Source organism: Sinimarinibacterium thermocellulolyticum (genome assembly GCF_040327995.1).
GTDB classification, from domain to species: Bacteria; Pseudomonadota; Gammaproteobacteria; order Nevskiales; family Nevskiaceae; genus Solimonas; species Solimonas thermocellulolyticum.
This window is the reverse complement of record NZ_JBEPIJ010000001.1, coordinates 111,233-167,400: the sequence shown is the minus strand read 5'-3', so window position 1 is coordinate 167,400 and position 56,168 is coordinate 111,233. Positions and strand designations below refer to the sequence as shown.

54 protein-coding genes, 2 tRNA genes, 1 other RNA gene, 1 pseudogene and 1 other annotated feature (2 of these 59 running past the window's edge) are annotated in these 56,168 nt (G+C 66.0%); of the genes and pseudogenes, 36 read left to right on the top strand and 22 right to left on the bottom strand.

Translation table 11 applies throughout. The features are described from left to right. Both nhaD and ABSH63_RS00830 read right to left on the bottom strand, forming a co-directional pair. Positions 1-55, bottom strand: partial view of a sodium:proton antiporter NhaD gene (gene nhaD / locus ABSH63_RS00835; RefSeq protein ID WP_352886506.1) — the start only. Its footprint begins 1,394 nt before the window's first position; 55 of the gene's 1,449 nt are visible here — the first part of the coding sequence; the start codon lies at positions 53-55; its stop codon lies off the left edge, out of view. A gap of 192 nt (positions 56-247) precedes the next feature. Then, a complete protein-coding gene (locus ABSH63_RS00830; RefSeq protein ID WP_352886505.1) occupies positions 248-3,088 on the bottom strand; it encodes a hypothetical protein in 2,841 nt (946 codons plus the stop codon). A 284-nt stretch (positions 3,089-3,372) separates the two neighbouring features. Between ABSH63_RS00830 and ABSH63_RS00825 the strand changes: the two genes are divergently transcribed. After that, positions 3,373-3,645 carry a hypothetical protein gene (locus tag ABSH63_RS00825; protein ID WP_352886503.1) on the top strand — a complete coding sequence of 91 codons (273 nt, stop codon included), beginning with the start codon at positions 3,373-3,375 and terminating at the stop codon, positions 3,643-3,645. 10 nt (positions 3,646-3,655) lie between these two features. Here the strand turns inward: ABSH63_RS00825 and ABSH63_RS00820 are convergent, their stop codons facing one another. Further along, positions 3,656-4,876, bottom strand: a complete 1,221-nt coding sequence (locus ABSH63_RS00820) for an EAL domain-containing protein (protein ID WP_352886502.1) — start codon at positions 4,874-4,876, stop codon at positions 3,656-3,658. Between the two features lie 181 nt (positions 4,877-5,057). Here ABSH63_RS00820 and ABSH63_RS00815 point away from each other — a divergent pair, with 181 nt between their 5' ends. Further along, positions 5,058-5,252 (top strand): hypothetical protein, encoded by a 195-nt coding sequence (locus ABSH63_RS00815; protein ID WP_352886500.1) that lies wholly within the window; start codon positions 5,058-5,060, stop codon positions 5,250-5,252. Positions 5,253-5,663: 411 nt separating this feature from the next. On the opposite strand, the gene ABSH63_RS00810 is transcribed toward ABSH63_RS00815, so the two are convergent. Next, a complete protein-coding gene (locus tag ABSH63_RS00810) occupies positions 5,664-6,365 on the bottom strand; it encodes a hypothetical protein (protein ID WP_352886499.1) in 702 nt (233 codons plus the stop codon). 62 nt (positions 6,366-6,427) lie between these two features. Here ABSH63_RS00810 and ABSH63_RS00805 point away from each other — a divergent pair, with 62 nt between their 5' ends. Beyond that, positions 6,428-8,497, top strand: a complete 2,070-nt coding sequence (locus tag ABSH63_RS00805; protein ID WP_352886496.1) for a S46 family peptidase — start codon at positions 6,428-6,430, stop codon at positions 8,495-8,497. 7 nt (positions 8,498-8,504) lie between these two features. Here ABSH63_RS00805 and ABSH63_RS00800 read toward each other — a convergent pair whose 3' ends face one another. Next, complete coding sequence (locus tag ABSH63_RS00800; RefSeq protein WP_352886495.1) at positions 8,505-9,455, bottom strand: SMP-30/gluconolactonase/LRE family protein; 951 nt, start codon at positions 9,453-9,455, stop codon at positions 8,505-8,507. Then, positions 9,455-10,645 (bottom strand): acetyl-CoA C-acyltransferase, encoded by a 1,191-nt coding sequence (locus tag ABSH63_RS00795; protein WP_352886493.1) that lies wholly within the window; start codon positions 10,643-10,645, stop codon positions 9,455-9,457. Before ABSH63_RS00795 ends, ABSH63_RS00800 begins: the two co-directional genes overlap by 1 nt. Positions 10,646-10,788: 143 nt before the next feature. Between ABSH63_RS00795 and ABSH63_RS00790 the strand changes: the two genes are divergently transcribed. The 5 genes from ABSH63_RS00790 (at position 10,789) to ABSH63_RS00770 (ending at position 15,426) form a co-directional block, all read left to right on the top strand. Then, positions 10,789-11,193, top strand: coding sequence for a DUF6491 family protein (locus ABSH63_RS00790; RefSeq protein ID WP_352886491.1), 405 nt, complete (start codon positions 10,789-10,791; stop codon positions 11,191-11,193). Positions 11,194-11,387: 194 nt separating this feature from the next. After that, on the top strand, positions 11,388-12,923 hold the full coding sequence (locus ABSH63_RS00785; protein ID WP_352886488.1) for a DUF4331 domain-containing protein: 1,536 nt from the start codon (positions 11,388-11,390) through the stop codon (positions 12,921-12,923). A gap of 4 nt (positions 12,924-12,927) precedes the next feature. After that, positions 12,928-13,149, top strand: coding sequence for a hypothetical protein (locus ABSH63_RS00780; protein WP_352886487.1), 222 nt, complete (start codon positions 12,928-12,930; stop codon positions 13,147-13,149). Positions 13,150-13,216: 67 nt separating this feature from the next. Beyond that, positions 13,217-14,299 carry a hypothetical protein gene (locus ABSH63_RS00775; protein WP_352886486.1) on the top strand — a complete coding sequence of 361 codons (1,083 nt, stop codon included), beginning with the start codon at positions 13,217-13,219 and terminating at the stop codon, positions 14,297-14,299. Then, complete coding sequence (locus ABSH63_RS00770; RefSeq protein ID WP_352886483.1) at positions 14,296-15,426, top strand: HupE/UreJ family protein; 1,131 nt, start codon at positions 14,296-14,298, stop codon at positions 15,424-15,426. The genes ABSH63_RS00775 and ABSH63_RS00770 overlap by 4 nt, the downstream gene beginning before the upstream one ends. A 4-nt stretch (positions 15,427-15,430) precedes the next feature. On the opposite strand, the gene ABSH63_RS00765 is transcribed toward ABSH63_RS00770, so the two are convergent. Then, positions 15,431-17,413, bottom strand: coding sequence for a TonB-dependent receptor (locus ABSH63_RS00765; RefSeq protein ID WP_352886480.1), 1,983 nt, complete (start codon positions 17,411-17,413; stop codon positions 15,431-15,433). A 155-nt stretch (positions 17,414-17,568) separates the two neighbouring features. On the opposite strand from ABSH63_RS00765, the gene ABSH63_RS00760 reads away from it, so the two are divergent. From ABSH63_RS00760 to ABSH63_RS00710, 11 genes are all read left to right on the top strand, one after another. Continuing rightward, positions 17,569-18,618 (top strand): Glu/Leu/Phe/Val dehydrogenase dimerization domain-containing protein, encoded by a 1,050-nt coding sequence (locus ABSH63_RS00760; protein ID WP_352886479.1) that lies wholly within the window; start codon positions 17,569-17,571, stop codon positions 18,616-18,618. Between the two features lie 5 nt (positions 18,619-18,623). Beyond that, on the top strand, positions 18,624-19,106 hold the full coding sequence (locus ABSH63_RS00755) for a CinA family protein (RefSeq protein WP_352886476.1): 483 nt from the start codon (positions 18,624-18,626) through the stop codon (positions 19,104-19,106). Continuing rightward, positions 19,096-19,689: an RNA 2',3'-cyclic phosphodiesterase gene (thpR, locus tag ABSH63_RS00750; protein WP_352886474.1), complete on the top strand. Its 594-nt coding sequence runs from the start codon at positions 19,096-19,098 to the stop codon at positions 19,687-19,689. Before ABSH63_RS00755 ends, thpR begins: the two co-directional genes overlap by 11 nt. 152 nt (positions 19,690-19,841) lie before the next feature. Further along, positions 19,842-20,864, top strand: coding sequence for a recombinase RecA (gene recA, locus ABSH63_RS00745; protein WP_352886473.1), 1,023 nt, complete (start codon positions 19,842-19,844; stop codon positions 20,862-20,864). Then, the gene (locus ABSH63_RS00740) at positions 20,851-21,324 is read left to right on the top strand and encodes a regulatory protein RecX (protein WP_352886472.1); all 474 of its coding nucleotides are present in this window, start codon (positions 20,851-20,853) and stop codon (positions 21,322-21,324) included. Before recA ends, ABSH63_RS00740 begins: the two co-directional genes overlap by 14 nt. A gap of 78 nt (positions 21,325-21,402) precedes the next feature. Continuing rightward, positions 21,403-24,078, top strand: a complete 2,676-nt coding sequence (gene alaS / locus ABSH63_RS00735; protein ID WP_352886471.1) for an alanine--tRNA ligase — start codon at positions 21,403-21,405, stop codon at positions 24,076-24,078. Between the two features lie 80 nt (positions 24,079-24,158). Continuing rightward, positions 24,159-25,397 (top strand): aspartate kinase, encoded by a 1,239-nt coding sequence (locus ABSH63_RS00730; protein WP_352886468.1) that lies wholly within the window; start codon positions 24,159-24,161, stop codon positions 25,395-25,397. 115 nt (positions 25,398-25,512) lie between these two features. After that, on the top strand, positions 25,513-25,707 hold the full coding sequence (csrA, locus tag ABSH63_RS00725) for a carbon storage regulator CsrA (RefSeq protein WP_352886467.1): 195 nt from the start codon (positions 25,513-25,515) through the stop codon (positions 25,705-25,707). A 130-nt stretch (positions 25,708-25,837) separates the two neighbouring features. Then, positions 25,838-25,914: transfer RNA gene (locus tag ABSH63_RS00720), tRNA-Arg, on the top strand. 148 nt (positions 25,915-26,062) lie between these two features. After that, positions 26,063-26,155, top strand: a tRNA-Ser gene (locus ABSH63_RS00715). 177 nt (positions 26,156-26,332) lie between these two features. Next, positions 26,333-27,337 (top strand): class 1 fructose-bisphosphatase, encoded by a 1,005-nt coding sequence (locus ABSH63_RS00710; RefSeq protein ID WP_352886465.1) that lies wholly within the window; start codon positions 26,333-26,335, stop codon positions 27,335-27,337. Between the two features lie 10 nt (positions 27,338-27,347). On the opposite strand, the gene ABSH63_RS00705 is transcribed toward ABSH63_RS00710, so the two are convergent. Then, on the bottom strand, positions 27,348-28,250 hold the full coding sequence (locus ABSH63_RS00705) for a DnaJ C-terminal domain-containing protein (RefSeq protein WP_352886901.1): 903 nt from the start codon (positions 28,248-28,250) through the stop codon (positions 27,348-27,350). A gap of 204 nt (positions 28,251-28,454) precedes the next feature. After that, positions 28,455-28,886 (bottom strand): Hsp20/alpha crystallin family protein, encoded by a 432-nt coding sequence (locus ABSH63_RS00700; protein WP_352886464.1) that lies wholly within the window; start codon positions 28,884-28,886, stop codon positions 28,455-28,457. Positions 28,887-29,047: 161 nt separating this feature from the next. On the opposite strand from ABSH63_RS00700, the gene ABSH63_RS00695 reads away from it, so the two are divergent. From ABSH63_RS00695 to yihG, 4 genes are read left to right on the top strand one after another with little or no spacing between them, the layout of a single operon-like run. Beyond that, positions 29,048-30,655: a GMC family oxidoreductase gene (locus tag ABSH63_RS00695; RefSeq protein WP_352886462.1), complete on the top strand. Its 1,608-nt coding sequence runs from the start codon at positions 29,048-29,050 to the stop codon at positions 30,653-30,655. After that, on the top strand, positions 30,652-31,149 hold the full coding sequence (locus ABSH63_RS00690; protein WP_352886460.1) for a protease complex subunit PrcB family protein: 498 nt from the start codon (positions 30,652-30,654) through the stop codon (positions 31,147-31,149). The genes ABSH63_RS00695 and ABSH63_RS00690 overlap by 4 nt, the downstream gene beginning before the upstream one ends. 23 nt (positions 31,150-31,172) lie before the next feature. After that, positions 31,173-31,622, top strand: coding sequence for a YybH family protein (locus ABSH63_RS00685; protein WP_352886458.1), 450 nt, complete (start codon positions 31,173-31,175; stop codon positions 31,620-31,622). Between the two features lie 38 nt (positions 31,623-31,660). Then, positions 31,661-32,605: a 1-acylglycerol-3-phosphate O-acyltransferase, YihG family gene (gene yihG, locus ABSH63_RS00680; RefSeq protein WP_352886900.1), complete on the top strand. Its 945-nt coding sequence runs from the start codon at positions 31,661-31,663 to the stop codon at positions 32,603-32,605. Here the strand turns inward: yihG and ABSH63_RS00675 are convergent. Genes ABSH63_RS00675 through proC form a run of 5 tightly spaced genes read right to left on the bottom strand, consistent with a single transcriptional unit; the run spans position 32,580 to position 36,153 of the window. Continuing rightward, on the bottom strand, positions 32,580-33,008 hold the full coding sequence (locus tag ABSH63_RS00675; protein WP_352886457.1) for a DUF4426 domain-containing protein: 429 nt from the start codon (positions 33,006-33,008) through the stop codon (positions 32,580-32,582). The two genes, yihG and ABSH63_RS00675, sit on opposite strands and share 26 nt — an antisense overlap. Then, on the bottom strand, positions 33,005-33,625 hold the full coding sequence (gene metW, locus ABSH63_RS00670; RefSeq protein ID WP_352886454.1) for a methionine biosynthesis protein MetW: 621 nt from the start codon (positions 33,623-33,625) through the stop codon (positions 33,005-33,007). The genes ABSH63_RS00675 and metW overlap by 4 nt, the downstream gene beginning before the upstream one ends. After that, the gene (metX, locus tag ABSH63_RS00665; protein WP_352886453.1) at positions 33,622-34,770 is read right to left on the bottom strand and encodes a homoserine O-succinyltransferase MetX; all 1,149 of its coding nucleotides are present in this window, start codon (positions 34,768-34,770) and stop codon (positions 33,622-33,624) included. Before metX ends, metW begins: the two co-directional genes overlap by 4 nt. Before the next feature lie 10 nt (positions 34,771-34,780). After that, positions 34,781-35,338: a YggT family protein gene (locus ABSH63_RS00660; RefSeq protein WP_352886452.1), complete on the bottom strand. Its 558-nt coding sequence runs from the start codon at positions 35,336-35,338 to the stop codon at positions 34,781-34,783. After that, positions 35,338-36,153 carry a pyrroline-5-carboxylate reductase gene (gene proC, locus ABSH63_RS00655; protein ID WP_352886451.1) on the bottom strand — a complete coding sequence of 272 codons (816 nt, stop codon included), beginning with the start codon at positions 36,151-36,153 and terminating at the stop codon, positions 35,338-35,340. Before proC ends, ABSH63_RS00660 begins: the two co-directional genes overlap by 1 nt. 146 nt (positions 36,154-36,299) lie before the next feature. On the opposite strand from proC, the gene ilvA reads away from it, so the two are divergent. Continuing rightward, complete coding sequence (gene ilvA, locus ABSH63_RS00650) at positions 36,300-37,817, top strand: threonine ammonia-lyase, biosynthetic (RefSeq protein WP_352886899.1); 1,518 nt, start codon at positions 36,300-36,302, stop codon at positions 37,815-37,817. Between the two features lie 4 nt (positions 37,818-37,821). Here ilvA and ABSH63_RS00645 read toward each other — a convergent pair whose 3' ends face one another. The 8 genes from ABSH63_RS00645 to sohB all read right to left on the bottom strand — a co-directional run bounded on the left by ABSH63_RS00645 (position 37,822) and on the right by sohB (position 43,018). Next, entirely contained in the window at positions 37,822-38,289 is a 468-nt protein-coding gene (locus ABSH63_RS00645) for an EVE domain-containing protein (protein ID WP_352886449.1), read from the bottom strand. Beyond that, complete coding sequence (locus ABSH63_RS00640; protein WP_352886448.1) at positions 38,274-38,825, bottom strand: 5-formyltetrahydrofolate cyclo-ligase; 552 nt, start codon at positions 38,823-38,825, stop codon at positions 38,274-38,276. Before ABSH63_RS00640 ends, ABSH63_RS00645 begins: the two co-directional genes overlap by 16 nt. Positions 38,826-38,844: 19 nt before the next feature. Beyond that, a non-coding RNA gene (ssrS, locus tag ABSH63_RS00635) (6S RNA) lies at positions 38,845-39,029 on the bottom strand. A gap of 67 nt (positions 39,030-39,096) precedes the next feature. Next, a complete protein-coding gene (locus ABSH63_RS00630) occupies positions 39,097-39,429 on the bottom strand; it encodes a cell division protein ZapA (protein ID WP_352886447.1) in 333 nt (110 codons plus the stop codon). After that, a complete protein-coding gene (locus ABSH63_RS00625) occupies positions 39,426-39,626 on the bottom strand; it encodes a hypothetical protein (RefSeq protein ID WP_352886445.1) in 201 nt (66 codons plus the stop codon). Before ABSH63_RS00625 ends, ABSH63_RS00630 begins: the two co-directional genes overlap by 4 nt. A 174-nt stretch (positions 39,627-39,800) precedes the next feature. Further along, positions 39,801-41,210: a DegQ family serine endoprotease gene (locus tag ABSH63_RS00620; RefSeq protein ID WP_352886443.1), complete on the bottom strand. Its 1,410-nt coding sequence runs from the start codon at positions 41,208-41,210 to the stop codon at positions 39,801-39,803. 88 nt (positions 41,211-41,298) lie between these two features. Then, the gene (locus ABSH63_RS00615) at positions 41,299-41,931 is read right to left on the bottom strand and encodes a YbhB/YbcL family Raf kinase inhibitor-like protein (RefSeq protein ID WP_352886442.1); all 633 of its coding nucleotides are present in this window, start codon (positions 41,929-41,931) and stop codon (positions 41,299-41,301) included. Between the two features lie 55 nt (positions 41,932-41,986). Further along, complete coding sequence (sohB, locus tag ABSH63_RS00610; protein ID WP_352886441.1) at positions 41,987-43,018, bottom strand: protease SohB; 1,032 nt, start codon at positions 43,016-43,018, stop codon at positions 41,987-41,989. A gap of 132 nt (positions 43,019-43,150) precedes the next feature. On the opposite strand from sohB, the gene ABSH63_RS00605 reads away from it, so the two are divergent. The 12 genes and pseudogenes from ABSH63_RS00605 to ABSH63_RS00550 form a co-directional block, all read left to right on the top strand. Continuing rightward, positions 43,151-44,143, top strand: coding sequence for an OmpA family protein (locus ABSH63_RS00605; RefSeq protein ID WP_352886440.1), 993 nt, complete (start codon positions 43,151-43,153; stop codon positions 44,141-44,143). A 76-nt stretch (positions 44,144-44,219) separates the two neighbouring features. Beyond that, the gene (gene xerD, locus ABSH63_RS00600; protein ID WP_352886439.1) at positions 44,220-45,158 is read left to right on the top strand and encodes a site-specific tyrosine recombinase XerD; all 939 of its coding nucleotides are present in this window, start codon (positions 44,220-44,222) and stop codon (positions 45,156-45,158) included. A 71-nt stretch (positions 45,159-45,229) separates the two neighbouring features. After that, complete coding sequence (locus ABSH63_RS00595; protein ID WP_352886438.1) at positions 45,230-46,006, top strand: DsbC family protein; 777 nt, start codon at positions 45,230-45,232, stop codon at positions 46,004-46,006. 536 nt (positions 46,007-46,542) lie between these two features. Beyond that, on the top strand, positions 46,543-48,531 hold the full coding sequence (locus tag ABSH63_RS00590) for a polysaccharide biosynthesis protein (RefSeq protein WP_352886436.1): 1,989 nt from the start codon (positions 46,543-46,545) through the stop codon (positions 48,529-48,531). An 86-nt stretch (positions 48,532-48,617) separates the two neighbouring features. Continuing rightward, positions 48,618-49,538 carry a sulfotransferase domain-containing protein gene (locus ABSH63_RS00585; protein ID WP_352886435.1) on the top strand — a complete coding sequence of 307 codons (921 nt, stop codon included), beginning with the start codon at positions 48,618-48,620 and terminating at the stop codon, positions 49,536-49,538. Next, complete coding sequence (locus ABSH63_RS00580) at positions 49,538-50,761, top strand: MATE family efflux transporter (RefSeq protein WP_352886434.1); 1,224 nt, start codon at positions 49,538-49,540, stop codon at positions 50,759-50,761. The genes ABSH63_RS00585 and ABSH63_RS00580 overlap by 1 nt, the downstream gene beginning before the upstream one ends. Continuing rightward, positions 50,758-52,119 (top strand): hypothetical protein, encoded by a 1,362-nt coding sequence (locus ABSH63_RS00575; protein WP_352886432.1) that lies wholly within the window; start codon positions 50,758-50,760, stop codon positions 52,117-52,119. The genes ABSH63_RS00580 and ABSH63_RS00575 overlap by 4 nt, the downstream gene beginning before the upstream one ends. 224 nt (positions 52,120-52,343) lie before the next feature. Beyond that, positions 52,344-52,459, top strand: a sequence feature (AL1L pseudoknot). Next, entirely contained in the window at positions 52,385-52,891 is a 507-nt protein-coding gene (locus ABSH63_RS15755; protein ID WP_434223237.1) for a hypothetical protein, read from the top strand. (Overlaps the previous feature by 75 nt.) Positions 52,892-52,962: 71 nt before the next feature. Next, complete coding sequence (locus tag ABSH63_RS00565) at positions 52,963-54,153, top strand: EpsG family protein (protein WP_352886431.1); 1,191 nt, start codon at positions 52,963-52,965, stop codon at positions 54,151-54,153. A gap of 197 nt (positions 54,154-54,350) precedes the next feature. After that, positions 54,351-54,614, top strand: a pseudogene (locus tag ABSH63_RS00560) (integrase core domain-containing protein); the annotation flags it as partial. A 193-nt stretch (positions 54,615-54,807) separates the two neighbouring features. Beyond that, entirely contained in the window at positions 54,808-55,818 is a 1,011-nt protein-coding gene (locus tag ABSH63_RS00555; RefSeq protein WP_352886429.1) for a polysaccharide biosynthesis protein, read from the top strand. A gap of 126 nt (positions 55,819-55,944) precedes the next feature. Further along, a protein-coding gene (locus ABSH63_RS00550) for a polysaccharide biosynthesis C-terminal domain-containing protein (RefSeq protein WP_352886427.1) crosses the window boundary here: on the top strand, positions 55,945-56,168 show its start. Its footprint extends 886 nt past the window's final position; only the first 224 of its 1,110 coding nucleotides appear in the window; the start codon lies at positions 55,945-55,947; its stop codon lies beyond the right edge, outside the window.

Sequence of the window (56,168 nt, the reverse complement as noted above, 5' to 3'; positions counted from 1 at the left end):
AGACGGACGCAGGAGCGAGCAGAACCAGCAGGGCTGGAACGAAGAGGGTACGCATGTGGTCGTTCTCGCGGTGGGGCAGCGGCGGCGCGCGATCATAGCGGCCGCCCCCCGTTGCGGCAATCGAGACGGCGCCGTGCCGACGTGCGTCGGGCGATGGATCGTGCGCACGGGTCTGCCGCTGCCCCTTGGCGTTGGCTCGGCCCCGCGCCGGCGGCATTGCGCGGACGCGGTGTCGTCGTCGACCGGATCAGCCGTCCGCCGGGCTTTGTCGTGACCCGTCCGCGCCGACGAGCCGCACACGCGTGATCTCGCTCGCCGTGCCGCCGCGGCCGTCACTGACCGTCACGCGCAGGACGATCTCGCTTCGCGTGCAGGCCGCAGCCAGCGCCAGCTCGGTGCTGGCGGCGCCGGCGTCGCCGATGCCGGCGACACAATCGGCGCCGGCGACGATTTGCCACTGGTAGGCGAGTTCGTCGCGGTCCGGGTCGGCGGCGATGGCGGTGACTGCGGCGCGTCCGCCCGGCTTGGCCTGCACCTCGGGCAGCGCGTTGACGAGCGGGGCGGCATTGCCGGCCGCGCCGCTGGCCACGTCCGCCGGCAGATAGCCGCGGGTGAAACAGGGGCGATCGGCGCAGACGTCGAGATAGCGATCCTCGCGCAGGAAGGCTTCGCGCTGGATGCCCCCGGCGACGTCGGCGCGCGGATCGGAGTGCGGATCGCGGCCTTGTCGCGGCGGCGTGTTCGCGGCCGGCGACGGCGCGGTGCCCGGGTTGTCCGGGTTGTCCGGATTCAGCGGGCCGATGTCCCAGACCACCATCACCGAGCCGTCCTCGCCATCGACCGCGGGGCGGATCAGCGCAAACGGATTGACGCCGGTGTGACGGCCGGGCTCGGTGCCGGGAAGGTGCACGGCGCCGTCATAACTGCGACTCATCACCTCCGGCGTCAGGTCGGCGACCTGGTGATCGCCGAAGGCCACGTGCAGCAGCACCTCGTGATTCGGCGTCGGATGGCCGAGCGCGGTGTAAGCGTCGGGCCGTCGCAGGTGATTCATGTACCCGTTGGTCTCGGCGCGGTCCCAGAGCATCTGGATGAAGGACAGGATGAAGCTCTGGTCGAAGGAGTTGGGGTAAGAGGTGTAGAGCAGTGCGCCGTAGGTGTCGAAGTCGACGCTGCGCCGCAGCAGGGTCGAGTAGTTGGCGCCGGGCACGCCGAGGACGCCGCGCGTGATGTCGGTGCTGGTGGCCATCACCGCTCCACCGATGATGCCGCCCTGGCTGTTGCCGTCATAGACGACCTTGGCGGGGTCGAACACCGGGCGTCCGTCCGCGGTCTGGAACGCCGGATGCGAAGCCAGACCGTCCGGGTGTTGGATTAAACGTGTGAGCACGTGCCAGTTGACGATGCTTTGCTGCACGCGGTCCGGCAGCGTCGGGAAGAAGCTCATGTCGAGCAAGTAGGTCAGCACCGACGGTACGTCGCGCGTGGCCATGCCGATCCAGTCGATCGCGCAGTGCATGAAGTTCTGTTCGCGCAGACGCCGCGTGCTGCCGCCGCCGACCTCGCCCTTGCCGCCGAGCAGGCCGTGGCCGTACAGCGTGGGCGTCGCCGGCCGCAGCCAGGTGTCGGCATCCTCGAAACTTGCGAGCGCGGTGCGCGGGATCTCGCACTGAAAGTCAAAGGATTGCGTCGGCATCAGCGGATTGATCGACGGCCGTTCGCTGTCGCCCTCGTAGTACAGGCGTGACAGCGGTACCTGGCCGAGCTCGACCAAAAGGCCGACCGCGTCGCTCGCGGCGCCGATGAGATCGCCGAGCAAGGGCAGTTCGTCGCCGCCAAGCAGCGCGCCCAGCGTTTCGAGCCGGGCGCAGTAGTCGACCAGCGCGCTGACCGGGGGCAGCAGGTTGTCGCAGATGCCGTCGGGGAGGGTCAGGAAGTTCGGAACCGTGTAGCGGCCTTGCACGCGGCGGATCGTTTCGCCGGTCTCGAAGTCGGTGACCTCGGTGATCTCGAAGCCCGGCGCCGCCTCACCGAGACTGGCGAGCGCCGTGTCGCGCATGTGCAGCAGACGGCCGGCGAGATTGCGCGTACTGGCCACGGTGAAGTCCCAGGCCATGTACAGCTCGTCGCGGCGCACACCGTGCCGTGCAAGACGCGCGATGATGTCCTCCATGTGATCCCGGCGCGCGTTGACTTCCTCGAAGGCGCTGGAGTAACGGTCGCGGTAGACGCGGAAGGCCGCCGGCGCCTCGATGATCTCGCCTTGGGCGTTCTTGAGATTGCGCATCGCGACGATGTAGCGGTGACCGTCGCGGAAGTTCTTGGCCGGCCGCATCAGCAGCGCCGGTGGATCGACCTTCAGCGCGTTGTTCGGCAGCAGCGTGTCGTGCAGTGCCTCGCCGAGCGCGGCGAGGATCGGCTGTAGCGTCAGCGTGCAGCCGGCGCCCAGGCCATCGACCACAGCGCCCAGGTTGGCGACTACATCCTCGATGCCCAGCTCGCCGGCGACCAGATCCGCGATGTCGAAGACGCTGGCCGGCGCATCGCACAGGGTGCGTGCGGTCTCGCTGGCATCGATCTCCACCCAGATCGGATGACGCTCGCCGGTGTCGGCGTCGATCACCAGGATCGGCGCATCGGCATCGAGCGAGGCTTCGATGTCGGTGATGTTGCCGATGCCGCTGACCTCGGGGTCGAGTCCGGGCACGTAAGTCACCATCATCTGGCCCGGCGAGAAGCCGTCGTTGCGGTTCCATTCGTCGGGACGCAGCGGCAGTCCGGCGAGATTCTTGGGCATCGCGGCCAGCGGTAGATCGATGCGGCGACCGGTGTCGGTGGCGGCGTCGGCCACGGTGAAGTAATCGTTCGGCCACGGGAACAGGCAGTAGGCCGGTTCGAGAAAGTCGCAGCCGCGCGCGCGGGTCTGCTCGATCGCGTCGACGAGTTGCGCGTCCAGCGTCTCGTCGCGCAGCGGTGGCAGATCGACGCCGCTGGTCGGGTGACTCGACCCGCAGGCCGCCAGCATCAGCGCGCAGATCGGGGCAACGCCCATCCGCCGCAGGCGCCCACTCGCTCGTTCGCCAGACATGCTTTCCTCCAAAATTTCCTCCAGAAAAGGGCCGCGCCGCGGTCGGCGGCGCGTTGCGTTCTCACGGTGAAGGTTACCGCGTCGCAACGCCCGGGGATTGCGAATCCCCGCCATGCCCGCCGACGCGCGCGTTCGGCGGCGGTCGACCGCTCGTCGTTCTCGTCTGGCCGCTCGGAATCGGTCACCGACCAGCGGCAGCGTGCGTCGATCGAGCGGCGTCAGGTCCACGGTCGCGCTGCCGTCAAATGGACGTGCGCCTCGATGGGCGTGTCGGGAGAACGGCAATGGGCATCGCGATTTCGCACGGGACCATCGGCAGCGGAGTGTCCAGGCGGGCGTGGCGTGCGCGGCTGGGTGATGCCGTGCATACCGCCGCGACTCGCTTGTTCTACGCCGTGCTCGGCGCCGCCGGTGTGCTGCTGTGGCTGGTGATGCAACTGCCGCTGGGCGGGCGTGTGCGCAGTGCACTCATCGTGGTGATGGCCGGCTGCTTCGGCATGTTCGCGCTCGGCTGGCGTTTGCTCGGCGAACAGGCCGCGGGCCTGCGCCGGCGCTGAGCCGGACGGATCAAAGATCCGCAACCTGTCGGCGCAGCAGCGCCTGCGCCTGCGCCAAGGGCACCGCGCGGCCGAAGTAGTACCCTTGGCCGTAGTCGAGGCCAAGGTCGTGACAGATCGCCGCCTGTTCGGGGGTTTCGATGCCCTCGGCGATCGCCGACATGTCCAGATCCGCGGCGAGCCGGCCGACGGCGCGAACGATGCGCAGGCCGCGGTCGCTACGGGTCGAGTCCTGCAGGAAGGCGCGATCGAGCTTGAGCCCGTCGACCGGCAGGCTGTGTAGATACCACAGCGAGCTGTAGCCGGTGCCGAAGTCGTCGACGACGACGCGACAGCCGAGCGCACGGCACTGCTCGATCAGTTCGAGCGCCGCGTTGAGATTGTTGAGCAGCCCCGACTCGGTGATCTCCAGCCGGAGCTGGCCGGCCTGCAACGCATGGTCGGCCAAGGCGGCGCGCAGCACCGGTAGCAACTCGGGGTCGCCGAACTGGCGCACGGACAGGTTCACCGAGCAGAACAGGGGCTCGTCGTCGACACGAATCGGCTGATGATGGGCATCGAGCTTGCGCAGATCGGCCGCGGCCTTGCGGATCACCCAGCGGCCGAACTCCAAGATCAGCTTCGAATCCTCGAGCACCCAGATGAATTCCCCGGGCGGCACCAGTGTGCCGTCGCTGCGACGCCAGCGCGCCAGTGCTTCGAAGCCGACCACATGGCCGCCGCCGAGGCGCACGATCGGCTGATAGAACAGCTCCAGCTCCTCGCGCTCGATGGCCTCGGCGATCGCTCGTTCCAGACGCAGACGCGTGAGTGCGAGGCTGCCGACGCTGCCGGGCTCGGTCGCCGGGGCGATGCTCGTGGGCGCGGGGTTCTCGCCGTCGCCGATCATGCGCAGATTGCTGCGGCAGCGAGCCAAGGTGACGCGCAGCAGGTGCCGCAATAGCGGCGCGGCCCGTTCGAGCTGATCGTGGAGAAGGTCGTGGGTGATGACGCTCAAGCGCGTCGCGGTCGCCGCGCGGGCGCAGGCGGTGCGCGTCTGATCGCCGATCAAAGCGAGCTCGCCGAACAGATCGTCGGCGCCGAGCAGGGCGAGCACGCGGCGGCCCTCGGGGCGGTCGACGTAGATCTCCACGGCGCCGCTTTCGATCAGATAGGCCTCGTGGCCGATGTCCCCCGTTCGGAACAGGACCTCGCCGGGTTCCAACAGCCGCTGTGCCGCTGACTCGATCACGCCCGCTCCAATGCCGCCGCAGACTCAGTGTCTACCGCTCGCCGCATGGGGATTCAAGTCATCGCGCACGAGGCTTTCATGCCACGGCCTCGGCGCGGCGGCGGATCGCATCGCGGGATTGGCGGCGCAGCCGCCTGCGCAAACCCAGCGTGTTGGGGGGTGTCGCGCGCAGCCTGCGCGCTTGCTGTCGACGCGTTTGCGTCCGCGCCTGAGCGTCGTGGTCTACGGCTTCGCCAGTCGCGCGATGCCGCGCCGGCTCGATCGGGATGGCGTCACGGCGGTGCGTGCGCCGGTCGATGCGGCGCATCTGGCGCGTGTCTGCCTGATGAGCCTGAACCTGGTGCCGCCAGAAGTGGCCGAGGGCGTCGAGCGATAGCGGGTGCGCAAAGTGCCGGCGCGACGCTTCGATGACGATGCGCTCGGCGTCGTCTCGGATATCCAGTCATCGATCAGTGCGAGTGCCCGCGCCACCTCGCCGATCTTCTGGTCGGCCTCAATGCCTTCGAAAAGTACAGTATGGAATGCGAAAGCACGGATGCCCGTGACGGCGCGACACACGCCTTGCTCTACAGCGCGGCAGCGCAGTGCCGGCACCTCTTGGAGAATGCGCTCGAACACGTGCTGGAGCGCGACAACCTCAAGCATCTGCTGTGGCCGTCCCCGGTGCGGCCGCCGGCCCGGGCGGCTGACGGGCGGAGTGCGGGTCGATGAAAACGTCAGCCGTGTCGAAGGATGCGGCGATGTCCTACTTTTGTAAATGTATACACGTGGACAACATGTGTACACCTCAGCGCGAGCCCGGCGTGTCCGCGTCCGTGCAGACGCGCAGGCGAAAGCCGGTGGCGCCCCACGCGAGGCCGATCAGTCCGTAGAACAGTGCCATCAGCAGCGCGTAGGTCCATTCGAGCGCATTCATCGCGCGATCCGCATCGGTCGCGAAATGCTGCAGCGGCAGGCTGGCCAGACCCAGCGCCAGCAGCAGCGCGGCGAAGGCCAGCATGGTGCGGCGCAAGAAAGGGCGGAGCGAGGGCACCGGCTGCAGCAGCGCGATCACCAGCATTTGCGCCAGCACGCTGAACGAGAAGAACACGTTGATGCCGTAGCGCCGCAGCCACTGGTAGGTGGGCCCTTCGGCGCCGAGAAAGCTCGCGTAGAGAATCAGGAACACGGCGGCGACGAGGCCCAGGCCGGTGACGGCGAGGATGCGGCGCGGCGCGTCCGGGCGCAGCGCGCGCAGCCACAGCGAGGTCAACAGCCAAAAGCCCACGAGCTGGGCCGCATGTGGCAGCATCAGTCCTTTGAACAGCAGATTGGCCAGGCCATGGCGTCCGGCGCGACTGATCGACGTGCAGCCTTCCCAGTAGGGCACGCAGGCCTCTACCGAACCCTGCGCGATCGACACCAGATAGGCAAGGTGCACGGCCGCGATCGGGAGCAGCACGGTCAACCACGCATACCCGCGTGGGTCGAAGGAAACTTCCCGGCTCATTGCCGGGTCAGCTTAGCGCGCCTCGGGTACGGACGGCGCGCGGTCGATGAGGGGGCAGGCTGATGAATGTGGTGTGTGCAGTGGGTCTTCGCGCGGCGATCGTCCTAGGTGCCCTGCTGGTACTGCCGGCGGCGCCCGCAATTGCGGCGGAAGGCATGTGGACGCTCGACAACCTGCCGCGCCAGGCACTCAAGGCGCGCTATGGCTTCGAGCCCGACGAGGCCTGGGTGCAGCGACTGATGCACGCCTCGGTGCGTCTGGCCAGCGGCTGTTCGGGGTCATTCGTTTCGCCCGAAGGGCTGGTGCTGACCAATGCGCATTGTGTGCTGCGCTGTGTCAGCGAGCTGTCTTCTGCCAAGTCCGACTACGTCGACGATGGATTCGTCGCACGCGCCCGCGCCGATGAGCTGCGCTGTCCGGCCGAGGAGCTCAACCGCCTGGTCGCCATCACCGACGTCACCGAGCGCATCGCCGCGGCCACCGCCAACCGCAGCGGTCAGGCCTATGTCGACGCGCGCGATGCCGAGAAGGCGCGCATCGAGGCCGAGTGCGTCGGCGACGATGCGGCATCCACGCGCTGCGACGTGGTCGAGCTCTACGGTGGCGGTCTTTATCACCTGTACCGCTACGATCGTTACCAGGACGTGCGATTGGTGTTCTCGCCGGAGTACCGCATCGGATTCTTCGGCGGTGATCCGGACAACTTCAATTTTCCGCGCTACAACCTCGACATGGCCTTGCTGCGCGCCTACGAGGACGGCGAGCCGGTGCGCACGGATGCGCATCTGAAGCTGGCGCGCGAGGGCGCCGCGCCCGGAGAGCTGGTGATGGTCACCGGACATCCGGGCACGACGCGCCGGTTGCTCACGGTCAGCCAGTTGCAGCGCCTGCGCGACGTCGACCTGATCAACGGCCTGCTCTATCTCTCCGAGCGGCGCGCGCTGCTGTGGCAGTACGGGCGCGGCAGCGAGGAGGCGCAGCGGCAGGCGCGGTCGGACCTGACCTTCACCGAGAACAGCCTGAAGGTGCTGCGGGGGCAGCTCGCGGCCCTGCAGCAGCCCGAGCTGCTCGGGCAGAAACGCAAGGCCGAGGCACGTCTGCGCAAGGCGGCCGCTGCCGCCGACGGCGATCCGTGGGCGGCGATCGCCGCCGCGCAACGGGCGTACCGGGCGCTGGAGGCGCCGTATCAGATGATCGAGCGCGCGCTGGGTTTCGACTCGAAGTATTTCGAGCTGGCGCGCCATCTGGTGCGCGCCGCCGAGGAGCGCGGCAAGCCCAGCGCCCAGCGCCTGCGCGAATACCAGGACGCCAAGCTCACGCGGCTGGAGCAGACGGTGCTGTCGAGCGCGCCGATCTACCCGGCCTACGAGCAGACCAAGCTCGCCTGGTCGCTGAGCAAGCTGCGCGAGCGCCTCGGGCCGGATGATCCGCTGGTCAAGCTGGTGCTCGCGGGCGACTCGCCGGAGGCGCTCGCGGCCAAGCTCGTCGCCGGCACCCGGCTCGGCGACCTCACGCTGCGTCGCCGGCTCTGGGAAGGCGGCTTCGAGGCGGTATCGGCATCGACCGATCCGTTCATCCAGCTCGCGCGCGCGATCGATACCGTCTCGCGCGAGCTGCGTCAGCGCTACGAGACCGAGGTCGAGGCGGTCGAGCACAAGAACGCCGCCATCCTCGCGCGCCTGCGCTTCGAGACCCTGGGCACGCAGACCTATCCAGACGCGACCTTCTCGCTGCGGCTGTCCTACGGGGAGGTGGCGGGCTGGGAGGAGAACGGACGCACGATCGAGCCGTTCACGCGCCTCGCCGGTCTGTTCGCACGTGCGACCGCAACAGAGCCCTTCGCCTTGCCGCGTTCGTGGCTGGATGCCAAGCCGCGGCTGGACCCGAGGCTGCCGCTGAACTTCGTCACCACCAACGACATCACCGGCGGCAACTCGGGCAGCCCGGTGATCAACCGCGAGGCCGAGGTCGTGGGCCTGGCCTTCGACGGCAACATGCACTCGCTCGGCGGCGCCTTCGGTTACGACGAGACCCGCAACCGCGCGGTCGCGGTGCACAGCGCGGCCATGCTCGAAGCGCTGGAGAAGATCTACGACGCCGGCGCGCTCGCGCGCGAGATGACGGCGCCCTGACGCCGCTTCAAAGGCCCGTCGCGCGGAATACGGACAACACGTTACCGACCGACGAGCCGGTATCGCCGAGGATGCCCTTCTCGGTGACGAGGATGTCGGTCGGCGCGAACAGCGGCGCGCGACCGATGCGCGCCTGCGACGGAAAACTGAAGCGTCCTGAGCCGGTGCGCTGCAGCAGGCGGCCATCGGGCGCGTACAGGGCGATGAAGCCACCGCTGAAACTGGGTACCAACAGGTGCTCGCCCACCAGGCTGAAATCGTCCGGCAGGCCGAAAAAGCTCAGCACTTGGCGCGACGCGCCGGCACTGCCGTCGGCGGCGATCTCGACGCTGCGGATCTCGCCGAGCCCGGTCGGCGCGCTGTTGCTGACGTAGAGCGTGCGCCCGCGGCGCTGGATGCCGTTGGGGCCGAGCAGACCGTCGCTGAACCAGTCGGTCTGTTCGACGACCTTGAACGGGTCGGACGGGTCCAGGCGCAGGCGCACGATCTTGGGGTCGGGCGGCGCGGTGGTCGCCAGCGGACCGTTGACCAGATACAGCTCGCCGTCGGGACCGTCGACCAGGCCGTTGGGCGCGGCCAGCCCCAGATCGTGGATGGCTTGGAGCAGCGGCGCCGCCGTCAGCCGCGCCGCGTAGAGCCGGCCGTCGAAGCAGTTGGCGTACAACACCTCGCCGCGCTGGGCGAGGCCGGTGAAGTTGCAGCTTCCGTCGTGGATCGCAAAGGCGCGGTAGCCGTCACCGTCGCGCACGATCTCGAAGACATTGGTGCCGCCGGAGACGAACAGGCGGCCGTCGTCGGTGAACAGGATGTTCTCGGCGTCCGGTACCGTCAGCAGCACGGTCTTGCTGCCGCAGGCGTCGTCCACGCAAAGACTTGCCGGATCGACATCCGGTATGCCGCCGTCGCCGCCGCAGCCGGTGAGCGTGCAGGCGAGCAGCGCGACGGCGAGCAGACGCATCAGAGCATCTCGATTGCCAGCGCCACCGCCTCGCCGCCGCCGATGCACAGCGAGGCGACGCCGCGCTTGCCGCCGGTCTTCTTCAGCGCGCCGATCAGCGTCGTGATGATGCGTGCGCCGGAGGCGCCGATCGGATGGCCCAGCGCGCAGGCACCGCCGTGGACGTTGACCTTGGCGTGCGGCAGTTCCAGATCCTGCATCGCCGCCATGGTCACGACGGCGAAGGCTTCGTTGATCTCCCACAGATCGACATCGGCGACGTTCCAGCCGGCCTTCTTGAGCACCTCGGAGATCGCGTACACCGGCGCGATCGTGAACTCCGCCGGCAGGCGCGAGTGACTGGCGTGCGCGACGATGCGCGCGAGCGGTGCGATGCCGCGCCGCTGCGCTTCCGAGGCGCGCATCAGCGTCAGCGCGGCGGCGCCGTCGGAGATCGAGCTGGCATTGGCGGCGGTGATGGTGCCGTCCTTCTTGAACGCCGGCTTGAGCGTCGGGATCTTGTCCGCGCGTCCCTTGGCCGGCTGCTCGTCCTTGTCGATGGTCTCGACCCCGGTCTTGCCCTTGACCTGCACCGGCGTGATCTCGAACGCGAAGCTGCCATCCTCGCTGGCACGCTGGGCGCGCTCCAGCGAGGCGATCGCGAAGGTATCCTGCTGCTCGCGCGTGAAGCCGTACACTTCCGCCGTGCGTTCGGCGAAGATGCCCATCGGCGTGCGCTTCTCGTAGGCGTCCTCGAGCCCGTCGAGTGCCATGTGGTCGAGCAGCTCACCATGACCGTAGCGATAGCCGCCGCGTGCCCGGGTCAGCAGGTGCGGGGCGTTGGTCATGCTCTCCATGCCGCCGGCGACCATCACGCGGTTGCTGCCGGCGAGCAGCAGGTCGTGCGCGAGCATCACCGCCTTCATGCCCGAGCCGCACATCTTGTTGATCGTCAGCGCGCCGGTGGAATCGACCAGGCCGGCGCCGCGTGCCGCCTGACGCGCCGGCGCCTGCCCCTGGCCCGCGGGCAGGCAGCAGCCCATGATCACCTCGTCGACGGCATCGGCCGCGAGCTGGCTGCGTTCGACCGCCGCCTTGATCGCGCGCGCGCCGAGCTCGGCGCCGGAAAACGGCGACAGCACGCCGAGCATGCCGCCCATCGGCGTGCGGGCGACGGCGGTGATGACGACGGGATCGGCGGCTTTAGACATGGCGGGACTCCTGGGACGGATCGTGAGGCAGACCGGCATTCTACCCCCTGGTGTCGGCGCTCGCGCCCGCCGTGTTCGGTGTCGGGCAATGGCGACTACGGGTGCGGTGATAAGCTGCCGGCGTCTTCATCGGGAGGCCCGCGATGAGCCTTGACTTGCACCGCATCGTGATGCCGGCGCTGCTGCTCACCCTGGTCGGTGCCTGCGCCACGCCGTCCGCGCAGGACCTGCCGACGATGGAGCAGCGGCTCGCCGCGCGCGGCCTGTCGCTGGGTGCGCCGGTCGAGCGCATTGCCGACTACCGCATCGACGGCTGGAATCGTCTCGACGACGAGCACATCCTCGTCGGCGGTGGCGTATCGGAGCGCTACCTGATCAGCTTGATGCAGCCGTGTCCGGACCTGGGCAGCGCCGAGACCATCGGCTTTCGTACCACGGGATCAGTGCTGACTCGCCTCGACATCTTGATCGTGGAGAGCCCGATCGGCCCGCGGCGCTGCCCGATCCGCGAGATCCACACCCTCGTCGAGCGTCCGCGCGAGGGCTGAAGCCTCTTCTGATCGCGCCCGCCGACATCGCAGATGGCGGCGTGGACATCGCGCGGAGCGGGATCTCGGCGCGCGCTCGCTTTCCGACCGGTCCCCGGGGCGTATCGACGCTCCGGCTTTTGCATCCGCGGCTGCGGAGCGGCCGTATACCGAGCGGGGAAATGCTCCCGACCCAGCCCTAACCGGAGAGACTGATGCGACACACCCAATCACTGGCCGCGCTGGTCGCGGCGCTCGCCACGGTTGGTGCGATGTCCGTGGCGCACGCATCGAGCCACCGCGAGGCCCCGTTCGTCACCACGGCGCCCAAGATTGACGGCACCGATTTCTACATGTTCCGCAGTTACGAGGACGGCCGCGAGGATCGTGTGGTGATCGTGGCCAACTACCTGCCGTTGCAGGATGCCTATGGCGGCCCGAACTATTTCTCACTCGATCCGAACGCGTTGTACGAGATCCACATCGACAACAGCGGCGACGGCGTCGAGGACATTACCTTTCAATTCCGTTTCGACAGTCAGCTAAAGGGGCTCGCCGTCCCGGTCGGTGACAAGATGGTGCCGGTACCGCTGGTCAATATCGGTCAGATCGGCGCTGGCGACTCGGCGGCGCAGAATGTGGTGGAGACCTATACGCTTGACATCGTCCGCGGCGACCGGCGTACGGGCATGCGGATGCCGGTGCGCAAGACCGACGGTTCGCGTAGTCTCGGCAAGCCGATCGACAACATCGGCAACAAGTCGATCCCGGACTATCCGGCCTACGCCGACAGCTTCATCCACGACATCATCATCCCCGGCTGCGACGGCACGGCGCGCGTCTTCGTCGGCCAGCGCCGCGAGGGTTTCGTCGTCAATCTCGGCGAGACCTTCGATCTGGTGAACATCGCCGTGCCGGTCGAGGAGCTGGGACCCCAGGGCCAGGATGCGCGTGCCCTGGAACGCAATACCATCGGCGACAAAAACGTGACCTCGCTCGCGCTCGAGGTGCCGGCGGCCTGCCTGCGTGGATCGACACCCATCATCGGCGGCTGGACCACGGCGAGCCTGCGCCAGGCGCGCGTGATCAATCCGCAGCCGCAACGCACCGATCAAACGGCGCCTGCGACCAATACCGGAGCCGCGCTCGAGGGCGGGGCGTGGACCCAGGTGTCACGCCTGGGTTCGCCGCTGGTCAACGAAGTCGTCATTGGTCTGCCGGACAAGGATTTGTTCAATGCCACCGAGCCCAAGGACGATGCCGCGCGCTTTGCCGATTACGTCTTCAACCCGACGCTGCCCAAGCTGTTGGAGATTCTGTTCGGTTCGGCGGGCGTGCGTGCTCCGGAGGTCTATCCGCGCTCCGACCTGATCGCCGCGTTCCTGACCGGCATCGACGGACTGACCAAGGTCGAAGGCTCGAACAGCGTGCCGTCCGAGATGTTGCGCTTGAACCTCGACATCCCGCCGACGCCGCGCGCCGAGCAGAACGATCTCGGAGTGCTCGGCGGTGATCTGGCGGGATTCCCCAACGGCCGCAGGCCGATCGATGACGTCGTCGACATCGAACTACGCGCCGCGATGGGCGTACTCCTTCCGGACGAAGTAGACCCGCCGTCTCGCGATTCGCGCAAGCTGAAATACACCGACGGTGCGCGTCCCGATCCGAACGATTACCTCGACCGTTTCCCGTTCCTCGATCACCCGTTGCCGGGGTCGCCGAACGAAGCCACCGCGATCGCCCGGAGGTAAGCCCATGCGCGCATTCCAAATCTGCATTGCGTTGCTCGCCACTGGCCTGCTCGTGGCCTGCGACGATGACGATGATCGCGCGCCACGATCTCAGAGCTCGACGCAGCGGCTGATCGTGATCGCGTCACAGACCGACGAGACCGCAGAACCATTCCCGGTAAACGACGGTGCCTTCGTTTTCGACGACACCGCCGAGAATACCGAGCCCGTGCCGATCACACGCTGAGGTGACGGCATCTACTCGGATCCGGACCCCCTGCCGCTGGCGGGGGGTCTGTTTTGCCTTGGGGCTCGTGGCTGGTTTGGCATACGGCGCGCCCTTCCGGCCGGCGAACGATGGCGAGATACTCGAACGCCTGCCGGAGCGTGCGGCGGGTGCGCCGCGTGGCGGGGTCGCCGATGCCGCGCTCGCCGCTCGCGCCGCCCGCGTGTTCCTCGAACGGGCGCGGCGCAGCGGCGATCCGCGTGACTACGGTTACGCGCAGGGCTTGCTGCAACCGTGGTGGTCCGCGCCGAACGCCCCGGACGACATCCTACTGCTGCGTGCCACGCTCAAACAGCACCAGCACGCTTTCGCAGCGGCGCTCGCGGATCTCGATCGCCTGCTCACGCGCAGTCCCGACCACGCCCAGGCCTGGTTGACGCGCGCGACCATCCACCGCGTGCGCGGTGCGCTGGATGCTGCCGCAGCCGACTGTGCGCGGCTGCAGACGCTCGCCCCCGGCGTGGTCGCCGAGCTGTGCCGGCTCGCGACGGCGGCGCCGCGCGATCCCTGGGGTGCGGGGGCGGGGCTCGATGCGCTCGATGCGGCGATGGCGGCGCAGCCCGATCCGGTCTACGCCTGGTATCAGGCGGAACGTGCCGCCGCGGCGCAGCGCCGTGGTGACCTCGTCGCCGCCGAGTCTGCGTTCGTCGCCGGGCTCGCGCGCGCGCCTTGGGATCTAGGCTTGCGCGCGGCCTATGCCGACTTGTTGCTGGAGCAGGGGAGGGCTGGCGCCGTGATCACGCTGCTCGAGGACGCGAGTAACAGCGAGATCCTGCGTCTGGCTGCGGTCCGGGCGTACCTCGCCCTGGGCGAGTCGGCGCGCGTTACCGAACTGACCGATGCTCTGGCCGATACCTATGCGGCGCTGCGCCGGCGCGGCGATGCGCCGCATCTGCGTGAGGAGGCGAGCTTTGCGCTGTTCGTCGAGCGCGACGCCGCGCGTGCGCTCGCGCTGGCTCGGGCGAACTTCCGCGATCAACGCGAGCTGGCCGATGCGCGGTTGTTACTCGCCGCCGCACTGGCCGCCGGCGATGCGCGCGCCATCGCCGGCCTGCGCGACTGGAGCGAGGCCAGCGGGGTGCGCGACGTCTGGCTCGAGGCACGCTGGTGAGCCGCGTCCGCGGCTGGCCGCCGCTGCTGGGCGCGGTCCTGGCGTTATGGGCGTTCGCGGCGGCCGCGCACCGGCCGAGTGATGCTTTCCTGACACTCCGGCTCGACGGCGGGCGTGTCGGCGGCCAGTTGGAGATCGCGCTGCGCGACGTCGATGTGCTGGTGGCCGCCGATGCCAACGCTGACCGTCTGCTGACCTGGGGGGAGCTGCGCGCGAGCAGGGCGCGGCTGGCGGCGGTGGTCGCTTCCGGAATAAGGCTCGATGCCGACGGACGTCCCTGCACTCTCGCCGTCACCGATCTGCGTGTCCACGCCCGCGGCGACGGCCGCTATGCCTGGCTCGATCTCGCCGGAGCGTGTCCGCTCGCTGCGCGCGTCCTCGCGCTCGAATACCGCCTGCTGTTCGATCTCGACCCCACGCATCGCGGGCTGCTACACCTCGAGGCTGGCGGTCACGCCCATGCGGCCGTGTTCAGTCCGGACGCCAGTCGCCGCGAGTGGGTACTGGGCCATTCATCGGCTACAGGCAGCTTCATCGATTACCTGCGCGAGGGCGTGCACCACATCTGGATCGGCATAGACCACATTCTGTTCCTGCTGGCCCTGCTGCTGCCATCGGTACTGGTCTGGCGTGCCGCCGGCTGGCAGCCGGTGACGCGGCTGCGGCCGGCGCTTTACGACGTCGCCGCCACCGTCACGGCGTTCACGCTGGCGCATTCGATCACGCTGAGTCTCGCTGCGCTCGACCTCGTTCGTCCGCCGGGCGCCGTAGTCGAATCGGCGATCGCCGCATCGGTGGTGCTGGCCGCGCTGAACAACCTGCGTCCGCTGGTATGGCGGCGGCGCTGGCTGCTTGCCTTCGCATTCGGTCTCGTCCACGGCTTCGGCTTCGCCGCGGTGCTCGGCGAACTGGGCTTGCCGGACGGATTACGCGTCTTGAGCCTGCTGGCCTTCAATCTCGGCGTCGAACTTGGTCAGCTCGCGATCGTGCTCGTCGCGGTGCCGCTCGCATACGCGATGCGTGCGCACCGGATTTACCGGTCCGTTTTGCTGCGACTCGGGTCGCTCGCGGTCGCAGTCGTCGCCGCCCTGTGGTTTGCCCAGCGTAGCGGTCTGGTGTCGGGCTGAACGCTCAGAACGCCGCGCGCAGCGTCAGGCGCAACAGGCGCGGCAGGGCCGGGTGGAAGTGCCGATCAGCGGTCGCTTCTGCTTCGTCGGCGAGGCGCGATTCGTAGAAGTACTCGATGTCGGCATCGTCCTCATCGAAGGCATTGAGCAGTTCGGCGCGCAACGACAGTTGCGGCGTCGCCGCCCAGCGCAGCAGCAGATCGGCGCGGGTGCCGTCGCGTGCGGTCACGCTACCGTCCTCGATCAGCGGCGCGCCGGCGAAGTGACGTACCTGAAGACCGAGCTGCAGATCCGGCAACACGCGCACGCCGATCGAGGCACGACCGGCGCGCGGGATCGCGTTGGGGATGCGATCTTCGCCTGGTGCGTCTTCGAGCCGGGCACGGGTCACGGTCCAGTCGGCGTCGAAACCGAGCCAGTCGAAGGGGTGGTAACGCAACGAGAACTCAGCGCCCCGGCGCCGGCTGGCGTTGTTCGGCTCCGTCTGACCGGCATCGCCGACGTAGACCAGCTCGGAATCGAGTTCCAGCGCCCATAACGCCAGCGCCAGCTCCAGGCCCGGCAGCGGTGCACTGCGCAGGCCGAACTCAGCGCCGCGCGCAGCCACCAGCGGATCGAAGCCCGGCGAGCCATCGTCGCCGCGCGCGTCGTTGCTGTGAAAGCCGCGGCCGGCGTTGACGAAGAACTGCGTGGCGGCCCAAGGGCCGAGAATCAGGCTCAGCTTGGGGCTCCACTGCAGCTCGTCGCCGCTGCGGTCGGCCAGGCCGCTGCGTGATTCGACCTCATAGTCGTAGTGATCCAGACGGGTTCCGGCGGTCAGATGCATCCACTCAGCCGTGCTCAGTTCCAGTCCGACGAAGCCGCCCAGGCGCGTGTCGTCGATGGCGTCGCGACGCACCGTATCCAGACGCTGGCGCGCCGCGGTCCGGTACAGGCCGACGTCGCCGATGCGGTCGTAGCGCGTGTCGATGCCGGCCACCAGCGCAGCGTCGCGCCCGAACAGCGTCAGCCTCTGGCGACGATCCACGCGCACGCCGTAGTAACTGCGGTCGTCGAACTGCTCGAACTGATCGCCGTTGACCGGATCGTCGAGAAAATAGGTGAAGTTCGAGAACAGTTGCAGCCGGTAGTCGACGGCGTAGGCCGTGGCACTCCACTGCGCATCGCCCGCCTGCCGCGAGTGCGAGGCCGAGACGATGTAACGGTGCGTATCGCCGCCGCTACTACCATCGACGAAGCCAAAGCGGTCGATCCGGCCGTCGGCGACGGCCCGCTCGGGGATCTGGTCGCTGCTGGTCCAGCGGTTGTCGTACGCGCTCACGGTCAGGCTGCTGCGCGCCGTTGCGCCGTCGCGCACGTAGCGCAAAAGGCCGCGCACGGCGCGCTGATCCATCGGCAGCACCCAAGGGCCGTCGTTGACGCTGTAATCGACGCCGGCGATCAGCGTGCCGCCGGCGCCGCGCAGGCTGCCCGCGACCAGGCCGCGGCGCTCGCCGTACTCGCCGACGCTGCCCTGAACCAGCGTCGGCGTGTCATCGACCCAGCGCAGCTCGGCGCTGCCGGCGGTGGCGAAATCGCCGTCGCGCAGGCTGTAACTGCCCTTGCGATAGTCGTAGCCGGCCAGCAGTTCGGGAATCAGGAAGTTGACGTCGAGATAGCCCTGGCCGTGGCCGTGCGAGGACAGATTGAGCGGCACGTTCTCGATGGATACGGCGAAATCGGTGCCGTGATCGAGATTGAAGCCGCGCGCGAAGTACTGATTCGCCTTGCCTTCGCCGCTGTGCTGGGTGGTGATGAACCCGGGGATCAGCTCCAGCAGATCGCCGGTGCGCTGGCTCGCATGCGCATCGAGTTCGCTGCGGTCGATGCGGCCGGACGATGCCGACGGTGTGACTCCGGTTTCGCGCTCACCGAAGACCTCGATGCCTTCCAGCGCGACCGGCTCGTCCTTCACGTGGGCCAGGCACGGCATGGCGTAGCAGGTCATGACGACCACAAAGCCGCAAGCTCTCATCTGCAAGTCTCCCCCGTCGCGGTCCGCAGCACTTACGCGCTTGAAGTCTCGACGGATGCGTCCGCATCACGCCGCGCGCAGGCGCAAGGCTACAATCCCCGCTCGACCCATTTGCGGCCTGGCCAGACATGCCGTTGTTCTCGCATCCGGAATTCGACGCGCACGAGACCGTCAGCTTCTGCTTCGATGCAGCGACGGGGCTGCGCGCGATCATCGCGGTGCACAACACGAACCTGGGCCGCGCTCTCGGCGGTTGTCGCATGTGGCCTTATGCTAGCGAAGCCGAGGCGCTGACGGATGTGCTGCGCCTGTCGCGCGGCATGACTTACAAGGCGGCGCTGGCCGGTTTGCCGCAGGGGGGCGGAAAGAGCGTGATCATCGGCGATCCGCGCCGCGACAAGACCCCCGAGCTGCTGCGTGCGATGGGGCGCGCGGTCGATCGGCTGGGCGGCGCCTACGTCATCGCCGAGGACTCCGGCACCAGCGTCGCCGACATGCGCCTGATCGCCGAGGTCACGCCGCACGTCGGTGGCCTCGCCGATGCGCGGTCCGTCGCGGCCGGGCGCAGCGGCGATCCGTCACCGGCGACGGCCAAGGGGGTGTTCATCGGCATCCAGGCGGCGGTGAAGCACCTCTGGCAGCGGGATGACCTGCGTGGCCTGCGCGTCGCGGTGCAGGGCGTGGGCAATGTCGGCTATCGCCTGTGCCGACATCTGTACGATGCCGGCGCGCGCTTGTGGGTCACCGACCTGCACGCGCCGGCGGTGGAGCGCTGCGTCCGCGAGTTCGGTGCGGTCGCGGTCGGCATGGACCAGATTGCGGCGCTCGATGTGGATGTGTTCGCGCCCTGCGCGCTCGGTGCGGTACTCAACGACGCGAGCATTCCCGCGCTCAAGGCGCGGATAGTCGCCGGTGCCGCCAACAACCAGCTCGCGCGGCCCGAGCACGATCGCGTGCTGATGGAGCGCGGTATCCTCTATGCGCCGGATTACTGCATCAACGCCGGCGGCATCATCGACATCTTCTACGAGGGGCCCGACTACGACGCTGCTACGGTCGACGCGCATCTGCAGCGCATCGGCAGCACGCTGAGCGAGATCTTCGCGCGTGCGGCGGCCGAGCGGCGGCCCACCGGCGAGATCGCCGATCGCATGGCCGAGGCGCGTTTGCGGCGGTGAACGCGATGGACGTCCGCGTCGTCGAGATCGCCGAAACGCTGCGCTCGCGCGGACAGTGGCTGGCGGTTGCCGAGTCCTGTACCGGCGGCCTGGTGGCGAAGACGCTGACCGATCTCGCCGGCTCGTCGGCCTGGTTCGAACGCGGCGTCGTCAGCTATTCCAACCGGTCCAAAGAGGATTTGCTCGGCGTGGCGGCGAGTGTGCTGCAGCAGCACGGTGCGGTCAGCGAGCCGACGGTGCGGGCGATGGCGATGGGTTTGCTCGACCGCGCGCCGGTCGACTGGACGCTGGCGCTCACCGGCATCGCCGGTCCCGGCGGCGGCAGCGACGGCAAGCCGGTCGGCACCGTGTGGATCGCCTGTGCGCGCAGAGGCGGTGACTGCAGCGCGCGCTGTTTCCGCTTCGACGGCGACCGTGCGTCGGTGCGGTTGCAGTCGGTGCGCATGGCGCTGGACATCCTCGTCGATCGTCTGCGACATGCCGGCTGAGCGGCCGGGCAATCGTTTGTTCTTCGCGCTGTGGCCGGACGAGGCCACGCGCGCCGCCTGCGCCGAGGCCGCGCGTGTGCTGCGTCTGCGCATGCAGCCGCGTGGCGCGCCGAGCGTGGCGCAGCGCTATCACCTGACGCTGCTGTTCCTCGGGGACGATGTGCCCGAGGTGGCCGAGACCGCTGCGCGGCAGGTCGCGAGCCATGTGCGTGCGCGGCCGTTCACGCTGCGACTGGATCATGCCGGCAGCTTTCGCAACCGCGAGGTACCGTGGTGGCTGGGATCGCGCGAGCCGCCGCCGGCGCTGTCTACGCTCCATGAGCGTCTGCGCGAAGCGCTGCTGCGCGCCCGCGTACCGGTGCAACCGATGCGCTTCTCGCCGCATCTGACCATCCATCGCGATGCCGGCGCGCCGCTGCCGCCGACGCTGATCCAGCCGATCGAGTGGCCGGTGCGCGACTTCGTGCTGATCCGCAGCCACATCGGTCGCGCCCCGGTCGTCTACGAGCAGGTCGGTTGCTGGCCACTGGACCCCGATGCGCCGGAAGCGGCTGCCGGCGGCGGTCAGATGCGCCTGCTGTGAAGCCCGCGGCGGCGCAACGCGCGGGCGCTGTGAAACAATAACGGCTGGATCGCCGTCGGCTGCTTACCGCAGGCTCGGCTTCTGAGCCTGGCGCGCGGCATCATGCGCCGAGCTTTTCGAGCAAACCCGAGTACCGTTTCAACAGGACACCCATGGACGAGAACCGCAAAAAGGCGCTGGAAGCCGCGCTGTCGCAGATCGAACGCCAGTTCGGCAAGGGCGCGATCATGAAGATGACGCCCGGCGAGCAACTGCGCGACGTCGAGACCATTTCCACCGGCTCGCTGACGCTGGACACGGCGCTGGGCATCGGCGGCCTGCCGCGCGGCCGCGTCGTCGAGATCTACGGCCCGGAGTCTTCCGGCAAGACCACGCTGACGCTGCACGCCGTCGCCGAATGCCAGAAGGCCGGCGGTGTTGCCGCGTTCATCGACGCCGAGCACGCGCTCGACGTGCAGTACGCGCAGAAGCTCGGCGTCAAGGTCGAGGACCTGGTGATCTCGCAGCCGGACACCGGCGAGCAGGCCCTCGAAATCTGCGACATGCTGGTGCGCAGCAACAGCGTCGACATCATCGTCATCGACTCGGTTGCGGCGCTCGTACCCAAGGCCGAGATCGAGGGCGAGATGGGCGATTCCGTCGTCGGCGTGCAGGCGCGACTGATGTCGCAGGCGCTGCGCAAGCTCACCGGCAACATCTCGCGCAGCAAATGTCTGGTGATCTTCATCAACCAGATTCGCATGAAGATCGGCGTGATGTACGGCTCGCCGGAAACCACCACCGGCGGCAACGCGCTCAAGTTCTACGCCTCGGTGCGCCTGGACATCCGTCGCACCGGCGCGATCAAGAAGGGCGACGAGGTCGTCGGCAACGAGACCCGCGTCAAGATCGTCAAGAACAAGCTGGCGCCGCCGTTTCGCGAAGCCACCTTCGAGATCCTCTACAACGAGGGCATCTCCAAGCTCGGCGAGCTGATCGACCTGGGCGTCGAGCACAAGCTGATCGAAAAATCCGGCGCCTGGTATGCGTACAAGGGCGACAAGATCGGCCAAGGCAAGGACAACGCGCGCAACTTCCTGCGCGAGAACCCGCAGATCGCCGACGAGCTGGAACAGGCGATCCGCGCCAAGCTGATGCCGGAGCGCAAGCCGGCCGCCGGCGGTGCTGCGCAATAGAAGTAGGCAACCGAGCACGCAGGGCGGTCGCGACACCGCCCTGCGACTGCTCGCGCGCCGCGAGCATGCCGCCGCCGAGCTCAAAGACAAGCTCGTGCGCCGCGGCCACGATGACGTCACCGCGGAGGTCATCGTCGGTGAGCTCGCCGACGCCGGCTGGCAGTCCGATGCCCGCTACGCCGAGATGCTGGTGCGCAGCCGCATCGCGCAGGGCTATGGCCCGCTGCGGATCCGCGCGGAACTGGAAGCGGCGCGCGTGGCGGATGCCGAGATTCGCGAGGCGCTCGGTTCCGCCGAGGTCGATTGGGTCGAGGTCGCATCGATCGCCCATGCGCGCAAGTTCCGCGCGCCGGCGCGCACGGCGGCCCAGTGGCAGAAGCAGTACCGCTTTCTCGCGCTGCGCGGTTTCGAGCCGCAGCAGATCCGCGCGGTGCTCAGGGGCACGCCGGACGACATCTGAACCGGGCCGTGTAGCGGCGCAGGGGTGCGTTGATTACCATAACGCGCCTTTTGATCCCGTACGCCCGTCCACTCGCGCATGAATACCAACACGGTCCGCACCAGGTTCCTGGAATTCTTCCAGGGCAAGGGTCATGCGCTGGTCCCGTCGAGCCCGCTGGTGCCGGCCAACGATCCGACGCTGCTGTTCACCAACGCCGGCATGGTCCAGTTCAAGGACGTGTTCACCGGCAAGGATCAGCGGCCATACACACGCGCGGTGTCCAGCCAGAAATGCGTGCGGGCCGGCGGCAAGCACAACGATCTGGAGAACGTCGGCTACACCGCGAGGCACCACACCTTCTTCGAGATGCTGGGCAATTTCAGCTTCGGCGACTACTTCAAGAAGGAAGCCATCCATTACGCCTGGGAGTTCATCACTGGCAAGGACTGGCTCGGCATCGACCCCAAACGTCTGCTGGTCACGGTCTACCACACCGATGACGAGGCCTACGGCATCTGGCGCGACCAGATCGGTGTGCCGGTCGAGCGAATCGTGCGCATCGGGGACAACAAAGGCGCGCAGTACGCCTCCGACAACTTCTGGTCGATGGGCGATACCGGGCCTTGCGGGCCGTGCTCGGAGATCTTCTACGACCACGATCCCGACGGCAGCAAGGGCATCGCCGGCGGCCCGCCGGGTTCACCTGAAGAGGATGGCGACCGCTGGATCGAGATCTGGAACCTGGTGTTCATGCAGTTCGAGCGCCATGCCGACGGCGCCATGACCGAACTGCCGGCGCCCAGTGTCGATACCGGCATGGGCCTGGAGCGCATCAGCGCGCTGATGCAGAACACCCACGACAACTACCAGACCGACACCTTCCGCCATCTGGTGACGGCGGTCGCGAACATCGCCGGACAGGCGCCATACGCCAGCGCCTCGCAGAAGGTCATCGCCGATCACATCCGCGCGACGGCATTCCTGATCGCCGATGGCGTGCTGCCGTCGAACGAGGGTCGCGGTTACGTGCTGCGCCGGATCATGCGCCGCGCCATCCGGCACGGCTACAAGCTCGGCATCGACGACGCGTTTTTCTTCAAGCTCGTGGCGCCGCTGGCCGAACAGATGGGGGCGGCCTATCCGCAGTTGCGCGCGCAGCAGGCACAGATCGAAAAAGCGATCCGTGCCGAGGAGGAGGGCTTCGCGATCACTCTCGACAAAGGCATGAGACTGCTCGACGAGGCGATCGCAAGACTCGGCGCCAGCACCACGATTCCCGGTGACGTGGTGTTCAAGCTCTACGACACCTACGGTTTTCCGGTGGACCTGACCGCCGACATCGCGCGAGAACGCAAGCTGTCGCTGGATCTGGACGGCTACGAGCGCGAGATGAGCGCGCAGCGTGAACGCGCGCGCGCGGCGTCGAGCTTCAAGGCCGCGGGCACGCTCGCCTACGAGGGCGCCGAGACCTGCTTCATCGGCTACGACGCCTTGCGCGCGGAGGCCAAGGTGCTGGCGCTGTATCGCGACGGCCAGCCGGTCGAGGCGCTGCACGCCGGCGAGGCCGGTGTGGTCGTGCTCGATACCACGCCGTTCTACGCGGAGTCCGGTGGCCAGGTCGGCGACCGCGGCACGATCACGTCTCACGTCTCAGCGCTCACGCCTCACGTCTTCGAGGTCGCGGACACGCAGAAGATCAAGGGGACTGCCGCCGGTGCGGTGATCGGTCATCACGGCAGCCTTGGGTCGGGGACGCTCAAGCTCGGCGACGCCGTGACCGCCGAGGTCACCGCAAGCCTGCGTCGCGCGACCATGCGCAACCATTCGGCGACCCATCTGATGCACCGCGCGTTGCGTGATGTGCTCGGCGCGCACGTCGTGCAGAAGGGCTCGCTGGTCGATGAGGCGCGCACGCGCTTCGACTTCTCGCATCCGCAGCCGCTGACCGCGGACCAGATCGGCGAGATCGAGCGCCGCGTCAACGAGGCGATTCTCGCCAACGTGCCCGTGCGCGCAGAGGTCATGCGGTACGACGACGCGATCCAGGCCGGCGCGATGGCCTTGTTCGGCGAGAAATACGGCGACGAGGTGCGGGTGCTGACGATGGGGCAGGGAGAGTACAGCTACTCGACCGAGCTGTGCGGTGGCACGCATGTGAGCCGCACCGGCGACATCGGCCTGTTCAAGATCGTGTCCGAAAGCGGTGTCGCCGCCGGCGTGCGCCGTATCGAGGCGCTGACCGGGCAGAACGTGATCGACTATCTGCGCGAGCGCGAGAGCCGCCTACGCAAGGCGGCCGAGCTGTTGCGCACGTCGCCGGACGAGCTCACCGGCAAGATCGAACAATTGCAGGAGCGTATCCGGCAGCTCGACAAGGAACTGGCGGCGCTCAAGTCCAAGCTCGCGGCGAGCGCCGGCGGAGACCTCGCCGGCCAGGCACGCGAGGTCAAGGGCGTGAAGGTGCTCGCGGCAGGCGTCGACGGCGTCGATGCCGGCGCGCTCCGCGGATTGATGGATCAGCTCAAGCAGAAGCTCGGCTCGGGCATCATCGTGCTCGGCGCGGCCAGCGGCGAGAAGGTGAGCCTGATCGCCGGCGTGACCGCCGATCTCACCAGCAGGGTGAAGGCGGGCGAGCTGGTCAATTTCGTCGCCGGCCAGGTCGGTGGCAAGGGCGGCGGGCGTGCAGACATGGCGCAGGCCGGCGGCACGCAACCTGCTGCGCTGCCGGCGGCGCTCGACAGCGTGGTGGCCTGGGTGGAGCAGAAACTCTAGTTTCCAGTTTCCAGTTTGCAGAAACGGTGAAACTGACAGCGACCGGAAACTAAAAACCAGCAACTGGAACGCGCTTTTCAATGGCACTCATCGTTCAGAAATACGGCGGCACGTCGATGGGCTCGGTGGAGCGCATCGAGCACGTGGCGCGCAAGGTGGCGTCGTGGCACCAACAGGGCCACCAGGTCGTCGTCGTGGTCTCGGCGATGTCGGGTGAGACCGATCGCCTGCTCAAGCTCGCGCGTTCGATCGATCCGCGCGGCAGCGCGCGCGAGTTCGACCAGATCGCCGCGACCGGCGAACAGGTCACCATCGGTCTGCTCGCGCTCGCGCTCGGCAAGCTCGGCGTGCAGAGCCGCTCGTACACCGGCTGGCAGGTGCCGATCGAAACCGACGACGCTCACATGAAGGCGCGCATCCAGAGAATCGACGGTGCGCGCCTGCTCGCGGATTGCGCGGCCGGCCGGGTGCCGGTCGTCGCCGGCTTTCAGGGCATCACCGCCGACGGTAGCGTCGCCACGCTCGGTCGCGGCGGCTCGGATACCACGGGCGTTGCGCTCGCCGCTGCGCTCAAGGCCGACGAGTGCCAGATCTATACCGATGTCGATGGCGTCTACACCACCGATCCACGCGTCGAGCCCAAGGCGCGGCGGCTGGACCGGATCACCTTCGAGGAAATGCTGGAGCTCGCCAGCCTCGGATCGAAGGTGCTGCAGATCCGCTCGGTGGAGTTCGCCGGAAAGTACAAGGTACCGCTGCGCGTGCTGTCGACCTTCGTCGAAGGTCCCGGCACGCTGATCACGCTCGACGAACCGCAATCAGGGGGCAACGTGGAAGAACCACTCATCTCCGGCATCGCTTTCAACCGCGACGAGGCCCAGATCACGATGACCGGCGTGCCGGACCGTCCGGGCATCGCCGCGGCGATTCTGGGCCCCATCGGCGACGCCAACATCGAAGTCGACATGATCGTGCAGAACGTCGGTGGCGATGGCGCCACCGACTTCACCTTCACCGTGCATCGCAACGACTACGAGCGTGCGCTCGAGATCATGCGCGGGGTCGCCGGCGAGCTGGGCGCCAAGGGCGTGGCCGGCGCGGCCGACATCGTCAAGGTGTCACTGGTCGGCGTCGGCATGCGCAGCCACGCGGGTGTGGCCTCGAAGATGTTCAAGTCACTGGCTGCGGCCGGCATCAACATCCGCATGATCTCGACCTCGGAGATCAAGATCTCGGTGGTCGTCGACGAAATGTATTTGGAACTCGCCGTGCGCACGCTGCACAAGGCCTTCGGTCTGGAGGGTACACCGGGAGCGTGAGCGTCGCCTTCCGGAGTCGTTTATCCACAGGCGATTAGCCCTTTTCGGGGGGTAGTGCGCCCTCGTCGTCTTCGGGACACTGTCACCATCCAGTGGATCGAGGAGGAAAGTACGGATGCTCATTCTCACCAGACGTGTCGGCGAAACCGTCGTCATCGGCGACGACATCGAAATCACGGTGCTCGGCGTCAAGGGCAATCAGGTCCGTATCGGTGTCAAGGCGCCGCGCGACGTCGCCGTGCATCGACAAGAGATCCTCGAGCGCATCCGCCGCGAGGGCGTGCTGACGGCGATCGAGGCTGCGGCCTGAGCATGGTCGCGGCCGCGCGCCGCGAGCATCGAGATCACAGTTCCGGCCAGGGTCTGCAGATATTTCTTTACGTCGACGACGACGGCCGCTAGAATCGCGGCCCTCGCGTCGTCGAAAGTCGCGGTCTTGAGCGCCCGTAGCTCAGCTGGATAGAGCACCAGGCTACGAACTTGGGGGTCGGAGGTTCGAATCCTTCCGGGCGCGCCATCCTGATTCGCGGGATGGATGACGATGCGAGTCGGCAGTCCGACGCGATGGCGCTTGCCGCCGCCTCCGGATTCTCCGGAACACCCGCGGATTTCTTCAGCGTGTATAGTCCGCGGCAGGGGCGAAAGGCCCTCAAGATCGTCGTCCCGGAGTGATGGCCGAGTGGACGAAGGCGCTCCCCTGCTAAGGGAGTATGCGGCCTAAAACCGCATCGAGGGTTCGAATCCCTCTCACTCCGCCACCCTTGCACAAAAGCCCCTCGGATGGGACTTTTGTGCAAGGGCTCATCGTCGCGGTGAGAGGGATTGCGGCCCGTTCGTGGGCCGCGGCTCGCCTCGCATCGGCTCCGATGCGGCTTGCATTCGTGCCGTGAGCCCGGACAATGCGCGGGCGATCCGTCATCACAGAGCGAGTGCGTATGACCCAGGTGTCGTTGGCGCGGTTTTTGATCGAGGAGCAGCGAGCGGGGCACATCACGCCGGATCTGCGCTTGCTGATCGAGGTGGTGGCGCGCGCGTGCAAATCGATCTCGCACGCGGTCAGCAAGGGGGCGCTCGGCGGCGTGCTCGGTGATGCCGGCACCGGCAATATCCAGGGCGAGGCGCAGAAGAAGCTGGACGTGCTGTCCAACGAGATTCTTCTGGAGGCGAACGAGTGGGGCGGACATCTGGCGGCCTGCGCGTCCGAAGAGATGGACCACTGCCAGCCGATTCCCAACGTCTATCCCAAGGGACATTACCTGCTGCTGTTCGATCCGCTCGACGGGTCGAGCAACATCGACGTGAACATCAGCGTCGGCACCATCTTCTCGGTGCTGCGCTGCCCGGATGGCATCAGCGAGGTGCGCGACGAACACTTCCTGCAGCCGGGCCGCACGCAGGTCGCGGCGGGCTACACCGTCTACGGCCCGAGCACGATGCTAGTGCTGACCGTCGGCAATGGCACGCACGCATTCACGCTCGATCGCGAACACGGCAGCTTCATCCTGACCCAGCGCGCGATGCGGATTCCCGAGGACACCAAGGAGTTCGCGGTCAATATGTCCAACCGGCGCCACTGGCATGCGCCGATGCAGCGCTACATCGACGAGTTGCTCGCCGGTAAGACCGGCCCGCGTGGCAAGGACTTCAACATGCGCTGGGTCGCCTCGATGGTCGCCGACGTGCATCGCATCCTCACGCGCGGCGGTATCTTCATTTACCCGCGCGACAAGAAAGACCCGGACAAGCCCGGCAAGCTGCGTCTGATGTATGAGGCCAATCCGATGAGTTTCATCGTCGAGCAGGCCGGCGGCGCCGCGACCAACGGCTACGAGCGCATCCTGGACTTGCAGCCGACGCAGCTGCACGAGCGGGTCGCGGTGTTCCTAGGCTCGAAGAACGAGGTGGAGATCGCCACGCGCTACCACCGCGAGGCGCAGTAGCGCAGCGTGCTCAGGCGCGGCGCGGATCAAAGCTGAAGCGCCGTGCCATTTCCGCGTAGAACGCGCGCTCGGCGTCGGTGTTCGCCGGCGGGGTGACCACTTGCAGGGTCACGTATTGGTCGCCCGCTACCGCGCCCGGCAAGCCGCGCCCCTTGAGGCGCATCTTGCGACCGCTCTGGCTGTTGGCCGGAAGGTTCAGCTCCACCGTGCCGCCGAGCGTCGGCACCGCGATCTTGCCGCCGAGCGCCGCCTCCCAGGGCGCGACCTTGAGCGTGTGGTAGATGTCCGAACCTTCGAGCTCGAACAGCGGATGCGGCAGCATCTCGATTTCGAGCAGCAGATCGCCGCCCTGACTGCCCTGGTTGGCCAGGCGAATGGTCTTACCCGGCGTGATGCCCTTGGGGATGCGGACTTTGAGCGTGCGGCCGCCGACGTTGATTTGCTTCTGCGCGCCGTGGAAGGAGTCCTCCAGCGTGATCGCGAGCCGCGCGCGTGTGTCCGCCACGGTGTCGGTGTCCATGCCGCCGAAGCCGCCGAACGGATCGGCGCGGCCGCCGCCCCTGGCGCCCATGCCACCGAAGAGCTGGGAAAAGAAGTCCGAGAAGCCGCCCAGATCCTCGGCGCTGCGGGTGCGGCCGCGTCCGAAGCCGAAGCCGCTCTCCCAGCCCGGCGGCGGCGTGAACGGCTGACCGGCTTTCCAGTTCGCCCCCAGCGCATCGTAGGCGCGACGCTTCTCGGGGTCGCTGAGGACCTCGTGGGCCTCGTTGATCTCCTTGAAGCGGTCTTCGGCGCCCTTGCTCGTGTTCTTGTCGGGATGGAATTCGCGCGCCAGCTTGCGATAGGCGCGCTTGATCTCGTCGGCACTGGCCGAGCGCGAGACACCGAGGATCTTGTAATAGTCCTTGTATTGCACCTTCACATCACCATCACGTCGAGCCGGACGATGCGACGGCGCCGCCGGCCGGGAACGTCATCCTGGACCGTCATCATAGATAAGGGCGATCGACCCATCTGCAAGATCGGCGGCGCGGGTGCGCCGTCCGTCGGTCGCGGGGCGCCCTTGATGCGAAAAGGCCCCTTCCGCCGCCGGCGGAAGGGGCCCATCGCGGCGTCATGCTCAGTTCGTGACGGCGATTTTGCGCGGCTGCGCCTGCGGGCGCTTGGGAATCACGATCTGCAGCACGCCGTTCTTGCCGCTGGCCGAAACACTGTCGGAGTCGACGGTGTCCGGCAGAACGAAGCGGCGCAGGAAGCGACCGGACGCGCGTTCGGAACGCTTACGCTCGATGCTGCCCTGTTCCACCGCAAGTTCGCGCGAACCGGACAGGGTCAATACGCCTTTTTCGAGCGTGACTTCGATGCTCGACGGCTCGATGCCAGGGACATCGGCGTAGATCATGAACTTGTCGCTGTACTCCTCGATGTCGACCGGCGGCGCCCAGTCGGCGGTCGCCGAGCTCGACGCATCGGCGACGCGCTCGAAATATCGGTTGAACTCGTTGAGCAGCTCGCGATGCAGTGCCCAGGGTTCGTAGCGGGTGATGCTCATGACAAAAACCTCCATTGCTATGCGGTAACGAACGACTTTGTGCCGCTAAAGTGGAGTCACGGGCCTGGATTTCAAGGCTGCGCTGGTCCTGCATCGCACGACGACGATGCGACGCTGCGCTAGCATTCACGGACGAACCGTCTTTCGATGCCGGGAGTGGTATGTACGACTTCGTGATCGTCGGCGGCGGCTCGGCCGGCTGTGTGCTGGCCAACCGCCTGAGCGCCGACGGCCGCCATCGCGTCTGTCTGCTGGAGGCCGGGCCGCCCGATGTGAGTCCGCTGATCCGCATGCCCGCGGGTGTACTGGCGATGATGCGCTCGGACGTCTACAACTGGAAGCTATGGACCGTCGAACAGCCCCAGCTGGGCGGGCGCCGCCTGTACTGGCCGCGTGGACGCACCCTCGGCGGCAGCTCGGCGATCAATGCGATGTGCGTGATTCGCGGTCACGCGGCGGATTACGATCACTGGGCCGCGCTCGGCAATCCCGGCTGGAGCTGGCGCGAGGTGCTGCCGTACTTCCGACGATTGGAGCACTTCGAGGCCGGCGCCGATGAGTGGCATGGCAGCAACGGGCCGCTCAACGTCGCGTCCTTGCGCCAACCCAATCCCTTGTCGGCGGTCTATCTGCAGGCGGCGCGCCAGGCCGGGCATGCCGACAACCTCGACTTCAACGGCGCGCAGCAGCTCGGCATGGGTTACTACCACGTCGCGCAGATAGGCGGCGAGCGCTGCAGCAACGCGCGCGCCTACCTGCATCCGGCGCGGGGTCGCGGCAACCTGAACGTGGTCACCCACGCTCGTGCAACCAAGCTTCTGTTCGAGGGCCGGCGCGCCGTTGGCGTGCGTTACTTTGACGGCCACGCGTACCGCGAGGTGTATGCGCGTCGTGAGGTGATTCTCAGTGCCGGTGCGGTGGGCTCGCCGCATCTGTTGCTGCTCTCCGGCATCGGACCGTGTGCATCGCTGCAACAATTCGCGATCAGCGTGGTACACGAGCTGCCGGGTGTCGGTCAGAACCTGCAGGATCACCTGGATGTCCTGGTAGGCATGCGCAGCAAAACGCGGCTCGGATTTTCGCTGCATCCGCTGTCGCTGCTGCGATCGCTCAAGGCCTTGTTTCAGTACGTGATGGGGCGGCGTGGCGAGCTGACCAGCAACGTCGCCGAGTGTGGCGGTTTTCTAAAGAGCGATCCGTCCGAGCCGTTGCCGGATCTGCAGTTCCACTTCGTGCCGATGGTCAACAGCTACCACGGACTCAAGCTGACGCCCCTGTTGCGCTTGTACGGTTACTCGATACTCGCCTGCGATCTGCGCCCGCGTTCTCGCGGCGAGATTCGCCTTGCCAGTCCCGATCCGCTGGCGCCGCCGGCGATCGATCCACGCTACCTCGATGACCCGCGCGACCTCGACAAGCTGGTCGTCGCCGTGCACAAGGCGCGCGAGATCTTCGCGCAACCCGCGTTCAGCCCGCATAATGCGCAGGAACTTGAGCCCGGCGCGGACGTGCAGAGCGACGAGGCGCTGCGACAGTGGATCCGTGAGCACGCGGAAACCCTCTATCACCCGGTGGGGACCTGCAAGATGGGCAATGACCGGCTCGCCGTGGTCGACGCACAGCTCAGGGTACACGGCGTCGGCGGCCTGCGAGTCGTCGATGCCTCCATCATGCCGACGCTGATCGGCGGCAACACCAACGTACCGACGACGATGATTGCGGAGAAAGGCGCAGACATGATTCTCGACGCAGCCAGGGCGGCGACATGAGCGCGAGCAGGCTCAAGGCACTGACGGCTGGGGTCGTGACGCTGTTGCTGTCGGCTTGTGCCCTACGTGGCTGGATCGGCGGCGGCGAGGCGATTCGCGTCACCGAAGCCGGCCGCGCGCAGCTGTGCTCGGCCGAGGACGACACCAGCCGGGTACATATTTTCGATTCCCCCGCGGCGGTGATCGACTGGCAGGAGCGCACCGGCATCCGGCTCGCCGAGTTCAAGGATCTCGAGCGCGGTCGCTACGCATTGATCGAAATGGGCCAGCGCCATACCGGCGGCTACGGCCTCGCGGTCAGCCGCGAGGCGCGCATCGTCGGCAACACGCTGCGCCTGGTCGCCACCTTCTTCTCGCCGAAAGCGGGTTCGATGCGCACCCAGATGATCACCAGTCCCTGCGTGCTGGTGCACCTGACCGAGGGCGATTACGTCGGCGTCGAGGTCTACGACCAGAACGGCGAGCTGCGCGCTGCCAGTCAGGGTGCGCGATGAGTCGGGCACGAGGTGTGGCTCCCGTGCTGGCATTCGCCGCCGCGCTCGTGGTCGCTGGCACCCGAGCGCAGAGCGCGAACGACGATGCGGTCAAGGCGGTGGTCGACGACTTCCACCGCGCGCTCGTCCAGCGCGATCGCGATACGGCCCTCAAGCTGCTGATGCCCAATGCGGTGATCTTCGAGACCGGGTACGTCGAAGCCAGCCGCGAACAGTACGCCGCCGGGCATCTGGACGCCGACATGCTCTATGCCGCCACCGTGCAGCGCCAGGTGGTGCATCGCGAATCGGCGGTTTCCGGCGACATGGCACTGGTGATCACGCAGGCGCGCCACACGGGCGAGTTCCAGGGTGAGCCGGTCAATCTGACCAACACCGAGACCATGGTCCTGCGCCGCAGCGCCGGAACCTGGAAGATCCTCCACATCCACTGGTCGGGGCACGAGCCGGCCGGGCCCGCGGCAGTGCCCTGATGCGCATGCCGGTCGGCGAGACGCAAATGGGCAGAGGCATGCTCGGTTCTCTGCCAGCCTGGCTGCGCGGGGCCATCATGTCGCTGCTGCTGGTCGCCAACACGCTGTTCTGGGCGGTGCCGGTCTATGCCGCCATCTTGCTCAAACTGCTGTCGCCCAGGGGGCGCGCGCGCGATGCCGCATCGCGCTTGACCGCGGCGCTCGCGCAGCGCTGGGCGATGGTGAACGTGGTGATGGTCGATGCGCTGCTTTGCATCCGCTGGGATTTGCACATCGACGCGGATCTGAGCCCCAGTGGCCAGTATCTGGTCTGTGCCAACCACCAGAGCTGGAACGACATAGTGGTCTTGCTCAAGACCTTCGGCCGTAAGGCGCCGTTCTTCAAGTTCTTCATCAAGCAGGAGCTGATCTGGGTTCCGGTGCTGGGGCTGGCGTGGTGGGGTCTGGACTACCCGTTCATGAAGCGCTACAGCAAGCAAGCGCTGGACAAGAATCCCGCGCTGCGCGGCAAGGATCTGGAGACCACGCGCGAGGCCTGCGCCAAGTACCGCAACCAGCCGGTCATGATCCTGAACTTTCTCGAAGGCACGCGCTTTACCGCCGAGAAGCACGCGCGCACCGGCTCGCCGTACCAGCACCTGCTCAAGCCCAAGGCCGGTGGTTTCGCCTTCACGCTGTCGGCACTGGGCGAGCGGCTCAACTCGCTGCTCGACGTGACCATCGTCTATCCGCAGGGCGCGATGGGGTTCTGGGACTTTCTCGCCGGGCGCGTGCACCACGTCGTCGTCGAAGTGCGCCAGCTCACGATTCCGCACGATCTCTACGTGGGCGATTACGAGAACGACGCCGAGTTTCGCGCGCGTTTCCAAGCGTGGATCGGCGAGTTGTGGCAGGCCAAGGACCGGCGCATCGGCGAGCTGCTGGCCGAGGCCGGCGTTCGGCCCTACGCGGTCGGCATCAGTCCCGATAGAACTGCTGCCTGAACTTGATCGGCAGCGGCGTGTTCGCGCCCTGCGGCAGCACCTGAGCGGCGATGGTCATGAACTCGCCATCGAGCGTCTGGAACGTGGCGACGAGGTAATGCACATCGGCCTCGCGCACCGGACGCAGATCGAGCTTCTGTACGTGGCCGAGCAGGGTCGTCGCCGTGCCGGTCGCGGTCGCCGGCACCGGCAGATAGCCCCCGTCGACCCGTTGCTGCGCGTTGAGCACCAGAAGGATCTCGTTACGCGTGCGGCGGACGCCGAACTGACGCGCGACCTCGGGTGTCAGCGCCGTGGTGTTGATCGCCGCGTAGTGCACGCGGTACTCCCCGGCGTCGACGAACTGCTCGGCGGCGGCGCCCAGGCTCAAGATCGTGAGGACGAAAGCGGCGAGGATTCTCATCGGACCGACGTCGGCGCTTGCAGCATGTACAGCGCGATCTCGCAGAACAGATTGGGCGCCAGGCGGATGCGTGCGCCTTCGCGATGCGAGCGGTCGAGCAGGCGCCGGCTGAGAATGCGCCAGTTGCGCTCGGCGCACAGTTGCTCGAAGTCGTCGACCGTGCACAGGTGGATGTTCGGCGAGTCGTACCAGCGGTCCGGCAGCGCCGGCGTCACCGGCATGCGGCCGGCGGCGAGGGCTGCGCGCACGCGCCAGTGGCCGAAGTTGGGGAAGGTGACGATGCCGACGCGGCCGACACGCAGGATTTCGGTGACCGCGTCGTCCGGCCGCTGCAGCGCCTGCAGCGCCAGGTTCATCACCACGTAGTCGAACGAGCCGTCGTCGAAGTCGCGCAGGCCGTCGTCGAGGTCGGCTTGAATCACGTTGATCCCGGCGGCGATGCAGCGCGCGACCTTTTCCGGGTCGAGTTCGAGGCCGTAGCCGCTGACGCCGTGATGTGCCGACAGGTAGGACAGCAGGGCACCGTCGCCACAGCCAAGGTCGAGGATGCGGCTGCCCGGACGTATCCAGTCGCACAGCAGCGCGAGGTCGGGGCGCAGCACGGATGTGCGCGTCATGTGCCGGCCTCGCGGGCGACGCGGTCGAGATAGTCGCGCAGCACGCGCAGGTACTGCGGGATCGGCATCAAAAAGTCGTCGTGCCCCAGCGTCGACTCGATCAGCGCATACGAGACGTCGCGCCCGGCGCGCACCAGAGCCTGCACGATCTCGCGCGAGCGCTGCGGCGAGAAGCGCCAGTCGCTGGAGAAGGCGATCACCAGAAAGCGCGCCTGCGCGCGCCTGAACGCGGCCGCCAGATCGTCGCCGAACTCGCGCGCGGGATCGAAGTAATCCAGCGCCTTGGTCATCAGCAGGTAGGTATTGGCATCGAAGCGCTCGACGAAGGATTGACCCTGATAGCGCAGATAACTCTCGACCTCGAACTCCACGTCGAAGTTGAAGCTGAACTGGTTGCCGCGTTGCAAACGCCCGAACTTGGCGCGCATCGCCTCGTCGGACAGATAGGTGATGTGGCCGAGCATGCGCGCGAGCTTGAGCCCGTGCGTCGGGACGACGCCGTGGTCGTAGAAGCGGCCGCCGTGGAAGTTGGGATCCGACAAAATGGCCTGCCGCGCGATCTCGTTGAACGCGATGTTCTGCGCCGAGAGCTTCGGTGCCGCCGCGATGACCAGCGCGTGCGCCACACGCTCGGGCTGATCGATGGTCCACTGCATCACTTGCATGCCGCCGAGGCTGCCGCCGACGACCGCGGCCCAGCGGCGGATGCCGAGCGCATCGGCGAGCAGAGCCTGCGACCGCACCCAGTCGCGCACGGTCAGCAGCGGAAAATCGGGGCCGTATGGCTTGCCGGTGGCGGGGTTGAGCGAGTTGGGGCCGGTCGATCCGCGGCAGCCGCCGAGATTGTTCAGCGAGACGACGAAGAAGCGTCGCGTGTCGATCGGCTTGCCCGGGCCGATGCAGCTCTCCCACCAGCCGGGCTTGCGGTCCGATATGTCGTGATAACCGGCGGCGTGGTGGTCCCCGGACAGCGCGTGACAGACGAGCACGGCATTGCTGCGCGCGGCATTGAGCGTGCCGTAGGTTTCGATCATCAACTCGTGCTGCGGCAGCGTGCGCCCGCAGTCCAGCGTCAATGGCTGCGTGATCGGCACACGCCGGGGCATGACCAGCCCCACGGAATCGGCGGGGAAGTCGGCGGCCATCGTTCTGGCCTCAGCGGAAGGCGCCGGGCAGCGGCAGCAGACGGTTGAGCACCTGCAACAGCAGGATCACCGCGAGCGGCGACAGGTCGAGGCCGGACAGCGGCGGGATGATGCGGCGTGCCGGCCGCAGCAAGGGTTCGTTCATGCTCCACAGGATGTTGCTCGCCGGGTTGTTCACGCCGGGTCCGAGCCAGGACAGGATTGCCTGCACGAAGATCGTGAAGGTGTAGAGGTTCACCGTCAGCACCAGCAGCTTGAGCGTCGCGGCGAGCACGAGCGCCGGCGTGCCGTAGCGCAGGTTGAGGATGCCGTCGATCACGTGCACGTAGATCAGCGCGATCAGCGCCGCGACCAGCAGCGCGCCGGTGTTGACATGGCGCAGGTTCGGCATGAACGGCCGCAGCCAGTCGGTCGGATAGCGCGTGAGCTGCCAGATCGCCTGCGAGATCGGGTTGTAGAACTCGGCGCGCGTGGCCTGCAGGATGATGCGCAGCAGATAGGCCCAGAGCACCAAGTCGAACAGCGTGGTGATCAGAAACAGCATGGCGTTGGAAGCGTTCGCGCCCATCAGGCCTCCCGATCGAGCATGGCGCCGAGTTCTGCACCGCGACGGGCCGCGGCGGCCACCGCCTGCTTGACGAGGTCGCTGAGGCCGCCGGCTTCGAAGCGCTGCAGGGCGGCCTCGGTGGTGCCACCCTTGGAGGTCACGCGCGCGCGCAGCTCGGCGACGTCGTCGTCCCCTGCGGCCATGCGCGCGGCGCCGATGAAGGTCTGGCGAGCGAGCCGCGCCGCGGTCTCTGGCGCCAGCCCGAGCGCGACCCCGGCCTCGCGCAGGGCTTCGGTCAGTGCAAAGTAGTACGCCGGCCCCGAGCCTGAGACCGCGGTCACCGCGTCCATCTGCGACTCTTCGTCGAGCCAGACATAGTCCCCGGCGGCGCCGAGAATGGACTCCGCCAGCGCGCGCGCGGAGGCGGGCGTGGTCGGCGGCGCGTACAGGCCGCTGATGCCGGCACCGAGCAGCGCCGGTGTGTTCGGCATGCTGCGCACGTAGTGCAGGTGGGCGCCGAGCCAACGGCGCAGGCTGGCGAGCGCAAGGCCGGCGGCGATCGAGATCACCGTCGTGCCGGCCTGCGGCCGCAGGCCGGCGAGTGCCTCGCGCATCTGCTGCGGCTTGACCGCGAGCACGAGGGCTTCGGCCCCATCGATCGCCGCCGCCGCGTCGGCGAAGACCTCGACGCCGAAGCGCTGCCGCAGCCACGCGCGGCGCTCGTCGCCGATCTCGGCGACGCGGATGCGCGCGGCGTCGTGGCCGGCGGTCAGCAGCCCGCCGATCAGGCTGGCGGCCATGTTGCCGCCGCCGATGAAAGCAATGCGCGAGGACATGCTCGTGAGCGTGCAGGGGAGCGTGCAAGTGCGCGGTATCATAGGGCATTGCCCAGCGCTGCTCATCCGGGTGGCGCAGACGATTCGGTTAGGGAGCTTCCACCTTGACGCCGCCATCCCGGGCCGCCGCCCATGACCTCTCGCGACTGCTCGCCAGCTATCGCGCCCGCATCGAGGCGGCCAAGGTGTACGACGTGGCGGTGATCAGCGCGCTCGAGGAAGCGCGCAAGCTGTCGCAGCGGCTCAACAACCGCGTGCTGCTCAAGCGCGAGGACCAGCAGTCGGTGCACTCGTTCAAGCTGCGCGGCGCCTACAACCGCATCGCGCAAATGTCCGCGGCCGAGCGTGCACGCGGCGTGATCACCGCATCGGCCGGCAATCACGCACAGGGCGTGGCGCTGGCGGCCCGGCAGTTGGGGTTGACGGCCTGGATCGTGATGCCGCGGACCACGCCAGCGCTCAAGGTCGAATCGGTGCGCGCGCTCGGCGGCAGGGCGATCCTGCACGGCGACGCCTACGACGACGCGCGCGAGCATGCGCTCGCGCTCGCCGCCGAAAGGGGCATGACCATGGTGCACCCTTACGACGATCCGGATGTGATCGCCGGCCAGGGTACCATCGGCCGCGAGCTGCTCGAACAGTGCGGCGAGCTGGATGCCGTGTTCGTGCCAGTGGGCGGCGGCGGTCTGCTCGCCGGCGTGGCGGCGTGGATCAAATCGGTGCGGCCGAAGACCCGGGTCATCGCGGTCGAGCCGGACGACTCCAACTGCTTCGAGGCGGCGATGCGCGCCGGACGGCGCGTCGTGTTGCCGCAGGTCGGCCTGTTCGCCGATGGCGTCGCGGTGCGCCAGATCGGCGAGGAGAACTTCCGTGTCGCCCGTCACCTGGTCGACGCCTGCGTCACCGTCAACGTCGATGAGATCTGCGCGGCCACACGGGACGTCTTCTACGACAATCGCTCGCTGCCCGAACCCGCCGGCGCGCTGGCCGTCGCCGGGCTCAAGCGCTGGGTGCACGAGAACCACGTCAGCGGCAAGACGCTGGCGGCGATCGTCTCCGGTGCCAATCTCAACTTCGACCGGCTGCGCCACATTGCCGAGCGCGCGGAGCTCGGCGACGAGGCGGAGATGCTGCTCGCGGTGACCATCGAGGAGCGGCCCGGTGCCTACAAGCGCTTCCTCAAGCACATCGGCAAACGGCTGATCACCGAATTCAACTACCGCTACAGCTCGGCCGAAGCCGCGCACATCTTCGTCGGCATCCGTATCACCGATGGCGCCGAGCAGCGCAGCGCGGTGCTGCAGAGTCTGCGCGATGCCGGTTACGAGGTCATCGACATGAGCGGCAACGAGATGGCGAAGCTGCACGTGCGCTTCATGGTCGGCGGCCGTTGCCCGGGGCTCAAGGATGAGCGTCTGTTCCGCTTCGAGTTCCCCGAGCGGCCCGGCGCCGCGCTGGATTTTCTCAATGCGATCGGCTCGCGCTGGAACATCTCGCTGTTCCACTACCGCAATCACGGTGCGGCCTACGGGCGCGTGCTCTGCGGCCTGCAGGTGCCGCAGAAACAATGGGCCGAGTGCCGGCGTTCGCTCGACGCACTCGGCTATGCCTACGTCGAGGAGAGTGACAACCCGGCCTACCGGCTGTTTCTCGGCACGGACTGAGCCGCTATTCGCCGGCGAGCTTGAGCACGTAGTCCCAGTGTTCGGGGCGTACCGGCGTCACCGACAGGCGCGAGCCGCGGGCGAGCACCAGCATGCCCTTGAGCTGCGCCTCGTGCGCGCGCAGCGTCGCCAGCGTCACCGGCTTGTCGAGCTTTCGTTCGAACTGCACGTCGACCTGGAGCCAGCGCGGGTTCTCGCGTGTGGACTTGGGATCGTAGTGATCGGCCTTAGGGTCGAACTGGGTCGGGTCGGGATAGGCGTTGGAGACGATGCGCATCACGCCGACCACACCCGGCTCGGCGCAGCTCGAGTGATAGAAAAAGGCCCTATCGCCGATTCTCATCTCGTCGCGGAACATGTTACGCACCTGGTAGTTGCGTACCCCATCCCATCCGGAGATCTGGTTCGGGCGCTTGGCCAGATCGTCGATCGAAAAGCAATCGGGTTCCGATTTCATCAGCCAATAGGCCATACCACCCCTCGTTCGGTGACGATGCCGTCCAGGCGTCGATCCCAGGGATCGCGCGGCACGGCGGGGATCTGCTGCTGCGCCAGTGCCCAGCCCAGGCAGGTCGGGCGTGTGGCGTGGCGGCGCGCGAACAGGCGGTCGTAGTAGCCGCCGCCGGCGCCCAGACGATAGCCGCTGCGATCGAAGCCGACCAGTGGCACGATGATGAGGTCGAGTTCACGCCACGGGCGCATCGGTGCCCGTCGCGGTTCGTCGATGCCGTGCTGGTTGCGCCGCATTGCCGCGCCCGGACGCCAGGCGAGGAAGCGCATGCTGCCCTGCGCGCCGATGCGCGGTACGTAAAGGCGCTTGCCGTCGCGCAAGGCGAGCCGGATCAAGGGATCGGTGGGCAGTTCGCTGCCGCAAGCCAGATAGATACCGACGTGGCGGGCGACGCGCCAGGCGCGTGTGCGCGCGAGAACGGCAGTGGCGCGCTCTGCGGCGCGTGCGCGCGCTGCCACGGGCACACGCGCACGCTGCTGCCGCAGTTCGCGGCGCAAGGCGTGCTTGCGTAGGGTGGTGTCTCCCGCCTGTGCCGTCATCCGGTCATCGACCTTGAGACAGCGTCTCAAGTGGGCACCTCGCCTTGCCATCGGGCTTCCCACTGCGAAGGTGGGCCTGCACACCCGGCACGGCTACGGCTCCCTTTCGGTGCAAATAGGCTCAAGGGGTTCCAGACCGGTCGTCGAACACCGCAGGAGACACCTGGAAAGCATATCACTGCGGATGTGGGAACGTTTTTGCCGGTGGTCGCGCCGACGTCGCCGCGCGTCACTCCATCGACAGCGACGAGTCGATGTCCAGGGACAGTTGCCGCAGCCGGTGAACGGATTCGGGGCTGGCGCTGGCGACGCCTTCGACGCCCTTGAGTTCGAGCAGTTCGCGGGCGATGTTGAGCGCCGCCATGACCGCGATCTTCTCGGTGCCCAGGGCCTTGCCGCGGCGGCGGATGCTGGTCATGCGCTCGTTGAGAAAGTCCGCGGACTTCACCAGCGCTTCGTGCTCCTCGGCTGGGCAGATCACGCTGTACTCCTTGCCCATGATGCGCACGGTGATCGACAGCGGTTCTTGAGCCGGCTTGGCGGCCGATTCCTTGCTGTTCACACTTCGTGCTCCGATTCGGATTCGAGTGAGCGCACGCGTTCGACGATGCCCTCGATGCGCCGCCGCAACTCGGCGTTGAGTGCGAGCAGGCGATCGCGCTCCTGCATTGCGCGCTTCTGTTCGAGCCGTGCCTGCCGGTAGGCCGCGATCAAACGTTGCACGCGTTCTTCGAGTTGCTGGATTTCGGCGTCGATCATTGAACGGCTGTGTCCAGTGTGCCTCGTCCAGTTTCCAGCAAAAGATCGGCGCGGGCAACGGCGCGCGCGGCTGTTCAGGCGTGTCGAGGCGTGCCTCTGGCGCGCCTTGGCGCAGACGCGCCCGGGGGACCATCCCCGGGCACGTCCGCGACAAACTCCGAACGGGAGGGTGCGCTATTGCAGCAGCAGGAACATCGCCCCCTGACCGCGACGGATGTGCAGCAGCAACTGGCCCTTGTTTCTCGCCTGGGCACGGAAGGCTTCCATCGTCGTCACCGGCTGGCGGTTCACTGACAGGATCACATCGCCCTGGCGCAGGCCGGCGCGTGCGGCGGGCGATCCGGGCTGCACCGATTGCACGACGATGCCGCGGTCGGCGGCGACGTCGCGCGCGGCGTCGTCCACCGGCGCAAACGTGGCGCCGGCCAGGCGCGGATGCAATTCCTCCCCGGTGGACGCGGCCTCGTCATCCTTGCCGACGGTGACGGTCAGCTTCTTCTCCTTGCCGTTGCGCAACACCTTGAGCGTTACCTTGTCGCCCACGCGCAGCAGGCCGACGATGTTGCGCAATTGCAGGAAATCAGTGATCGGCTTGCCATTGGCTTCGATGATGATGTCCTCGGGCTTGAGGCCGGCCTTCTGGGCGGGCGAATCCGGCAGCACGCGCGTGACCACGGCGCCCCGGGTGTTTTCGAGGCCGAAGGCCTTGGCCAGTTCCGGCGTCAGCGGCTGGCCCATGATGCCGATGCGGCCGCGCTCGACCTCGCCGTGCTCAATGAGCTGATCCATGATGCTCTTGGCGAGGTTCACCGGGATCGCAAAGCCGATGCCGATGTTGCCGCCCGAGCGCGAGAAGATCATCGACGGAATGCCGACGAGCTCGCCGCGCAGGTTGACCAGCGCGCCGCCGGAATTGCCCGGATTGATCGACGCGTCGGTCTGGATGAAGTCACCATAACCGTTGGACACGCCGGTGCGGCCCAGCGCGCTGACGATGCCGCTGGTCACGGTCTGACGCAGATTGAACGGCGAACCGATGGCGACGACGAAGTCGCCCACCTCCAGCGCGTCCGAGTCGCCCAGACGCACCGCGGTGAGCTTGTCCGCCTTCACCTTGAGCACGGCGACGTCGGTTTCCGGGTCGCCGCCCACCAACTCGGCATCGAACTCGCGGTCGTCGTTGAGGTAGACCTTGATCTCTTTGGCGCGCTCGACGACGTGGTTGTTGGTGAGGATGTAACCGTTACGGGCATCGACGACGACACCCGAGCCGACCGACTGGAACTCGCGTTCGCGCGGCATGTCCGGCACACCGAAGAAGCGCCGGAACATCGGGTCGTCCATGAAGGGGCCGAACGGATTCTGCACCTCCACTTCGCCGGTGACCGAGATGTTCACCACGCCGGGCATCACCTGCTTGAGCATGGGCGCCAGCGTCGGCAGCCCCTGCTGCGTCGCGGGGGTGCTCAAGGGGATGTCGGCGCGGGCCGGTTCCGGTGTGCTGGTGAGCATCAGCGCGCTGGCGATGATCGATGCGGAAACCGCAAGCGGCGCCAGGATTTTGACGGCGATATGTTGGGACATCGGGATCCTTGTGGTTAGTCGGTCTGCACGAGCTGCAGCGGACCTCTGACCGCGATGCAGCATGTGAGTTTCATGCGCGGGTCTGCGCTCAGCGCAGCTTGATGGAGGGATTGAGGCTGTAGCGGCCGGTCAGGCCGCCTTGGGCGAGAACATGTCCATCCAGCGCCTTGCGCAGGTCGGCCAGCGTGAACGCCTCGCCGACCTCGCAACGGTCCAGGTCGGTGGCATAGACCTCGAAGCGATAGTGGTGCACGCGCGCATCGTTCCACGGCGGACACGGTCCGTCGTAGCCCAGATAGCGGCCGTCCATGTCGGGGTCGCCCTTGAACCAGCCGGTGTAGTCGTTCAGGCCTTGACGCGCGCCGGGCGGCCCAGGGGGCTGGGCTTTGCCGCGCGCGGTCACCGCATTCGAGCAGCTGCCCTCGGCGATCTCGGTTACGTGTGCCGGCACGTCCACCATCAGCCAGTGCACGAATTCGGCGCGCGGCAGGTCCACGGGCACCTGCCGCCCCTCTTGATTGACGTCGTCGGGCCGGGTCGGCGCGTCGGCATCGATACAGGTGATCACGAAGCTGCGTGTGCCCGGGGGTGCGCCGCTCCAGGCCAAATGCGGATTGCGATTCTGGGACAGTCGCACGTGCGTCGTCGGCGATTTGACGGCGAAGGCGCAGCGCCCGGGGATGCGACCATTGGCACGAAAGCTGCGGCTCACGACTTTCATTTTGCGGATCTCTGGTGTGGATGCGAGGGCGAGCTAATGGTAGCGTCTGTCTCGCTCAGCGCCAGCGTGCACCGGCGCCGCTTTGCAGGCCGCGGCGCAGGTGCATGCCGAGCGTCGTCAAGCTGTGGGCGAGACGCTCGGCGAGGCGCGGCCGACGCTGATAGCGCAGCGCGATCAGCTCGGCCTCGTCGGCTTTCTGGAGCAGGAAATCATCGCTGGTCTGCAAGGCATCGACCAGCTTGAGCGCGAGCGCGCGTGCGCCGAACCAGTGCTCGCCGGTGGCGACCTTTGCCAGGTCGAGCTGTGGCCGGTGCTCGGCGATGAACTGCTTGAACAGCTGATGGGTGTCTTCGATCTCCTGCTTGAACTTGGCGCGGCCGGCTTCGGTGTTTTCGCCGAACAGCGTGAGCGTACGCTTGAACTCGCCCGCCGTGTGCAGCTCGTAGTCCACATCCATGCGCCGTAGCAGACGGTGAAAGTTCGGTAGCTGCGCGACCACCCCGATCGACCCCACGATCGCAAACGGCGCGGCGAGGATGCGGTTGGCAACGCAGGCCATCAGGTAGCCGCCGCTGGCCGCGACCTTGTCGATGGCCACGGTCAGCGGGACCGAGGCCGCCCTGAAGCGAGCGAGCTGGGAGGCGGCGAGCCCGTAGGCATGTACCAGCCCCCCTTCGCTTTCCAGCCGCAGCAGCACCTCGTCGCCAGGCTGGGCCGCTTGCAGGACCGCGCTGACCTCCTCGCGCAAGGCCTCCACCGCATGTGCGTGCAGATCGCCGTCGAAGTCGAGTACGAACACGCGCGGGCGCTCGGCCCGGTGCCCCTTGTGGCGTGCCTTGGCCTCGGCCTTGCGCTGTCGACGCAGTTTCTTGATCTGGGCGTCCGGCAGCACCGTCTCGCGCACCGCGTCGGCCAGGTCTTGAAATCGCTGGTTGAGGCTGCGCACATGCAGGCGTTCGCCGTCTCTGAGCGTGTTCAGCAAACGTACAGCGTTGAGCGCAATCATTACCGCTGCCGCCATGGCGAGCACCACCGTCACCGTCTTGGCCAAAAAGAGCAAATACTCCTGTAGCAGCGGTTCGAGCATGACGTGGTGCAAATTCAGAGGTCCAGCGATATAGTATTGGGCAAACCGGTCATTCTGCAGCCGCGTTTGCGGTCCGAAGTCAATTGCTGCGCGCCGGTTTGGGAACTCAAAAAGGAACTGACGAGGTCGACGATGAGAATAAGGGGATGCCTCCTGGCAGCTGCTGCGCTGACCGCGGTCCCGGTCGCCGCCAATGCCGAAACGATGTATCCGAAGTGGACGATCCAGGGCGGATACTCTCACGCCTTTGCCGATGGCGCACGCGCCTCCGGCGACGGATTGGGGTTCTTCGTCGGTGTCGGTGTGCCGATCACGCAGTACTTCAACATCGACCTCAGCGCCTACCACCACGGCTATGGTGATGATGGCGCGTCTCGTCCCAACGAGTGGACGGAGGACGCCGTGAAGGCCGACTTCCTGTTCTATTACTCGCGTAACCGCGTGTTCTCGCCTTATGTCGGCTTCGGCGCCGGCTGGGCCAGGAACAAGCTCGACGGTACGGGCTTTGACGAGGACGGCGGTTTCTTCGACGCGGGTGTCGGCTTCCAGACCTTCCCGTTCAAGAGCACCACGCTCGGTTTTGTTTACGACATCCGTTACCGTTGGCTGGATTCCGACAACAACGTTGGCGGTGAGGACCGCATCGAGGACGTGATCGCCAAGGTCGGATTCGTCGTGCCGTTCGGGGTGACGCAAGCGGCTGCTGCGCTGCCGCCCGTCAAGGAGACACCGCCGCCGCCGCCCAAGCCCGCGCCCAAGCCGACGCTGGGTGGCGAGCGCCGCTTTACCGACGTGCTGTTCGCGTTCGACAAGTCGGATCTGACGCCCAAGGCGATGAGCGATCTGGACAGCGCCGCGGCCACGATCAACGAGCTGTCCGAGCAGCATCCCAACTTGCGCGTCAAGGTCGACGGTCACACCGACTGGATCGGTACGGACGGCTACAACCTGGGTCTGGGCGAGCGTCGCGCCAGCGCGGTCAAGAACTACCTCATCCGCAAGGGCGTCGCCGCCGACCGGATCGACACCACGTCCTACGGCGAGTCCAAGCCGGTCGCGACCAACGAGACCGCCGAGGGCCGTCAGCTCAACCGTCGTGCCGAGATCCGCACGACCACCGAGTAAGCCTCATCGTGTGCGAATCGACCCCCGCTGTGACGCAGCGGGGGTTTTTCTTTGCGTGAGCTTCCAAGCGCGCCTCATGACCGTGCCGGATGCCGATTCCGCGCTCGATCCCGCCGAGAGCCAGGCTGCGATCCAGCGATTCCTCGACCGGCTGTGGCTGGAGCGCGGTGTCTCGCGCAATACCCAGGCGAGCTACCGCTCCGATCTGACGCTGCTGTCGCGCTGGCTGGCTGCGCGCGGCACGCCCCTGACGGCGGCGACCGAGGCCGATCTGCGCGACTACCTCGCCGCGCGCCGTCTGAGCCCGCGCTCGCAGGCGCGTCTGCGGTCCAGCCTGCGCCAGTTCTATCGTCATCTGCACGCCGACCGGCAACGTGACGATGATCCGACCGCGCGCCTAGACTCGCCACGAACCGGCCTGCGCCTGCCCAGGACCCTCCACGAGCGCGAGGTCGAACGTCTGCTCGAGGCGCCCGCGACCGACAACGCCCTGGGTTTGCGCGATCGGGCAATGCTGGAGTTGATGTATGCCAGCGGTCTGCGCGTCAGCGAACTGGTGACGCTCAAGCGGACCGGCGTGGACTTGCGCGCCGGCGTCGTCCAAGTGCTCGGCAAAGGGGGGCGTGAGCGTCTGGTGCCGATGGGTGAACATGCGATGGAGTGGCTGCAACGCTACCTGCGCGACGCACGGCCACAACTGGCCGGCGCCGGTGAGCCAGAGGGGCTGTTCCTCACCGCGCGCGGCCAGACCATGACCCGGCACAACTTCTGGCGGCTGGTCAAGCACTACGCCGCGCAGGCCGGCATCCGCAGCAGCCTGTCGCCACACACGCTGCGTCACGCCTTCGCCACCCATCTACTCGAACACGGCGCCGATCTGCGCTCGCTGCAGTCGCTGCTCGGTCACGCCGACCTGTCGACCACGCAGATCTACACGCACGTTGCGCGTGCACGTCTGCGCGACCTGCACGCCGAGCATCACCCGCGCGGCGACCGACGCCGCCCCGGCACCTGATCGTCCAGACCCGGGATATCCATCCGGGCATTGCTGTCATAATGGCGCCCCGCTTTCGCACTGGACGCCCCATGAAACGCCCCGTTTTCTCGTCGCTCGCGGCTGCGCTGCTACTGGGCCTGTTCGGCACCGGCTGTGCCCCGGAACGCGACCAAGCCCCAGCCGCCACCAGCGCGGCGCTCGACGATGCCGGACTCGAGGCGGTGCGTGATGCCGTCACCGCGGCCTTGCCACAGATCGCACGCGACAGTATCCAGCCCGCCGCGGTGCCCGGGCTCTACGAACTGTCCCAGGACGGAAACATCGGCTACGTCACCGGTGATGGCCGCTACCTGATCGATGGCGACCTGGTGGACCTCCAAGCGCGAGTCAACCTCACCGAGAACAAGCGCAAGCAGCAGCGTGTGCGCGAGCTGGCCGCGCTCGGCGAGGAGAACATGATCGTCTTTGCCCCGGAAAAGACCGATTACGCGGTGACCGTGTTCACCGACATCGACTGCGGCTACTGTCGCAAGCTCCATCGCGAGATCGACGACTACAACGCGCGCGGCATCGCCATTCGCTACGCCTTCTACCCGCGCTCCGGTCCGGGCACGCCCTCGTTCCGCAAGGCCGAAGCAGTGTGGTGCGCGGACGATCGTCGGGCGGCCTTGACGCTCGCCAAGCAGGGCGAAGAAGTCACTGGCGACGCCGATTGCGAGAACCCGGTCGCACGCGAGTACGCACTGGGCGCGCAGCTTGGCCTGCGCGGCACTCCCATGATGATCCTGCCGGACGGGGAGGTGATCAACGGCTACGTGCCGGCGGCAGCCCTGGCCGAGCGACTGCGGGCACTCGACCGCGGTTGAGCGCTCACCTCCGCGCCATGGCCCGGCACAGGTCGGAAGGATCCGGACGCGACACCCCAAACCCCTGCACGGCGCAGTATCGGCAACGGTGGCGCGGCGTGGCTACGCATTCGAATCCGGCTTCAGCACGCGGATCGGGCCGTTCCCGTAGTGCGAGAGTCGTCACATTCGACTGTGCCAGGCTGCGTAAAATACGATCCAGCGTAGGTTTTTGCGGGGGATCTCGTAGAGTCACCGGCGCAGCCACTCATTCCCGTGACCGTTGAGCGTGCAGAGGGTCCCGTATGGCGCGTGGATGCGCCCAGCGGATGCCGGAGCCTGGCGCGGTTGGTGACATGCCAGGTCGGAATTCTCAGCTGCGGCGCATCGCACCGCGTCGGGTCGTCTCTGGCTTCGAGAACTGGTGAGGGAGGCTTCCTCACGGCTACGGGGGAACGGTGTATCGTGTGGATGAGCAGCGACGAGAGTCGGAGTAAAGGGCGGCGGGTCGGGAATGGCCGAGCCCTTGCGTGCGCTGACCGAACGCGGGGTGGGGCATGAGCGCTCCGCTGCGGAGGCTGGCTCAGCGCCTGATCGCGCTCGACGCCCGCGTCAAATTGCTGATCGTCGTGATCGTGGACTGGGCGATCCTTACGCTCAGCGCCATCGTCGCCGTCGAGGTCACCAGCAGCCGCCCCCTCTTCAGCGGGCCTAACCTCAACGTGCTGCTGTTCGCTCCGCCGCTCGGCATCGCGCTGCTGTACCTTCTGCGCTCGTACCGCACCGTCATCCGCTTTGTCGGCAGCGAGTTTGCGGAGCGCGCCGCCGTCGCCCTGGCCCTGGCGCTGGCGCTGCTCAGAACCCTGCATCACCTGCACGACGACTTCCGCATCTCGCTGGCCACCCTGGGGTTCTTCGGACTGATCGCCTTCGCCGCGCTGGTGCTCGCCCGCGCCGCCGCGCGGGCTTTCCTGCGGGGCGATACGCCACTGACGACCAGCACACGGGTGCTCATCTACGGCGCCGGCGCCGCCGGTGCCCAACTGGCATCTGCGTTGCGCATCGGCCGCGAGTACAAGCCCGTCGCCTTCGCGGACGACCGCGCTGATCTGCGCGGACGTATGCTGCTCGGGCTCGCCATCTACGCGCCCGCCGATTTGCCCAGACTCAAGGCCCGCGGCGTGTTCGATCTGGTCCTGCTGGCCATTCCGTCTCTGGCCCAGTCCCGCAAGCGCGAGATTCTGGAATCCCTGGAAAAAATGGCCGTCAAGGTGCTGGTGATGCCGAGCCTCGACGACATCGCCAGCGGGCGCAAGCGCATCCACGACCTGCGGGAGGTGCAGATCGAGGATCTGCTCGCCCGCGACCCGGTGCCGCCGATACCGGAACTGCTCAGCCGCTTCATCGACGGCAAGAGCGTGATGATCACGGGCGCGGGCGGCTCGATCGGTTCCGAACTCTGCCGGCAGGCGCTCGATCTGGGCGCCAAGCGGCTGGTGCTGTTCGAGATGAGCGAGTACGGTCTTTACGCGATCGACCGCGAGCTGCGGGAGCGGCCCGCTGCCGAGCGCTGCGAGATCGTCCCCGTGCTTGCCAGCGTGCTCGACCCGCGCGCCTTAGAGGACGCGCTACGCCGTCATGGCGTGGAAACCGTCTACCATGCCGCCGCCTACAAGCATGTGCCGCTGGTGGAAGCCAACGTGGTCACCGCGGTGCGCAACAACGTCATCGGCACGAAGAACGTGATCGACGCCGCCGTCTCCTGTGGTGTTCGAAACTTTGTCCTGGTCTCAACGGACAAGGCCGTGCGCCCGACCAACGTCATGGGCGCCAGCAAACGGGTCTGTGAAATGCTGGTGCAGGCGGCGGCGCAGGAGCATCCGGGCATTCGCATGTCCATCGTGCGGTTTGGCAACGTGCTCGCCTCCAGCGGCTCCGTTGTGCCCCTATTCAAGGAGCAGATCGCCAGGGGCGGCCCGGTGACGGTGACGCATCCGCAAGTGACGCGCTACTTCATGACGATTCCAGAAGCCGCGCAGCTGGTGATCCAGGCAGGTGCCATGGGCCGGCACGGCGAAGTGTTCGTGCTCGACATGGGCGAGCCGGTCAAGATTCGCGATCTCGCCGAGCGCATGATCCACCTCAGCGGACTCACCGTGCGCGATCCGGTAACCGGCGAAGGCGACATCGAAATCCGCTACACCGGCCTGCGGCCGGGTGAAAAGCTGTACGAAGAGCTCCTGATCGGGGATCGCACGACGCCGTCGAACCACCCGCGGATACGATGTGCATTTGAGGAGTTCCCGACTCGTAGAGAGCTCGACACCTGGTTGCGTCAGGTGGGCCAAGCCCTCGGTGCAGGCGACAGCGACCAGACCATTGTGCAGTTGCGGCGCATCGTGCCGGGTTTTGTGACCCCCACACTCTTGCCGGGGGCAGTGAGGCAGATCGCTAACGCGCTGCCAAGTGATCAGCCAACGGACGCGGCCGTTCTCCGAGCGCCGACTGAGGTGGCTGTGCTAAGGCCCGTCAGAATTGCCCAATAGAGTTACCTAGCGCCGACTTTGGTGCCGCCGATAATGGGTAGCGCGGCACGCCATATCTTCCTGCTCCGGTCTGCAGATTCTCTTACATGAGATACCCGCCTCGTCGCTTAGATGGCCCCGACTTCATCATCGCGGGTGGCCACGAATGCGGCACAACCAGCCTGTACGCGATGCTATGCAGTCATCCGGGCGTCGAGATGTCTCCGGTGAAAGAGCCTCATTTCCTCGCCCGAAGGAGTTGCGCAAGACGGCTGCACCAGGGTGTCTGGTCTGCTACAGAGTACGAAAGTCTGTGGCGAAAACGAGATGGCCGCAGCCAGCGCGGCGAGGCCAGCGTCCTGTATCTGACATTTGCAGAGGAAGTTTGTGCGACGATCGAACGCGAGCTGATCCGTGCTCCAAAAGTGATCGTGAGTGTTCGTAATCCAATTGAGCGTGCCCGTTCGTCGTATCTGGACACGCGGTTGAAAAATCCATGCGAATTGGCACCGTGTTTCGAGGACGCAGTCGCACGTGAGCTTGCGAGTGGGCCCTGGCGAATCGATGGTGCCGACTCACCTACACTGCGTCATCTCGCGCTCGGTCGGTACTCCGAGGGGATTCGACGTTTTCAGGCTCAGCTCGGTCGAGAAAATGTCTTGGTTGTTCTATTCGATGACTTCGTTACGAAACCGCAACAAGTCGTTGCTTCGATACAAGCATTCATCGGCGTAGACTGCGCCCAATCAAGTGTCCCTCTGCACCGCAACAAGGGGGCAGTCGTATGGAAAAACCAGGCCATCGAGTTGACCATGCGCAGCGGGGCCGCGGTTGCCACTCGACGATACTTGCGCAAGGTGGCGCCCAAGTTGCATCAGCGATTTTCTAGAGTGGTTCAATCTCGTTTTGTGACTCAGGCGCCTCTTATATCGCCTTCGGTTCGGAAGCAGTTGGTCGAGCTTTACAAAGATGAAGTCTGCAGTCTGGAGGAATTGCTAGGGCGTTCTCTCAGCCACTGGTTAGAGTGATGCTCCGCACTACGAACATCGCCCTTTTCGATCAATGCATCTGGTCGGTCACCAACTTTCTCGCAGTGGCACTTTTTGCACATGTGGCGAGTCCGGAGGAGTTCGGGCAGTTTTCCCTCGCGTTCACCGTGACCATATTTGTTAGTGGGCTCGCAGCCGCATTATCAGGTGAAGTGCTCGCGGTCGCTCGCGTTGATCTGAGAGCTGCTTCCAAAAACGACCGCCCACCGGACGACCAGTTCTTTGCACAAAAGGCACGCGCAGCGGGGATCACGGCGATGTTGGCGATGGTAGGCGCGATCGCCGTGTCCGTGGTGATGGTGTGGTTCGCGGGGAACTTGACGGTCATTGGAGTGTGGGTAGCCGTAACGGCGCCCGCAGCGATCTGGGCCGAGGGCATGCGAGCGATGGCGTACGCCCAGCGTAAGACGAGAGTAGCGTTCTTGATTTCATCAGCATGGTTGGCTGGACAAGGTTTGGCTACACTCATCGTAGGCCTGGGCATGGGAAGATTAGACCATACCGCTGTGCTCACTGGATGGTTCTGTGGCGCCATGGCGTCCGCGGTCGCCTCCAGCCTCGCCACGGCGCAGAGGCTCCAGTTCCGGGGCGCAACAAGAGCCGAATGGCGCAGACGTTGCAGTTTCGGCTTGGAGTACGCTGTTACCGCGGGAACCATGAATCTTACGGTCGTGCTTGCAGCAGCTTTTGTCGGAGTTGTGGAGGCAGGCTTGATGCGTGCCCTGCAAACCGCATTTGGGCCTGTGAACGTCTTAATGGTCTCCATCCGGAACGTGGTAGTGCCTGTTGCCGCGGAACTGTATCGCGGACACCGCCTGTGGAACGTGTCGGTGCAGGCCACCCTTGCAGTGGGTGGTGCCAACGCCCTGATGTGGTTCCTCTTGGCCACCTTTCCCGACTTGGGGCGACTGATCATGGATGAGAACTGGCCCGCTGACGCGGGTGTGGTGTCGGGCTTTTCGCTACTTAGGCTGGCAGCGGCGGCGATATTTGGAGCGCTCGTCGTATTTCGCGCACTAGATGTTACCCGCCTGAGCGTGCGGTTGCATTTGTTGTCCAGCGGTTTACTGATAATTACTTTCTCTGCCTACCTACAATTTGGACTTGAACCAGCGCTGTGGGCGGCGGGCGCTGCGTACAGCGCCGCTGCCGCGCTCTGGTGGTTGATTGCGCGGCGTCTGGTGACGACGTCTGTAGCATGATCGAATTGACGAGATCCCACCATGCCGTTGTAGGTGCGGCCCATCAGCCCTCTGCTGGCAGGCGAGCCGGACTTTGCTCTTTGGGCCTCATCATGGGTCTGGCCGTGGCCGCCGACCTAGTGACCGTGCAGGCCAATGGATTTGAAAAGCCGGCGTTCATCGTGGCGATGGCGCTTCTGGGCGCAGATCTACTGTTGCGGCTCAAGAGTGGCTTGAATCGGTTGGTCGGTTGGCGTCTGCTTACATTGACGGCCACACTCGGGATTTCGGGATTCATCGGCGTGCCCTTCCGTGAAGGCGGCACTGCATTTTATACCGCTGGAGATCTCGGGGTGGTCGTCGCCCCCGCCATGATTGCGCTGTCCATGTCATCCTGGAAAGATGCGGCGAGATCATTCTTTGTTCCGTTTTTTGCCGTACTTCTGCTTGCGTCCCTACTCGCCGGGGTCTTAGCTGTCGACGGCAGCCGCTTTGAGGCCCCACCGCTGATACTGGTGGCGGCGATCGGCGCGGCTGCGGCCATAGCTCGCAAGCGCAAGTCGCGGGTTCTGGCCTTCGCCATCTTGATCGGCTTGGCGCTGCTTGCACTCATGTCGGGGGAACGCGCCAGTCTGCTGCTCAGCCTCGCGGTCCTGGCGTTCACTCTCGGTGTGTGGTTCCGACTGACGGCGAGCAAACTGATTCTGATCACGCCTGTAGTCATGCTTTTTATCGTCAGTTTGCTGGATAGTGGCGTGTTGTCGAGCCTCGCATCAAGGGCGCTATCGATCGAGGCTGTGTCCTCGTCGCGCATCGTCGCGCTCGGAGTTGGTAACAAGGCTGACGATGCATCAACGACCGCCCGATTGCTGGAAGCGCAAGACGTCATCGACGAGATGATCGAACAGGCAAGTCCATTGATCTGGATGTTTGGTAATGGACACGGGGCAACTTATCAGCCGCGATTGTCATTCATCGACCGGAATGTCGGCGAGGACAATCGAGTCCATCATATTCACGTAGGGCCTGCCATGGTGCTGTATCGCTACGGTCTGGTGGGTTTGGCACTCTATGCGGTACTTCTGGTGAGTTCAGTGGTGTATGCCTGGCGTGCCTACCATTTTTTTCTTTATGCAAGAGTGAGGGGTCACGCGCCCGATGGCTTGGGGGCGTTTCAGGCACTGTGCTCTTTGGCGCTGCTCTTGTATGTCATCAATTCATTCACTCATAACTCATTTGCCAGCCTTCCATTTGCAGTTGCATTGGCGGGAGCATTGAGTCTTGACCGAGGTCGTCCCAAGCCACGAGCTATCGTCGGGTTCAGGGTGAATCGCCCGATTGTCCCGGGGGCTCTTCCCCTCGAGAGGACTGAGCGATGAAAAAGCCAGCGACGTATTCACCCGAGGTACGGGAGCGCGCGGTTTGGATGGTGCTGGAGCATCGAGGCGAGCACGGCGTGCCATGGGTGGCGATGGCATCGATTGTTCGCAAGATCCGCTGTGCGCCCGAGATGCGGGCGGCAGGCCGAGCGCGATCGGATCGAGCCGCTGGAGCGCGAGAATCGGGAGCGGCGGCAAGCCAACGAGATCCCGCGCAAGCTCAGCGCGTAGTGTGCCTGGCGGAGCTCGACCGCCGGTTCGAGCCATGGCGGTGTTCATCGACGATGACCGTGCCGACCACGGGGTTGGGCCGATCTGCGACGTGCTGCCGATCGCCCCGTCGACGCACTACGTTCAGGCAGCACGCGGCCGCGATCTCCGCGGGAAGGTCCTCAAATTGTGTCTATATTCGGCGGCCGGTGCTGCATTCGTGAGTGGCGTTTTGGCGATTCATGCGGAGGATCTTTCCCTCATTGCCTTCGGTAGCGGGAAACTCTCTGATGAACAACTGGATGACATTATAGAGTTGACGCGGTTGTATCTGATGGCTGCACCCATGTCAGTAGCTCTCGCGGTTGTCGCGCAAGCAATGCAGATGATGCGCTCGGCAACAATCGCTGCCATTGCGGCGCTGGTCGTATTTGTAACTAAGTTGCTATTGCTTTTACTTTTCGGAGAAGAACTTCACCGAATCGTACAGATTCATGTGTTTGCCGTGAGTTTGCTGCTCATTGCCATTCTTTTCTGGTTCTGGGCGCGCACAAAAGAGTGACCGTAAGCTCCCGACAAGTGGACTATCATTCGCATACACACGGATCCTCTCAGCAGACGGCTAACCAACTCGTGACAATCTACTTTGCTTTTCTTGCTGTTCTATTGCTTGCCGCTGCTGCAGAGTTTACTGCAGGACAACGAGGCCTCCCGTATCAACTTTCACTCGGCGTCACCACCATCTTTGTCGCTGGTCGCTTTGAAACCGGTAACGACTGGCTGAGTTACCGAGAAATCTACACATCCCTGCCCGGACTCGCTGATCTGTCGTTCAGCGACCTTGTCGCGTACTCTGCGGTCTTGGGCAAAGAGCCGGGGTACCTACTTCTGAATGTCGTCCTGAAAACTCTGACTTCCGATTTTTATGCCGTAACCTGCACTTGCGCCTGCTTTCAGATCTGGTCACTCAATCGCTTTTTAAAGACGGTCACACATTATCGCGCGACCGTGCTCGCAATCTCGGTCGGCTGGCTGCTATTCTCGGTCTACTTCTCAGTTATCCGGCAAGGGGTTGCGATTGCCTTCTTTTTACTCTTCATACTGGCCTGGTGCGATGGGCGGCGCTGGACCGGATTACTGCTGGCACTTCTTGGAACGGCGTTCCATGTAACCGTAATTATTTACCTCGCAATCTTCTTTCTCGCACGCACGGTACAGTTGAAGTCGGCTTGGAGCATTTCCTTCTGCGCCGCCTATGGATGGGCTCTCGCGTCAATAGTGTTTGATGTCACGCTGTCTGGACTACTGCTCCAACCGCTGACTAATCTGCCAATTGAGCTGATCGCAAGCAAGATAACTTACTACATTGGTGAGCGATCGAGTGCCGGCAACTTTTCCACCAGCTCCATCGACGTCGCCTACGTACTCATTGCCTCACCGACTATCTTTTCCATTCTCAATCGGATGCGGCCGGGATCCATGTCGCCGATAGAAAAGGCGATGCTCGGGTTTTCTGTGATTGCGATACTCTGGCAACTGCTGTTCATTAATGAAACTGTGCTGCGTAATCGAGTGATGTATGTTGCGTATACCTTTCAGTTTATCCTGATCACGCATTGGATCGCCTCAAAGGGCCTTCAGGCCAAGGTCATCTATATAGCAGCAGTTGCGTCGGTGTACGCCCTGTTTTATGGGATGTTTCTCGGCGCACCGTACTCTAAGACGTTTGTCCCCTACCAGTCGGCATTCGGGCATTATGTGCTGGGGGAACAAAGCACTGGAGAGACTCGAACACGTGAAGTGCTACGAGATGTGTACAAGTAGCTCGACGTTGTCGCCTCCCCCTAAACTCGGTCCAAGGATAGCTGGAGGTCTCCGGGCAAACTACACGCCCCAGGAGGCTTTCAATGCGCAGGAGCAAATTCACTGAAACCCAATCGTCCGGACGCTCAAAGCGGTCGAAGCCGGACGACAAGTCCGCGTTGTATGTCGCGAGCTGGGCATTTCGGAACAGACGTACCTGGGCGTACGAGCGCGGTGTGCAACTGCGGCTGATCCAAGCAGGCAAGCCGAACCAGAACTCCTATGTCGAATCCTTCAACGGCCGCCTGCGCGACGAGTGCCTGAACGAGAACTGTTTGATCCACCTGCTGCACGCCCGGGCCATGATCGAAGCCTGGCGCCGGGAATACAACGAGGAGCGACCGAAGCAGGCATTGGGCGGGCTGACACCGAGCGCCTATGCCAGGCAACTTGCATCGGCTACCATCCAACCCGGACTCTAGATCGAACCGCTACTGAAGGTGGGGGGATGTCGGTCTTACCCGGCGCGATGGCTCCGCGTCCGTCATGATCGTGTTGACGACATCTTTACAAAACATCGACACGTCGAGCCTCGGTGAAAAGTGATCGTGGTGATGGCGAAACACGCTATGTGAGTGATTTTTTGATCCGACTTAATGCTGCTTATTGAAACTCATGAAAGTTATCGTCACCGGCGGTACCGGCTCCTTTGGCCGCAAGATGGTCAACAAGCTGCTCACGCGCAGCGATGTGTCCGAGATTCGGGTATTTTCGCGCGATGAGTGGAAGCAGGATCAAATGCGCAATGAGATCAAGGATGATCGCGTGCGCTATTACGTGGGCGATGTGCGTGACCGTTTGAGCGTGGACGGCGCGATGCGCGGGGTGGATTTCTTGTTCCACGCCGCGGCGCTCAAGCAGGTGCCGTCTTGTGAATTCTTTCCACACGAGGCGGTGCAGACCAACGTGCTCGGCTCCCGCAACGTCGCCTTGTCGGCGATCGCCCATGGCGTGAAGCGGGCGGTGTTCCTGAGCACCGACAAGGCGGTGCAGCCGGTCAATGCGATGGGCATGAGCAAGGCGCTGATGGAGAAGTCGGTTCAGGCCGAGTCGCGGCGACTCGGTGACGGCGATACGGTGCTGGCGACGGTGCGCTATGGCAATGTCATGTACAGCCGCGGCTCGGTGATTCCGTTATTCGTCGATCAGATCGCCCGCGGCCAGCCGTTGACGCTCACGGTGCCGGAGATGACACGCTTTCTGCTTTCGCTGGAGCATGCGATCGAGCTCGTGGATTTTGCTTTGCAGAACGCACGTCAGGGTGATCTGTTCGTGCGCAAGGCGCCGGCATGCACGGTCGGCGATCTGGCGCAGGCGGTGCTGGAGTTGTTCGAGTCCGATGTCGGGACCAAGATCATCGGCATCCGGCATGGCGAAAAGCTTTACGAGACGCTGGCCAGCCGCGAGGAGCTGGGCCGCTCGGAAGACATGGGCGACTACTACCGGATCTCGATGGACGATCGCGATCTCAATTACGAGAAGTATTTCTCCGAAGGCGATCGCGATGAAGCGGCTCGAGACGATTACCACTCGCACAATACCCAGCGCCTCGACGTGGCTGGTGTGAAAAAGCTGCTGCTGACGCTGCCGGAAATTCACCAGGCCCTTGCCGCGAGGCGCCGATAGGCGTCAGGTTCGCAGACTGGGCACGGAACAGGGGGATGGGTCAAATGACGCACCATCATCGGCGGGCGGACATCCACATTCGCGCCCCCGTGTTCAATCCATCCGACTTCGTCTGATCACATCACGATGAGAATCGCCATCACCGGAGCCGAGGGGTTCATCGGCTGGCATCTGCGCTGCCATATCCATGCGCGCAAGGGCTGGCAGGCCGTGTCGATCGGACGCGAGATCGCCGCCGATCCGGATCGCTTCGCCGCGGCCGTGCACGGCGCCGACGCCGTGGTGCATCTCGCCGGGGTCAACCGCGCAAGCCCGGAGGATCTGCTGCAGGGCAACCAGTTGGCGGCCCG

Bases quoted from the DNA above. Each gene is read 5' to 3' on its own strand.
- ABSH63_RS00645 (WP_352886449.1), bottom strand. From the start codon at position 38,289: ATGGCCTATTGGCTGATGAAATCGGAACCCGATTGCTTTTCGATCGAC.
- ABSH63_RS00805 (WP_352886496.1), top strand. From the start codon at position 6,428: ATGAATGTGGTGTGTGCAGTGGGTCTTCGCGCGGCGATCGTCCTAGGT.
- ABSH63_RS00795 (WP_352886493.1), bottom strand. From the start codon at position 10,645: ATGTCTAAAGCCGCCGATCCCGTCGTCATCACCGCCGTCGCCCGCACG.
- ABSH63_RS00675 (WP_352886457.1), bottom strand. From the start codon at position 33,008: ATGAGAATCCTCGCCGCTTTCGTCCTCACGATCTTGAGCCTGGGCGCC.
- alaS (WP_352886471.1), top strand. From the start codon at position 21,403: ATGAATACCAACACGGTCCGCACCAGGTTCCTGGAATTCTTCCAGGGC.
- ABSH63_RS00575 (WP_352886432.1), top strand. From the start codon at position 50,758: ATGATCGAATTGACGAGATCCCACCATGCCGTTGTAGGTGCGGCCCAT.
- proC (WP_352886451.1), bottom strand. From the start codon at position 36,153: ATGTCCTCGCGCATTGCTTTCATCGGCGGCGGCAACATGGCCGCCAGC.
- ABSH63_RS00660 (WP_352886452.1), bottom strand. From the start codon at position 35,338: ATGGGCGCGAACGCTTCCAACGCCATGCTGTTTCTGATCACCACGCTG.
- ABSH63_RS00595 (WP_352886438.1), top strand. From the start codon at position 45,230: ATGAAACGCCCCGTTTTCTCGTCGCTCGCGGCTGCGCTGCTACTGGGC.
- thpR (WP_352886474.1), top strand. From the start codon at position 19,096: ATGCCGGCTGAGCGGCCGGGCAATCGTTTGTTCTTCGCGCTGTGGCCG.
- ABSH63_RS00590 (WP_352886436.1), top strand. From the start codon at position 46,543: ATGAGCGCTCCGCTGCGGAGGCTGGCTCAGCGCCTGATCGCGCTCGAC.
- sohB (WP_352886441.1), bottom strand. From the start codon at position 43,018: ATGCTCGAACCGCTGCTACAGGAGTATTTGCTCTTTTTGGCCAAGACG.
- ABSH63_RS00785 (WP_352886488.1), top strand. From the start codon at position 11,388: ATGCGACACACCCAATCACTGGCCGCGCTGGTCGCGGCGCTCGCCACG.
- ABSH63_RS00620 (WP_352886443.1), bottom strand. From the start codon at position 41,210: ATGTCCCAACATATCGCCGTCAAAATCCTGGCGCCGCTTGCGGTTTCC.
- metW (WP_352886454.1), bottom strand. From the start codon at position 33,625: ATGACGCGCACATCCGTGCTGCGCCCCGACCTCGCGCTGCTGTGCGAC.
- ABSH63_RS00605 (WP_352886440.1), top strand. From the start codon at position 43,151: ATGAGAATAAGGGGATGCCTCCTGGCAGCTGCTGCGCTGACCGCGGTC.
- yihG (WP_352886900.1), top strand. From the start codon at position 31,661: ATGCTCGGTTCTCTGCCAGCCTGGCTGCGCGGGGCCATCATGTCGCTG.
- ABSH63_RS00830 (WP_352886505.1), bottom strand. From the start codon at position 3,088: ATGTCTGGCGAACGAGCGAGTGGGCGCCTGCGGCGGATGGGCGTTGCC.
- ABSH63_RS00810 (WP_352886499.1), bottom strand. From the start codon at position 6,365: ATGAGCCGGGAAGTTTCCTTCGACCCACGCGGGTATGCGTGGTTGACC.
- xerD (WP_352886439.1), top strand. From the start codon at position 44,220: ATGACCGTGCCGGATGCCGATTCCGCGCTCGATCCCGCCGAGAGCCAG.
- ABSH63_RS00760 (WP_352886479.1), top strand. From the start codon at position 17,569: ATGCCGTTGTTCTCGCATCCGGAATTCGACGCGCACGAGACCGTCAGC.
- ABSH63_RS00625 (WP_352886445.1), bottom strand. From the start codon at position 39,626: ATGATCGACGCCGAAATCCAGCAACTCGAAGAACGCGTGCAACGTTTG.
- ABSH63_RS00800 (WP_352886495.1), bottom strand. From the start codon at position 9,455: ATGCGTCTGCTCGCCGTCGCGCTGCTCGCCTGCACGCTCACCGGCTGC.
- ABSH63_RS00615 (WP_352886442.1), bottom strand. From the start codon at position 41,931: ATGAAAGTCGTGAGCCGCAGCTTTCGTGCCAATGGTCGCATCCCCGGG.
- ABSH63_RS00825 (WP_352886503.1), top strand. From the start codon at position 3,373: ATGGGCATCGCGATTTCGCACGGGACCATCGGCAGCGGAGTGTCCAGG.
- ABSH63_RS00580 (WP_352886434.1), top strand. From the start codon at position 49,538: ATGCTCCGCACTACGAACATCGCCCTTTTCGATCAATGCATCTGGTCG.
- ABSH63_RS00755 (WP_352886476.1), top strand. From the start codon at position 18,624: ATGGACGTCCGCGTCGTCGAGATCGCCGAAACGCTGCGCTCGCGCGGA.
- ABSH63_RS15755 (WP_434223237.1), top strand. From the start codon at position 52,385: ATGGCGGTGTTCATCGACGATGACCGTGCCGACCACGGGGTTGGGCCG.
- ABSH63_RS00765 (WP_352886480.1), bottom strand. From the start codon at position 17,413: ATGACCTGCTACGCCATGCCGTGCCTGGCCCACGTGAAGGACGAGCCG.
- metX (WP_352886453.1), bottom strand. From the start codon at position 34,770: ATGGCCGCCGACTTCCCCGCCGATTCCGTGGGGCTGGTCATGCCCCGG.
- ABSH63_RS00790 (WP_352886491.1), top strand. From the start codon at position 10,789: ATGAGCCTTGACTTGCACCGCATCGTGATGCCGGCGCTGCTGCTCACC.
- ABSH63_RS00585 (WP_352886435.1), top strand. From the start codon at position 48,618: ATGAGATACCCGCCTCGTCGCTTAGATGGCCCCGACTTCATCATCGCG.
- ABSH63_RS00695 (WP_352886462.1), top strand. From the start codon at position 29,048: ATGTACGACTTCGTGATCGTCGGCGGCGGCTCGGCCGGCTGTGTGCTG.
- ABSH63_RS00780 (WP_352886487.1), top strand. From the start codon at position 12,928: ATGCGCGCATTCCAAATCTGCATTGCGTTGCTCGCCACTGGCCTGCTC.
- recA (WP_352886473.1), top strand. From the start codon at position 19,842: ATGGACGAGAACCGCAAAAAGGCGCTGGAAGCCGCGCTGTCGCAGATC.
- csrA (WP_352886467.1), top strand. From the start codon at position 25,513: ATGCTCATTCTCACCAGACGTGTCGGCGAAACCGTCGTCATCGGCGAC.
- ABSH63_RS00730 (WP_352886468.1), top strand. From the start codon at position 24,159: ATGGCACTCATCGTTCAGAAATACGGCGGCACGTCGATGGGCTCGGTG.
- ABSH63_RS00555 (WP_352886429.1), top strand. From the start codon at position 54,808: ATGAAAGTTATCGTCACCGGCGGTACCGGCTCCTTTGGCCGCAAGATG.
- ABSH63_RS00700 (WP_352886464.1), bottom strand. From the start codon at position 28,886: ATGAGCATCACCCGCTACGAACCCTGGGCACTGCATCGCGAGCTGCTC.
- ABSH63_RS00710 (WP_352886465.1), top strand. From the start codon at position 26,333: ATGACCCAGGTGTCGTTGGCGCGGTTTTTGATCGAGGAGCAGCGAGCG.
- ABSH63_RS00690 (WP_352886460.1), top strand. From the start codon at position 30,652: ATGAGCGCGAGCAGGCTCAAGGCACTGACGGCTGGGGTCGTGACGCTG.